Genomic DNA, 51,445 nt, shown 5'->3' with positions numbered 1-51,445 from the left:
CTCATGAAATACGGTATTCTGATGTGACAAAACCTGAATCCTAGTCGTTAAAGTGTTTGTTTGCACTCATATTTTAACTGTTAGGACTCAGGTTTTTTTATTTAAAGCAAACTATGGGACAGCAGTGGCCGAGGCTCTCTTTTTTTCACTATAAAATCTTAGAAAATACGAGTTTTATCTTTTTCTGCTTGCGGCAAGCGATCTGCAATTTTCTGGGCAATAGCCATGTAACTTTCAGCAGCATCATCTCCAGCAATCACCGAAGGTTTACCGGCATCGGCATTTTCACGAATTTGCACATTTAAAGGTAAGCGTCCCAGTAATGGAATGTCATATTGTTCTGCCAGTTGGTTGCCGCCACCCGTACCAAAGATCTGTTCTTCATGACCGCAGTTCGAACAGATATGGGTCGACATATTCTCGACGACACCCATCACTGGAATCTGCACCCGATTGAATAATTCAATACCTTTGGTGGCATCCATTAAGGCCACATTTTGCGGTGTGGTCACAATCACGGCGCCTGTTACTGGAATACGCTGAGCAAGTGTTAATTGAATATCGCCTGTGCCTGGCGGCATATCAATCATCAAAACATCCAGATCCGGCCATAGGGTCTGGTTAAACAGCTGCATCAAGGCACCCGTGGCTTTTGGCCCACGCCAAGCCACGGGAGTATTATGATCACCTGTTAAATGGCCAATAGATAATACCGGCATGCCATAAGCATCTAAGGGCACAAACTGCTCGGCTTCAATCATTGGCGTTTTACCGGCATTACCCAGCATGGTGGGAATACTTGGACCATAAATATCAGCATCCAGCACCCCCACTTTTAGACCGAGTTTTTGCAAGGCCAATGCCAGGTTGACGGTCGTGGTGGACTTGCCTACACCGCCTTTGCCAGAGGATACTAAAATCACATTCTGAATACGGGGATGTTTCGCTACATCACGCTGTTGGGGTGCAGCTTTTTGAATTGGCGGATTATTAGGATCAGCCTCTTCCGTTGAAGCTGTACCACCTGAAGCATCAACTACAGGCGGTAAATTGCTTTTGCCTGTTGGCATCTGGTCCGTCGTAGAGCAGCTTTCCCCCGCGGCATGCGAATGTCCGCACCCACCTGATTGCGTAGATTTATGGCCAGTTTTCTGCTGAATGACATGCATATTTAGCTCTTTAATACCACATTTTTCTAGCGCATCTGCCAGTTCATCATGAATCTGTTGTAATTGCTCTTTTTCTTCCGGGTAAGTATTTAAAGTAATTTGTAAAATCTCGCCTTGCACATTGACCTGAGTAATACGATCTTTCAAGGCATGACTGGAATTCGGCAAAATGTAGTTTTGGAGTATGTGCTGCACAGCTTCTTCGTTCACTTCCTTGGAAGGCGAAAAAACCGATTTAAGCGAAGAAAGCCACGACATAGGTTACTCCAAAATTAGGCTGAGACAACTGAAGTACTTAGTTTAACGAGGTTTGGGTAGAAGGTTAAGCATTGTCTTGAACCAGAGATATATTTATAGCACTATTTCCTACTATTTTAGTCGGTTTTTATATTTTTTCTGATTTAATACCGCTAAATAATGGCCTTGTCGCTCTTTCTGTCTTTTATATGCCTAAAAATTTTAGTTATTTTTATTCACTCCTGCCTTAAAAGACCACTTCAATCCCTTTCGGAAGTGGTCGCTTGGCAGATCATTCTTTATTATTTTTGAGTGTTGTAAGACGTGTCCTTATCAGCCTGATCCTTCTTGGCTGTATCCTGCATAGATGATTGATTGTGCGTCTCTGCTTCGGTCAAATCCTGCTTTTCATCATCCTTCATGTGGGTATTTTCAGCTTGCCCGTCCGCAGCTTGATGATCTTTCTTCATTTGAGTCAGCTTTTCGGTCGCCATTTTTTTGAGTTCATCAAATTTTTCAGTCGCCTGAGTTTTCAACTCACCCAGCTTAATTGAAGCATCATGAGCAAGTTCAGTGGCTTTGTGCTTAGCTTCTTCAAATTTTTGTCCAGCTTCAGTTTTAAGCTGTTCTAGTCTTTCCTGGGTTTCTGTCTTTTTATCAGACTGACCCGTGCTATCAGATTGGCTATCCTTCGAAGCATGCTGTGATTCTACTGATTCACTATCTGCTGCCTGAGAACTTTGCTTACTCTCGGTGTCAGTATTTGGATCCGCCTTGTGCGGTTTGGCACCTGGCTCTTCCTGATGATGCTGATTGTGCTGTTTATCATTCTCGTTTTGCTTTTGCTCTTGTTCAATTTTCTGATTTAAGGCTTTTGTCTGCTGGGTTTTATCTTGGTGTTGCTTCGATGTACTGGTCTGTTGATGTTGAGTCATGAGTACTCTCCTAAGCTAAATTTTATTTAAATCATCAAACGTTTTTAGCATAAAGTACGTAGGGAGTCGGGGGGAATTAAGCAAACTGCAACAAAGCCTGTACATGTTGTTGCTGTTATTTGCAGGATGTAGCAGCTGTGCAATTCTTCTATTTTTTAGCCTTAGCCGGCTTTAATCTGTCCGCTATTTGAATTTCAGATATTTAGCTGTCCTAATTAGTGGTGTTTCAGACAAAGCATTGCTTTGTAATCCCTCCGGCATCATGTAAAATTGTGGCCCATTGCATAATGAATATGAATGAGAGAGTGAATCCGTGCGTAAAATCCTAGTCACCAATGCCCTTCCCTATGCCAATGGCCCCATTCATATGGGTCACTTACTTGGTTATATCCAAGCAGATATCTGGGTTCGTGCAATGCGTGCGATGGGTCATGACGTGACTTATGTCTGTGCGGATGATGCTCATGGTACCGCGATCATGTTGCGTGCTGAAGCCAATGGTATTTCGCCTGAAGCGCAAATTGCCAATGTGCAAACTGAACACATTCGCGACTTTGACGGTTTTGGTGTGCATTTTGATCATTATGATTCTACCCATAGCGATACCAACCGCGCGCGTGCATCAGAAATCTATATCAAAAACCGTGAAGCAGGCAATATTGCCGTTCGCCCTGTTACCCAGTTGTTTGATCCTGAAAAAGGCATGTTCCTGTCAGACCGTTTTATTAAAGGCACCTGCCCTAAATGTAAGGCGGAAGATCAATACGGCGACTCATGTGAAGTTTGCGGTACGACTTATAATGCCACTGAACTACTTGATCCAAAATCAACCTTAAGTGGCGCGACCCCTGTTGAAAAATCTTCAGATCATTATTTCTTTAAACTGCCGAACTTTGCAGAATACCTGCAACAATGGACCCGTGATAAAGGCCGTTTACCAGTCTCTATTGCCAACAAATTAGATGAATGGTTTGAAGCTGGGTTGTCAGACTGGGATATTTCCCGTGATGCGCCATACTTCGGTTTTGAAATTCCAGATGCGCCAAACAAATATTTCTATGTTTGGGTGGATGCGCCGATTGGTTATATGTCGAGCTTTGAAAACTACGTTAAAACCCAACGTCCTGATTTAAGCTTTGACGATTTCTGGAAAAAAGATTCTAAAAATGAAGTCTATCACTTCATTGGTAAAGACATCGTGTATTTCCATGCCCTGTTCTGGCCAGCCATGTTGGAAGGCGCGAATTACCGTACTCCAACTGGTTTATTCGTCAACGGTTTCTTGACTGTGAATGGTCAGAAAATGTCGAAATCTCGCGGCACCTTTATTAAAGCGGAAACGTATTTACAGCATTTGAATCCTGAATATCTGCGTTATTACTTTGCCTCTAAACTGTCTGACAAAGTGGAAGATTCTGACTTAAATCTTGAAGACTTTGTTCAGAAAGTAAACTCCGACCTGGTCGGTAAAGTAGTCAACATTGCCAGTCGTTGTGCCAAGTTCATCAATACCAAGTTTGACAATAAATTATCAGCAAGTTGTGCAGAACCTGAACTGGTGCAAAGCTTTATTGATGCTGGTGATTCAATCGCTCAAGCTTACGAAGCACGTGAGTTCTCAACGGCCATTCGTGAAATTATGGCACTTGCAGACAAAGCAAACCAATATATTGATGAGAAAAAACCTTGGGCTTTAGCCAAAGTTGAAGGTGAAGAGCAACAAGTTCATGAAGTCTGCTCGGTAGGCATTAACCTGTTCCGTCAATTGGCTGTTTACCTGGCTCCTGTTCTTCCAGCCCTGGCTACTCAGGTTCAGGACTTCCTGAAACTGGCTGCTTTCGATTTTGCCTCTCGTACCGAAATTCTGGTGGATCACGAAATTGCATTGTTCCAACCGCTGATGCAACGTGTAGACCCCAAAGCGGTTGCAGCGATGGTCGATGCGTCTAAAGATTCTTTGACTGCTACAGCTGAACCTGCAAAAACTGAAAAGAAAAAAGAGAAGAAGACTGAGAAAAAGCCCGAACCTAAAGTCGGTGAAGCTGAAATCATTCATATTGATGATTTTATGAAGGTTGACCTGCGTGTTGCTGAAGTTTTGCAGGCCGCTACGGTTGAAGGTTCTGACAAGCTGCTTCAACTCACTTTAAATGTGGGGGAAGCTGAACCACGCAATGTGTTCAGTGGTATCCGTGAGTTCTATAAGCCTGACGACCTCAAAGGTAAATTGGTGGTGATGGTAGCGAACTTAGCCCCACGTAAAATGCGTTTCGGTATTTCTAACGGTATGGTCTTAGCCGCAGGCAATGGCGAAGGTGTTTGGGTGATTTCCCCTGAAACGGGAGCTAAACCGGGTGATAAAGTGTCTTAAGATTTAGGTCTAAGATAAGAAAAAAGCCTCTATTGATTTAGAGGCTTTTTTATTTCTAAACCGCTCAGCCTTGCAGCACAAATTCCCAGATTACATAGCCAATGCCGAAGCCCAGCAATGAATATAACGTTATGATGAAAAACACAAAGTTGGCATTGTTCTTTCTTTTCCAGAAACTCATAGTGGCACTCAAAACTGTTCGTTATCTCCCCATACTAACGGTCTTTTCATGAAAAGTGAAATATATCTAAACAATCTGTTTACAATAATATTTTAATAAAAATACAGGTTTTGTTTCTCAAAAAATTTAATATACAGGTGCAGACTGCATTTTTAGTACAGAAGAAAATATATGCTTGGCCTTGTAAAAAGGTAAATATATTCATATTCTTTTTTAATGATATTCATGCTAATACATAAAATTGACTTCAATTACATAAGAATAGCCATGAAATATTTAACTGTCCCTTTAGCCCTATCCGTATTTGCTTTCAGTTCACTTGTTGGCGTTTCTCCAACCCATGCCCAAGCTCCGTCTTCGACTCTACCGCAACAGAAACAGGTTCTCGGTTATTATCAACACAGCTTTGGAGATTATCAAATTACGGCGCTGCTTGATGGGAGCAATTATTTATCCCAAACCTTATTTAAAAACCTGCCTGCAGCTGAAATAAATCAGATTCTCAAAAAATATTATATCCACCACAGCCACGGCATTCAGACTTCGGTGAATGCGTTTTTAGTGAATGATGGAAAAGGATTAACTTTGGTCGATAGTGGCACTGCCAGCTGTAATGGTCCTCATTTGGGTTCGGTATATTCCAATTTACAGACTTCAGGACAAAAACCAGAGCAAGTCAGTACTATCCTGCTCACCCATTTACACCCTGACCATGTTTGTGGCATCAGTAATCATGGCAGTGCAAATTTCCCCAATGCGACCGTCTATATTTCTCAAACTGAACTGGATTTCTGGATGAATCCAAAAAGTGTAGAACACTTGCCGCAACAAAAGCGTGCAGCTTTTGCAGCTACTGTAGATAAAATCAAAAAAGCCATTGCTCCTTATCAGGCTAAAGATCAGCTTAAAACTTTTAAATCTGGTGACAAAATTCATGGATTTCATGTCATCAGTTCGGCAGGACATACGCCGGGACATTTTGGTCTTAGCTTAAAATCACAGGGTCAGGAGCTGATTTTTATTGGAGATATAGTACATTCACACAGTATTCAGTTTGACCGGCCTCACACCACGGTCGACTTTGATATTGATCCGAAAAAAGCGGTAGAAACCCGCTTAAAATCTTTCGCAAACTATGCCAAGCAAGGACAAACGATTGCAGCTCCGCATTTACCTTTCCCTGGAATTGGACATATTTATTCAAAGGAGGGAAAAAGCTATCAGTGGATGCCTATACACTTCAAGGATTAACAACTGTCTTGGGATCGCTTAATGAGGAGTAGATTGGAGAAGAATTAGGCTTTCCCCCCTCAACTTGACTGAAATATGCAAAGAGCTTTTCGCTACGCGCAGCAGGAAGTGTTATCTAACAAATAACAGAGCTTGTGTGGATCGAAAGCAAGGCAGAATAAGAGTTAAAAATAAAAAAACTACACTCCCGATCTGTCTTGTTTTTAATAAGTTCTGGCGCTGTTTTGCATATTTTTATAGCGACAGAGATCAGCTTCATTTATATGTTTTTTATGTGCTTTCATGTCCATCATTTATAAACTTTAAGCAATCATACCAATCAGCATTTCATGCTTTTGCAAACACAGAACCTAAATCTGGATATGCAGCTAAAGTGAATAATAAACTTACTTCATGCCAAAAATTAACTTCAAGCCGAGCACGGTCATGACTGCACCTGCTGCCCGGTCGAATATTGCCTTAAACTTTAAATACACACGGCGTGGCTTTTCCGCAGACAGAGCCACAGCGATCAGAGAGCACCAGCCTGCATCAATAAAAAAGCACAATACTGGCAGAACAATATAAAAATAAGTGGGAATTTCTTTCGGTAAAAGTGCCGTAAAAATACTGGCCAATACAATCGCAATTTTTGGATTGGACAGTTGGGTAATCAGGCCGGTGGTAAAAGCGCGACTTAAAGATATCTGCTTGCTGATAGCGGTGTCTGTCTCAAGAGGTTCTTTAGCATGTTTAATAATTTTAAATGCCAGCCACAGCAGATACAAACCGCCACAGATCTTTAAGGCCAGATAAGCCGAAGGAACGGCCAGTAAAAAGGCCTGTAAACCTAGCACAGCGAGCAAGCCAAAAACCGCCGCACCTAAACCGGTGCCTAGTGCAGTAAATAAGCCATGTTTACGTGAAATTGCAATGGAATTTTTTGCCACATAGATAGAGGTTGGCCCAGGACTCATTGCACCTAACATGAGGGCAAAAGCAATCGAGCCTAAAATCCAGAATGATTCCACGAGATGACCTACCTAAAAATCGGGTTCTTATTTTAAACAAAAATCTGATTATTTGCTTTAAAAAATTTTGTATTTATCCTGAATTTCAACCAGATGAAGGTGTTAAGGTTTTAACTGATTCTGGACAATAAGATGTTCATCTCGCAGCTGATAATCCTGATCATGCACTGGCACGCCTCCAATAATCATGGTACGGGTATCCGTTCTGGGTTTGTTGAGCGGATCCTCACAGCCGGTCAAACTCAGTCCGACAATACTCAAGGCAACATAGAATAATATTTTCATTATTGTTATCCTCAATGAGGTTGTCTTTATCAGACTAGCACTGTGGTTTAAATTTTCAGCAACTAAATTGTGACAATGTGAGTCCGTTTTTTATTGATAAGCCACCGATTAGCCTGCAGCTTATCTTCAATTTGCTCATTTTCAGCTTATTCTGATTTCTTGTCTTTCAATTTTTTTAATGCTTATGTTTGACGCTCTTGCCCATACTATTCCAGATCAGCACTTTTTAATTCAGAATATTTCGGTGACGGTGCGCCGTCTGGATCTGGTGCATCCTCATATATCAGGCAATAAATTTTTTAAGCTGAAATATAACTTTCTTGAAGCGCAACGAGCCGGTTATCACCAACTATTGACCTTTGGTGGTGCTTACTCCAATCATATTGCAGCTACGGCTTTTGCCGCACATCAGTTTAATTTTAAAAGTGTCGGTATTATCCGTGGTGCAGAATTAAAAGATAAAGAACTAAATCCGACTTTGGCACTGGCACAAGAGCTCGGTATGCAGCTGCACTTTGTCAGCCGTGAGGAATATCAGCGCCGGCATCAACCTGACTATTTGCAAGAGCTGACGCAACAATTTTCTGAACATTATCTGATTCCTGAAGGCGGCACCAATACCTTGGCCATTCAAGGCTGTCGGGAAATTTTAAGACCAGACGATGAACAGTTTGATGTCATCTGCTGTGCAGTGGGTACAGGAGGCACCTTAACAGGTCTGATTGAAGCCAGTCATCCTCACCAGCAGTTATTAGGATTTTCTGCCTTGAAAGGTGATTTTCTAAAAGATGAGGTTGCCAAATTCACAGTAAAAAAGAACTGGTCCATTCTCGATGATTATTGCTGCGGGGGATATGCCAAAACCACGCCTGCCCTTATCCAGTTTATTCAAGATTTTGAAGCTAAATATGATATTCCTCTGGAACAGGTCTATACCGGAAAAATGCTGATGGGTCTCTTTGAGCTCATTACGCAAGGATATTTCCCGGCAGGATCAAAACTGCTGGTCATTCATACAGGGGGTTTACAAGCTAAGAACCTTAAAATCTGCTCCTAAATTCATAGCGTTCATTTCCTCATCTTTTAAAAGTATTTTAGATCAATAGCGGTTCAGCCTCCACGATTCAGCTTTTAGCTCAGTATGAATAGAGAAAGCTGAAATAAAATTGTCTATAATGCTTTCCTTTTCTTCTCCCTTGAGTGTGTCATGTCTTCCAAGCAATACGATGTTTTAGTCATAGGTGCCGGTGCTTCAGGTTTAATGACGGCGTATATGGCTGCACAACGTGGTCGCAAAGTGCTGGTCGTCGAAAAGGCCAACAAGGTCGGTAAGAAAATTTTAATGTCGGGTGGCGGAAAATGTAATTTCACCAACCTGTATGTCGAAACAAGTAATTATATTTCACATAATCCGCATTTTGTGATTTCAGCTCTAAGCCGTTATAGCAACTGGGATTTTATTGGTTTGGTCTGTGAATATGGCATCGAATATGAAGAACGCAAACATGGACAGCTGTTTACCTTAAATGGAGCCAAAGAAATCCTGTCAATGCTGCTGGCAGAGTGTGATAAGACCGGTCTGGTTGAGATTAAGACCAGTTGTGAAGTAAAAGCAGTGAATACGGTCGCAGAGCAAGGTTTTCAGGTGGCTACCTCTCTGGGCTATTTTGAAGTAGAGTCTGTGGTAGTGGCGTCTGGCGGCCTGTCGATTCCGACCTTAGGAGGTTCAGGAATCGGCTATGAGATTGCCAAACAGTTTGACCATCATGTCTATCCAACTCGTGCCGGTCTGGTGCCTTTTACCTTCTCGGATCACTTTAAAGAAGTTACCACCCGTCTGAGTGGCAACGCCATTGAAGCAACCTTATCCAATGATTTAAACAGCTTTACCGAAGCGCTGTTATTTACCCATCGCGGTTTAAGTGGTCCCAGCTCCCTGCAATTGTCCAACTACTGGGATGTGGGCCAAAGCTTTAAGGTCGACTTTTTACCGAGTATGGATTTGATTAATTTCTTCAAGCGTAAAAAACAGGGACAACCTAAAGTTTTACTCCGCACTTTATTAAGTGAACATCTACCGAAAAGTGTCGTGATTGAACTACAAAACCTGGTCTGGGCTGAGGTCGCCGATACCCCTATTGGTAATCTCAGTGATGACAAGCTGGAGCAGATTGCCAAGCGTATACAGGGCTTTGAATTAAAGCCGTCAGGAACAGAGGGTTACCGTACTGCCGAAGTCACTTTAGGCGGTGTGGATACCACCGAAGTATCTTCCAAAACCATGGAAAGCAAGAAGCAAAAAGGTCTGTATTTTGTAGGTGAAGTTCTGGATGTCACCGGCCATTTGGGTGGCTTCAACTTCCAATGGGCCTGGGCTTCTGCGCATGCTGCCTCAGAATATGTTTAATCTATTCAAATCCAGACATAAAAAAAGAGCTGAATCATTCAGCTCTTTTTATCTTTCACTTGCAAACTTATTCAAGATAGTCTGTTTGAAACAATAGAACGTCTAGAGAAGAAAGACGTTCAATCGTCAGATCCATTTTCTCTACAGCTTCTGCAATATGCTGTGGTTGCTGTACTGTGTCTGTGAATGTCGTCCATAAATTATTTAGCATTGAAATTACCCTCATTATTTTCATTCCTTTGAACTTAATTTAAATACTTTATATGACAGGAATATTAAATTTAAGTATCTATATTTTAAGTAATATTTCATATATCACTCTTATGAAAAATACCAAATCCAGTATTAATTTCAATCATTATTTTGCATTTCCTCATCCGTACCTTCTGGTGAGTGGACTTGATTTTCATTTTGTCTGCTTTTAGCACGTTGAGATTTTACAAAAATAAACCGGCGTGCCCCTGCTAAAAAGCCTACAGTAATTCCAGCAATAACCACGGGCGCTAAAAACTTATTCGGTGCTTTTGCCATAATTATTTCCCTTTTTTCACTAGCAAAATCGGCCACTTAAGCGTGGCCGATTCTGTTGGTCCTGAACAGGTTATTTCAGGTCATCTTTTTTCTGAGTAGAATGATCAATATCTATACCAGGTTCGTCCTCACCTGTTGAGCCAAATGGATTATTGGCTGGCGGATGAGCCGGATCAACTTTGACTGAATCCGGGACAGCCTGATCGGCATCCGGAGTGACCGAATCAATAGATGCATCATCATCTTGTAGTGGTGCAGTAGTGAGCGTTGCTGGTGTCGTATTCGACAGATCGTTAGGATCTGAATCTGAACCAGTAGCTCCCGGGGTGGTGAAGGCAGAACCTGTCGTACCTGCCCTATCGGCGACACTTGTACCTGTAGTAGCAGTCTTGGCGCCTAATCCTGAAAACATGCTATTTTCAGCTTTATCCTTGACTGGATTCGGTTCCTTGGCTTCACGTTTTGCCTTGTCAATCAGATCAGTCAAGACACGTTCTGCAGGCTGACGACCACCCAGACCAAAAGCCAAGGCAAAGGCAACAGCTACCGCACCCAGCGTCAGACCAAATGCCAGGTTCACGATCGAATCTGCAATGCCCATTGCACGCAGACCCATGGCAATAACCAGTCCCATGATCAGGACACGTACCAGATTAGCTAACCAGCGTGAACTGTTATATTCACCACGTTGTACAATATTTGCCACGATATTGGCCAGCCAGAAACCGATGACCAGAATCACCGCACCCAGCAGAATATTCGCACCAAAATAGATAAACATGGCAATCAGACCACTGATCTGTTCAAAGCCAAGACGGTTGGCGGCTTCAGAAACCGCGAACAGCATGGTAAACAGAATGATCAGGTAACCCACCACATTGGAAAGTTTAGTGCTACCAAAGAAACGTTGTACATCAAGCTTGGCTGGAATTTCATCGACACCTGTGCCTGCAACAACTTCTGTGACCAGACGTGCTACCAGTTTAGAAACCACATAAGCCAAGATCAGAATCAGGGCTGCCGCAATAATATTTGGAATGGCATGCATGATTTCATACAGCATGGCAGTTGCCGGCTCAGAAATCGCTTCAATTCCAAGCGCTTCAAAGGCAATGATCAGCGATGTGATAATCACCACTGCAAAGACAAATGAACCCAGTACCTGAGCGACATTCGAGTTCTTGAAGATCCCGACTTTTTCAGCCTGATGCTGTACATTCAGACTGTTCAGCAAACCCTCCACAATACCGCGGACAATTTTTGCGAGAATATAACCGACAAATACAATGACTGCAGCAATGAAAATATTCGGAAGATAACTGACAACGTCTGTCACCATGTTCTGAACTGGCAATAACAGGCCGTCTAATCCGAGGATCGACAATACAATTGGCAAGAATAGTAATAAAATTAACCAGTAAACAATTTCACTGATATTCTGGCTAATTGGACTGACGCCAACTTCTGCACTGAGCTTTTCATCCAGTTGGGTACGGTTCAGCACTTTCTGCAAACCCATTTTCACCAGATTTGCCACTATCCAACCAATAAAGCCGACTGCAATAGCGGCCAGCAATTGTGGAATAAATAGCAAGAACTGCTGGATCATGCTACTGAAGGGGTCACTGATCCCTGTCAGGTTCAGCACATTAAATGCACCTATCACAGCAATGATCAGAATCAGCCAAAAGACGACCCGGGCAATAATGCTTTCCATGTTGGAGCGATGTCCGGTTGCGGTACTCAGGTGCCTATTTGTCCCGAGCTTCTGCAAAAGCTTCTTAATTCCGGCAGAAACCAGTAGTGCAATGATCCAGCCAACAATTAATATGGCAACTGCACTGATTATGGGATGAAACTGATCCCAATAGTACATGGCATCATAGCCCCCGCGTGGACCTCTCATATAATCATTCATGTGTTTTATGCCCTCTTTGTTATCACGCTATTTATCTGAATTTGAAAGCCTTAGAGTTTTAAATACTTGGCTTCTTCCTTATACAGCCTGGACTTTATCTATTCAGACGCTCTGGATATGCAGAGCTTAGAAAACACCACAATCCATTAAAAAAGCCCCAGTGATTAACCAGAGCTTTTTTGATCTGTACCTTATTGATTAGCCTGTGCAGTATCAGTTGCCGTTGCCGTCGCTTCTGTATCAGTCGCTGTCGCCTCGGTACTTTCACCGCCTGTGTTCGGGCCAGTACTCGCAGGAGCTGTCGTCGCTGGTACAGGCGTATTAGGCCGTTCCGCAGGGGAATCTGGCTCCATATCCGCAAACATATAGAATAATACGGCGAGCAAAAAGATACCGACTAAAATCAAAATATAGACGGGGATACGTTTTTTCTGTGTAACTTCGTCCTGATGATTTGAAGGTGGTTTGTTATTAAAATCATTGCCCATGACCATCCTCACTATTTCTTATTCATAAGTAGATTTTTATCATAACAAGCAGTTAGCGACACTTCTGTGACAAAACATGGTGAGATAGTGACGGGATGTAAGTTCTATGTATCAAACGAATGAGTCTGATTTTTGAGCACAGGAATCCGGTTTTAAAGGGGGTTAAACGTTTTTGAAAATTTGAATGATTTTTTTTGTGCGATCACCTAGATAGGCTGGGCAAGCGCTCTTGCAACCCTCCCTTATGCTACTTCTACTGATAGCTGTAAGCCCAGATTCTTCATAGATAAGGGAGACTAAAAATCCTTCCCATCTCCCCTTTGCTCCCGTCCAGGTCATGCCCAGATCGCTAGTAATGAATAGACCTGCGACTTTGCTTAAAATAAGCTATAATCATTGACCTTATTTTTCATGCATTCGAGCTTTATGGCGTATCGTCAACAGAGTGTATCGCTTGATCTTGACACTGATATTACACATCAGTGTGCTTTGCACTATACTCGTGATCAGCATCTGATTGGAATTATTGAGTTTAGCAAGCCAGGCTATTTGCTACGCTGGCAAGACCTGGAATATTTCCGTCGCCGTACCGAGGAAATGTCGGTCATGCCCTTTCCTGATTGCATCAATGCCATGGTGATTGATGTGCGAAATGTGGTGGCGTGGCTGGACAATGAAGTTCCCATTATTCCGTGGCGTTTACTGGAAGAGGATTGCCCGGTGCGTTTGGTTGTACCTGCTGAGCGGATTGAACATTATGCAGGCTTCTTTGAGCCGACCTGGCTAACAACCGATGTCGATAGCGCGATTCAGGAAATCCGCGATTTTATGGATATGTTTGTCCACTAAGTGTTGAAGAGCAGAAAACCTCCCAATTGGAGGTTTTTTTATGCCAGAAAGCCTGTTTCTTTTTCCAAAGGAGGAGGCAAAGTACTTACCAGTAATTCTCTACTGCAATATTTCCTTCACCACGACGGTTCATGCTCAGACCTCGAGCTTTAAGCGCCTCTTTAGTATCTTCTACCATTTGCGGGTTTCCACAGAGCATAATATGGCTACTGGCCGGATTAAATTCGAGTCCCGCCGCTTTCTCAAGCTGACCATTTTTAATCAGTACGGGTAAACGATCATGCAAAGCAGCATGTGGATCGCGGGTAATAATCGGAATAAATTTAAAGCCGCGATGACCTTCACCAAAAGTTTCAGCAATTTCCTGGATACGCGTCACATAAGCCAATTCAGCTTCGGTACGCACGCTATATACCAGATGAATATTTTCGTATTTAATCCAGGTTTCAAAGTCCTGTAGCATTGAAAGAAATGGCGCAAGTCCAGTTCCCGTCCCCAACAGCCATAAGTCTTTAGGCAGTGGCAACTGATAACGTGCAAGCGTCAAAAAACCATAAGGGATTTTTTCCAGATACAGCTCATCTCCCACTTTTAAATACTGCAAATGCGAGGTAAATGCCCCCTCCGGCACCACAATCGAGAAAAATTCCAGGGTCTCATCAAAAGGTGATGACACGACTGAATAGGCTCGAACGACCAGATGATCTCCGACTTTTAAGCCAATACGCGCAAACTGCCCGGCCGTAAATTTAAAATGCGCAGGGCGTGTCATAGTGAAACTAAACAGCGTATTGGTCCAACGGTGTACAGATAAAACCTTTTCCAGGCTAAATTTTTCAATAGACATGATTCAAACGTGGCATCAAAGACTATGCTCATGGTAGCATGACCCTATAATTTATTAATATTTTTTAAATGTTAAGGCTCTATTCATGCGCATGACTTTACGCCAGCTGGCTGTTTTTGTAGCAGTTGCTCAAGAAGGCACCGTCACCAAAGCCAGTGATGCAGTCAAACTCACCCAAAGTGCGGCGAGTATGGCTTTAGCAGATTTAGAAGATGGCCTTGGGGCACCTTTGTTTGATCGGCTCGGAAAACGTTTACAACTGAATGATTTGGGCCGTTTTTTACTCCCGCAAGCCCTAGAAATTCTGGGCCGTTGTGAGGCATTTGAGCAAGCAGCTCAAGGCGAGTTACAGAGTATTGATCTACGTCTGGGTGCGACACTCACTATTTCAGATTATTTAATGCCTGATCTGATGGCAGGTTTCTTAAAAATTCAGCCCCAAGCGCACTTACAGCTGCAAGTGGGAAATACCAGACAGATGATTGAAGCCGTCAATCAGTTCCAGCTGGATCTGGCCTTAATTGAAGGTTCCTGTCATCTGCCGCAGCTGCAATGTATTCCTTGGCGTAATGATGAACTGGCCGTCTGCTGTGCGCCCGACCACCCTTTGGCACAGCTTGACCGTGCCTTAACGGCAAAAGATTTCAAGTCTGTAGAGTGGATCTTGCGTGAAGAAGGTTCAGGGACGCGTGAGGTCTTTGACAATGCGATTTTGAAAGATGTTCCTGATGCCAAAATCCGCTTGACGCTGGGTCATAATGAAGCGATTTTAAAAATTGTCGCAGGTGGGATTGGCATGTCCTGTATTTCCAAACTGGCGGTTGAGCCTTTGCTCGAAAAAGGTCATCTGGTAATTCTGGACACCCCATTCTGGTCACTGACCCGCCCCCTGTTTATGCTGGTGCACCGTCAGAAATATCAAGGCCCGGGTCTTAAGGCCTTTATGAAATTCTGTGAAGCTTAGAATTCTGTTGAAATAAAAAAGCGCCGAAGGGCGCTTTTTTTAACGGTGAAATTGATGTTCACAAGGAATACCGTCACCATCTCCATCCATCTGGGTACCAGGGCAATGTCGCAAAAAGAATACCGCTTCATCATAAGAGTGCATCTGGCTACAGTGGGTTCTGCCATCACACTGATAAGGTGACGACACTGAAGTGGAGGAAGTAGTACTTCTAAGAGGGGTATTGGTGGATACCTCTAAATTCTTCTTAGCTTGTTCGTTTAGGCCTTGTTCAGGTAAATTACCTAAGGCTGCACGTTGTTCTGAAACCAGCCTTTTTTGTTCTTGTATTAAATACTCAAGTTGCTGTTGCTTTTGTATTTTATAGTTTTGGTATTTTCCATAAGCCAATACAGCAAGTATGACGATAATAACTATGCCGATACTGATAAACAGTTTAGATAACGCTGGCTTTTTAGGCGGATGATAGAGTGTTGCTCTTTCTACCTGAAGATCATTATGTTGACTGACACTGGGTGAAGGCGTCTTTTGATATGAAATATCTAAGCGAACAATATGATCCGCTTTAAACTTGCCTTGATCCTCCACAATTAGAAACTTTAACCTTTCCCCAACTTTTGGTAAAACATTTTTGTTTGGGAAATCTTTTATGTGGAAGAATAAATCTTTTGCTTCCCCTTCAATTTCGATAAAACCAAAACCACGTTCTTGATTATAAGTTTTGATCTTCCCCTCTTGAAACATAAGCAGCTCTTGTATTTGATATTTTGAGTAATTATATTCAGAAATCCTTTAAAATTCTCAAATAAAAAGCACCGTACGATGCTTTTGTATTTGAATGATGAGACAAATAGCTTAGTAAAATTATAATAGGACGGTTTATACCTAACTTAAATTTCTCCAAAAATCATAAAACCGATCGCTGTTACCAGCGCCAACCAGAGTGTGGGGCTAAAGAAAATAGTATGGCGTACTGGAGTAACCATCACTGCAGGAGCTAGAGACGGTAGCGCAACCACTTCAGAGACCTACTCTTCCTGACGCTTAATATCCAGACGTACCATATTGTCCAGTTGAATCGTATTCTGCTCTTCAATTATTCTAAATTTAAGTCGCTCCCCGACTTGTGGTGCGATCTCAGAGGAAGGTAGATCCTGTAAGCGAAAATCTAGCTCTTGCGGCTTTTCTATGAGCTCAATCGTTCCAGTCCCACGTCTGGCATCGTAGCTTTTAATTCTTCCATCTGTAAACATGATATATGTCCCTAGATCATTCAACAGATGCGTATTTTATATGGAAAGGCTCAAAGGATATTGTTGAGCTTTGGTGAGTATTTTATTGTTTTAGTAACGCTATACAGAACTTGGATTACACAAGCTCCTACAAATCACGTTAGCCTAATACTCAAATAAAAAAAGAGGCTCTAAAACCTCCTTCTGGATGTATTTTCCAAGCAAAAATTAACGCTTTAAATTCGACAATAGGGCTGAGGTAATCGAAGTATTGACTGCTACCGCTTTGGCTTTTTTGGCTTTCTTGGATTTGTCTTCTACACGTTCAATTTTGATGGCTTTGTAGCGATCTCCATTTTGAACTACATTAAATTTTACCCGGTCATTGCGTTTCGGTTCACCTGAGTCAGCAGGGAAATCCGAGATATGAAAAAATATCTCACCTTCAGGTGAAGAAATAAAACCAAATCCTTTTTCTGGATTGTACTGTTGTACTTTTCCTTGATATTGCTCGGAAGTCATAAACATCCCCTACTCTGCTTCTGTCAGTATTCAGTATATAAAAAAGAGGCCCTAAAAGCCCCTTTCCTGTGCATTTTTAACCATTAGTCTTTTTGAACTGAACCAAAAATCTTGTCACCTGCATCACCTAGACCCGGCACAATATAACCATTGTGATCTAAGCCTTTATCAATGGCAGCAGTGAAAATCACCACATCCGGATGTGCTTCTTCAACCCGCTTAATTCCTTCAGGCGCCGCCACCAGCACCATGACCCGAATATCTTTACAGCCATTTTCTTTGAGTACATCAATTGCCGCAACCAGTGATGAACCTGTCGCCAGCATTGGATCAATGATCATGGCAATCCGGTTTTGTACATCTGGAACCAGTTTTTTATAATAGGTACGCGCTTCCAGTGTTTCTTCATCGCGTTCCAGCCCCAGTACAGATACTTTGGCACTTGGAATCAGATTCAGGAAACCGTCCAGCATCCCAATCCCTGCACGCAAAATCGGTACAACGGTGATTTTTTTACCCGCAATGCGGTCAACTTTGACTGCACCATCCCAACCGTCAATTTTATGCTCAACCATTGGTAAGTCTTTGGTTGCTTCATAGGTCAGCAGCATGGTCACTTCTTGTGCCAGCTCACGGAAATTTTTCGTGCTGATATCGGCACGACGAAGCAGACCTAATTTATGTCGGATCAAAGGATGACGAATTTCATGGATAGCCACGGGAGAACACCTAAAAGGGTAAAACTAAATTTCTACCATTATAGAGGCTTTTGTTGATTTTTATAAATAAAAAAGCCCCCAATCATGGAGGCTTTTTTGTAATAGCTTAGTCAGGCACGAAATCAGTTAAAACCACTTTGCACCAAAGTGAAAATAAACTGCTGTAATTCAGGCGACAGGGCAAAGAATGCAAACTTGGAGATTGCAATCATTGGATCCGGGTAGACACCCAATACCAACACCAGTAATGCCACTGCCAGTACCATGATACCGCCCACTTTCTGGCCCCAGTGATTCACCGCATCGATACGCGGCGTTTCTGGTGGAGTCATATACATCACTACCATAACACGCAAGTAGTAGTACAGACCGATACCTGAACCCAGAATGACCATTGCTGCAAGGAACCAAGCCTCGCCTGCAACTGCAGTTTTAATCACCAGGAACTTACCAATGAAACCAGCCGTTAACGGGATACCTGCCAGCGATAACATCATGACAGTCAATACCGCTGTCAATACCGGACGGCGCCAGAACAGACCACGGTATTCCGCCAGGCTGCCTGCTTCGTCAGTATTGTTATATGGGCTGGACATCAAGGTCACTACACCGAAGGCACCCACTGTGGTCAGTACATAAGTAATGACATACACGTTCAAGCTTTCAAAAGTCGCAAAACCTTGTACTTGCAAGAAGTCAGTATTACGTGCCGTAACGATCGCCACCAGGATATAACCAAAGTGAGCAATTGAAGAGTAGGCCAGGATACGCTTTAAATTCACCTGCTTTACTGCCAGCAAGTTACCGACCAGAATCGACAGTACCGCAATCACAGTCAGAATCGTAATGAAACTATCAGACAGTAACAAGCCTGAAGACAGAACGTAACGTGCAAACAGACCCAGCGTTGCCACTTTTGCAACTGTCGCCAGGAAAGTCGCAATCGGCGCTGGTGCACCGGCATAGACATCTGGTGTCCATTTGTGGAACGGGGCAAGTGATAACTTGAAGCCAACGGCAAATATAATAAATGCCAGACCCACCACAACTGCTGGTTGGTTGAACACGCTCAATAACTTGCCTGGTTCGCCAACAAAGCTTAAAGAACCTGTATAAGCATAGATATATGCCATACCCATCAACAACATTGCAGAAGCAGTTGCCGAAAGCACCAGATATTTCACACCTGCTTCAAGCGATTGAGAACGCTGATGTGTATAGGCCAGCAAGCCGTAAACAGGGATCGACATTAACTCAAGGCTGATAAAGAAAGAGGCATAGTGAGAACTTGCTACCATAAGCATTGCACCTGCAACAGATGCCAGCATCAGGATATACAGCTCTTCACGGTTATCTTTATAAGTTTCGATGTAAGCATGTGACAAGGTACAACATGCCAGTGCAGCAATCAGAATCATGAACTGGTACAGCATCGTAAACGGATCTACGATGAACATGTTCATGATATTGGCAGGTGTAAATTTACCCGCCAATAAAACAAAGACGATATAGAACGCAGCTAGGTTTAAACCCACTACGGCCGTAGTCGCAACTAAGTTATGGTTACGCTTAATTGCAGTCAACAACATGACCGCGATCGCAGTTAATGCCACGATCATCACAGGTGCTAACGGCATAAGCTCAGAAAAAGACATTGTGAAGTTCATGGCTTATTGGATCTCCACATTTTCAAGTTGAACCGGTGCTTGTTCAGCAACCACTTCAACAACTTCTTGAACTGGAATGTAGCTATTTGCTAACCACGCCATGCTTGAGTTTGAAACATCAAGGAAGCTTTGTGGGTATAGACCAAGCCATACAAGACCAAGCGCACAGATCAGCAGAATCACTACTTCACGCGCGTTCAAATCTTTCAGTGGATGTGTATAGTGCTGTTTTTGCTCTTCGTTTGGTGTACCGAACAATGCCTTGTGAATCAGGATTAAACCGTACAGACCTGCGAACACCAAGCTGATTGCAGCAATGATGGTAAATGTCGGGAATTTGTTGAAAGACCCCATCAGGATCAGGAATTCACCAATAAAGTTACCCAGACCAGGAATACCCACAAGCGCCGCAATGAAGAACATCAGGAAGAATGCAAGATAAGGGAACTGACCACGCATACCGCCCATCAAACGCATATCACGAGTATGCACACGTTCGTAGACTTGACCACACATAATGAACAGTGCAGCAGAAGACAGACCGTGAGCCAGCATCATGATCATCAGACCCTGGAAGGTCAGGATATTACCTGCATAAATCGCCAGTAATACGAAGCCCATGTGCGAAATAGAGGTGTACGCCAACAGACGTTTCATATCTGTTTGCTGGAATGCACACCAGGCACCGTAGAAGATACCAATCAGACCCAGAATGATCGCGAAGTCTGCAAATTGTGCAGAAGCTGCCGGGAAGAATGGAATCACAAAACGAAGTAAACCGTAAGCTGCTGTCTTGATCAGGATACCTGCAAGGTCTACCGAACCCGCTGTAGGTGCTTGCGCATGTGCATCTGGTAACCAGCCATGTAATGGGAAAACTGGAAGTTTTACCGCAAAGCCGATGAATAAACAGATCATAAACGCATAAGCAACTGCTGGAGCCTGTGCATCAAGCGTATTCGCTACTCCCATCAGGTAGTTGTAGTCGAAACGAATTTCGCCAGTCATGTTGAAACCTACGGTCACCAGACCCAGGATACCAATCAACATGACCAAACCAGCAACTTGCGTATAGATGAAGAACTTGTTTGCCGCATAAACGCGCGATTTACCTTCTGCTCCCTTATGCCCCCAAAGTGCAATCAGGAAATAGATTGGAACCAGCATCATCTCCCAGAAGAAGAAGAACAGGAACATGTCAATCGCAAGGAAAACACCGATCACCCCACCCAGAGACCATAAAAGGTTTAAGTGGAAGAAACCAACGTTCTTCTGAATTTCACCCCACGAACAGCCGACTGCCAGTACACCCAGAAGTGCAGTTAAGCCGACCATCAGCAGTGATAGACCATCTACTGCCAGGTGAATGTTAATCCCTAGGGTTTGAATCCAAGGTAATTTGAACTCGGCTGCCCACGAAGGATTTGCGCCGCCAAGTTCATAGTTATAAGTACCAGACTGCCAGAGGACGATGGTCAAAACCAGCGTCACCAGCATACCAATTAAGGCAATATAGCGTGGCAGGTGTTGGTCGAGTTTATCGACCAACCAGCACACAAAACCTGCAATGAACGGAATGAGGATCAGAGCCGGCAAAATAATATTGTTTGGAGCTTCCATTTTATTTCCCCACTACCTGAATCACGAGCAAGATCATCAGTAGGACAACGACGCCGAGCCCCATGCTTGATGCGTATTCACGCAGTGATCCTGTTTGACGTGAACTGGTAAAGCTGTGACCACCTTTAACAAGTGCAGGAAGTACCAGCCATAGACCATCAATCGGATCACGACCAAAAATCTTCGCGAACAATAAATATGGTTTAACAAAAATAAGGTCGTAAAGCGCATCGAAACCTAGTGCATTACGGCAAATATTTGCAAGACCTGCACCCAAAGAAGTCTGGGCAAAAGATTTGACTGCATTGTAGGCAAATGCGAACAATACCACACCTACCGCAAGACCAGCTAAAGCTACACCAATCGCGACATATTCAGCGCCATGTGCACCTGCTTCCAAAGCTTCAGGAATAATGAACGCTGGAATTTGTGCAGCATTCAGAATATTCATGACGGGTGCTTTCAAAACGATTGCAAGACCTGTTGACAAGACCGCAAGGATTGCCAGTGGCGCCCAATATGTGATGCCTTTGATTTCATGGTAAGGCGTGTTTTCTTTGCCAAAGAATACAATCCAGATTAAACGGAAAGTATAGATTGAAGTTAAGAATGCACCTGCAACACCAACCCAGTACAGCGTATTGAATACCGGTAAGCCTGCAATATGGCTTTGTGTCCAGACTGCAGCAAGAATCGCATCTTTCGAGAAGAAACCGATGGTCAGGAATGGAATCGCAGCGAGCGCACCACCACCAATGGCAAAACAGGCAAACAGGAATTTGTTCTTGTAGAACAGACCACCCATCTTGAAGATGTTTTGTTCGTGATGGTAAGCCAGAATCACCGCACCCGAAGACAAGAATAACAATGCCTTGAAGAATGCGTGAGTCAGCATGTGGAACAGACCTGCCTGGTAGGCTTCAGCACCAACCGCCATGAACATATAACCCAGCTGACTCATGGTTGAGTAAGCCAGAATACGTTTGATGTCGGTTTGAACCAATGCAGCAAAACCAGCCACCAGCAGTGTCACTGCACCCGTAATCGAGATGAACACCATGACTTCAGGGGCCAGTTCAAATACTGTGAACAGACGGCAGCACAGGTAAACACCCGCGGTAACCATCGTTGCCGCGTGGATCAAGGCCGATACAGGTGTTGGACCTGCCATCGCATCTGCTAACCATGTTTGTAACGGGATCTGTGCAGACTTACCCGCAGCACCCAGGAACAACATTAAGGCTGTCCAGATGGTCAATGACGAGCTTTGTGTCATTACAGTTGCCGCATTTTCTACGATGTACTGAGTATTCAATGTGCCGAACTGCTGGAACAACAGGAACATGGCAATCAGCAAGAATACGTCACCAACACGGGTCACGGTAAATGCCTTGATGGCTGCAAAACCATTAGCAGGATTTTGGTAGTAATAACCAATCAGCAAATAAGAACACAGACCTACACCTTCCCAACCCAAGAATAATAACGCCAGGTTATCACCCAGAACCAGCAGCAACATGCTGGCAACGAACAGGTTGAAATAAGAGAAGAAACGTGCAAAGTCTTCTTCGCCGCGCATATACCATGAGGCGAAGATATGAATCAGGAAACCAACCCCTGTCACCATGCCCAGCATCAATAATGATAAACCATCAAGATGCAAGCTGATCCCCGGTGCAAAACCGCCGACATTAAACCATGTCCACAGGTGTTGTACCGTCGCGGTTGAACCATTGTTGACAAAGTCCAGACCGGCAATAAGTGCAACCAAGGCCGACAGACCCACTGCACCCACCCCAATAATGGCAGCAACTGATTCAGGCAGTTTATTACGCCCTGCCGCCAAAAGGATGAAACCAATTAACGGGAATAAAATTGTTAGATATAAATAACTCATCCGCGCATCTCACTAGCAGCATCCACATCCAGGTGATGGAAGCGATGATAGAACTGAAGGACGATCGCAAGACCAATACACGCTTCTGCCGCAGCAAGCGTCAAGATCAGGATAAACATGATCTGACCGTCTGGCTGTACCCATGCACTGCCTGCCAGGACGAATGCTAAAGCCGCAGCATTCATCATGATCTCAAGGCTCATTAAAATAAACAGAAGGTTGCGTCGCACCATTACACCGTAAAAACCCAGTGCAAAAAGAATAGATGCAACGATCAAACCATGCTCTAAAGGGATGTTGCCCATTATTCTTTGTCCTCTTCTGCACCTGGCTCACGTTTACCCAGATGGAATGCAGCTACCAGGGCAGCCAGCAATAACATCGCAGCAACTTCTACCAATAATAAATACTGTGTAAAGAGCGCTTGACCCACAGCTTTAGGACCGACCATTTCAGTGCCCATCACCAATGAAGGTTGTGTGTAGTCAGAGTTCAATACCCAAACAACTACAAGACCGATCAGGAAGCTCATCAGTGCCGGGTAAGCCCAGGTAGATGAGGTCAACCATGTACGTTCTTGTGCAACAGTCTGTTCGCCGAGATTCAACATCATCACCACGAATACGAACAGGACCATGATCGCACCCGCATAGACAATCACTTCCAGCGCACCGGCAAATGGCGCACCTACGATCATAAACAGACCTGCAACGGCAAGAAGTGAGACAATCAGGCTAAGTAAGGCATGTACCGGGTTCGTATTGGTCACAACACGAACCGTAGAAACGATGGCCACGAGGGCCATTAAATAAAATGGCCACATCATGGTAATAGACTCCGTACATCAACAGGTGCACTTTCACGCTGTGCTTCACCCTTGCCTTTGCCTGCAACTGCCATACCGGTCACGCGGTAGAAGTTATAGTCAGGGTATTTACCAGGGCCAGAAATCAGCAAGTGTTCTTTTTCATAGACCAGGTCTTGACGAACATACTCACTCAGCTCGAAGTCCGGTGTCATTTGAATGGCAGTCGTTGGACAGGCTTCTTCACACATACCGCAGAAAATACAGCGAGAGAAGTTGATACGGAAAAACTCCGGATACCAGCGACCATCTTCTTTTTCTGCTTTTTGTAGTGAGATACAGCCTACTGGACACGCAACCGCACACAGGTTACATGCCACACAACGCTCTTCGCCATCCGGGTCACGCGTCAATACAATACGACCACGGAAACGTGGCGGCACGATTTCTTCGGCTGGGACTTCTGGGTAAAGAATGGTGTCACGTTTACGTGTTGCGTGGCTGAACACCATCCACAACGAACGTACGATTGACCCGAATCCAGCTAGAAATTTAAACATTTTGTTCTCCCTGCTGTCTTAGGCCTGATTCAACAGAATCACAGCACCAGTCACCAAAAGGTTAACCAACGCCAATGGCAAGCAAATTTTCCAACCAAAGTTCATCACTTGGTCATAACGTGGACGCATCAAAGAGCCACGTGCCAATACGAACATCATGACAAAGAAAGCAGTCTTGATAATGAACCAGAATGCCGGTGGCAAGAAATCCAGACCGAACGGCGCTAACCAGCCACCAAAGAATAAGGTTACGATTAATGCTGAGATCAATACCACGTTAACGTATTCCGCAACGAAGAACATGCCCCATTTCATCCCGCCGTATTCTACGTGATAACCTTCGGCCAGTTCCTGTTCTGCTTCCGGCTGGTCAAATGGATGACGGTGAGTTACCGCTACCCCTGCGACCACAAAGATCAGGAAGCCCAGGAACTGAGGAATAACAAACCAGACGTCTTTTTGTGCTTCTACGATTTCACGCATGTTGAATGAGCCGGCAATTGCCACTACACCCATCAGCGAGATGCCGAGGAACACTTCATAAGAAATCGTTTGTGCTGCTGAACGCAGACCACCTAGCAGTGCATATTTGTTGTTAGATGACCAGCCACCAAACAGCACTGCGTAGACTGCAATCCCTGCCATCGCCATAAAGAACAGCAGACCGATGCTCATATCTGCCACACCCAAATACGGTGAAACAGGAATGACCATGAATGACAGCACCGCTGTTGCCATCGCAACGCCTGGTGCCATACGGAATGTCAATTTATCAGCAAATTTTGGTGTCCAGTCTTCCTTGAACATGATTTTCAGCATGTCGGCAACAATCTGGAACATACCGCCCGGACCTACACGGTTCGGACCGTAACGGTCTTGCCACAAGCCGAGTAAACGACGCTCAATGAAAGACATCAACGCTGCAACCAATACCACAACAAGTAAGATTACGATCGCTTGAAGTACTGAATAGGCGATTGGCCAGTTTTCAGCCCACAGCGGCGTTTGACGGATTAATTCTTGTTCCATGAATTACACTCCTACCGCGACTGAAACAGGCTCTGCAAGAGATACCGTCGGTGCAAGACCGATTGGGTAGCCAATACAACCTGTTGGTAAGTATTCAATCACTTGAACTGGAAGAACGATCGAGTTATCCCCTGCTTTCACAGTAATTTTCTGACCATCCTGAACATTCAAGCGCGCTGCATCCTGTTCACCGACGGCAAAAACCGCTTCAGGAATACGTGATTCCATCGCCGGTGTTTTCACGGTAAATTCGCCGGAAGCAAAAATGTGATGCATCGGAACCAGACGGAAGCTGCCAGCATTCGCAACCACTGGGGCTGGTGCAACAAAAGTACGTGCTGGACGTTTTGGTAGACGATCAAACAGACGAACGCCTGAATCACCACCTTTCAGATGGCCACCCACGTTGTCCTGGAACTTGTTCCACGCTTGTGGAGAGTTCCAGCCTGCCGACCATGCGAACGGTACCAGCGCAGATGGTGTCTGGTCACCGACATAACCTTCCATTGAGAAAGTTAAGGCAGAATCTTTGTCCACGGGCTGTTTAGGCTCGTGTACAGATAATGGCGCACGCATCGAAGTACGACCTGAATAACGGCGTGGTTCACGTGCCACTTTCAGACCATGTACACGGAAGCCCGCATCAGGTGCCACATCCAAAATACCTTCTAAAGCAGGTACGTTTTTCGCTACAGACTCGATCACATCATCCAGCAAGGTCCATGAAATGGCTTTACCTTTCACGCCCGTTTCAATCGCATGTAACCAGCGCCAAGATTCCTTGATCGCCAATTCCGGATTGTAATAGCTTGGGTCATATACCTGATAGAAACGCTGTGCGCGGCCTTCCTGAGAAACCACTGTACCATCGCCTTCAGCAAAGCTTGCAGCAGACAGTACAATGTTGGCTTTCTTCACCGTTTCTGTTTCTGAATGATCAAGCACAATCACTTCTTTGCCAGCAAGTGCAGCGTCGACTTGGGTCTGCGGTAAACGACGGTAAAGGTCATTTTCAACAATCACGACTGTGTCGAAGTCTTGGGCAAAAGCTTGTTCCAGACTGTTACCACCCAGAATTGCAAGCCCCATTGAGTTCACTTCTGGAACAGTCAAGGTTAAGCCTGCATTACCCAGATTTTGTGCTACTTGTGCAGCCGCTTCCATAATGGCAGCGTCTTGCAAGCTGGTACCAGAGACAATCAATGGTTTTTTCGCAGCTTTCAGGGTATCAGCAATGGTTTGGGCAAATGCTTTAGCAGCATCGTCCAGACCTGTGATGACTTCACCTTTTACACCCGCAGCAATTGCAAAGCCTAAACGTGCAATATCGTTTGGAGACGCAACCACTTCACCTTCGGCAACGTCAGACAAACGGGTCTGTGTTGCAGCCAGAATGTAAATCGGAGATTTCGCATCTTGAGCAATACGCTGTACCGGTTCAGCCAGCCACTCTTGAGTACGACGCTCTGCCGCCATCTCTTTGCCTTTATTTTTCGCAGCCTGGCGAACAGATAAAGCCATACGTGGTGCAGTTTGAGTTAAATCTTCACCTAGAATTAACACCGCATCGTAGCTTTCGATTTCACGCATCGTTGGGTTATAAACACCCTCGGTTTGCATGATTGAAGCTGCCAGTTCAACCAGATTCTGCTCTTTTTGAGACAGACCTGTTGAATAGTTCTCTTGACCGACCAGCTCACGAAGTGCGAAGTTCGATTCAAGTGATGCACGCGGCGAACCAATACCCAGAACTTTTTTACCCTGAATATTTGCAATCACCGTGTCTAGTGCGGTATCGACTGAAACAGTTTCTACATTGTTGCCGGTACGGAATTGCGGTTGACGTGGGCGATCAGCACGGTTCACATAACCGGTACCGAAACGGCCTTTATCGCATAGGAAGTATTGGTTCACTTCACCGTTGAAACGGTTTTCAACGCGACGAAGTTCGCCATAACGTTCACCCGGAGAAATGTTACAACCTGAAGAACAGCCTTGGCATACGCTAGGCGCATACTGCATGTCCCATTTACGGTTATATCGTGCAGAGTGGGTTTTGTCAGTGAATACCCCTGTAGGACACACTTCAGTCAGGTTACCCGAGAATTCAGATTCCAAAGTCCCTGATTCCGGACGACCGAAATACACACGTGATGCGTTGGCATATACGCCAAAGTCTGTACCGCCGGCATAATCTTTGTAATAACGCACACAACGGTAACATGCGATACAACGGTTCATCTCATGGGCAATAAACGAACCCAGTTCCTGGTTGTAATGCGTACGTTTAGTGAAACGGTAGCGACGACGGTCATGCTGCGTCATCACTGTCATATCTTGCAGGTGACAGTGCCCCCCCTCTTCACAGACCGGACAGTCATGCGGGTGGTTGGTCATCAAGAATTCAACAACAGAAGCACGGAAATCTACTGCTTCTTTGTCTTCAACCGAGATGTAGGTATTGTCAGCAGCCGGTGTCATACATGACATGACCAAACGACCACGCGTATCTTCTGGATTCGCGTATTGGGTCACAGCACATTGACGGCAAGAACCGACAGAACCTAAGGATGGATGCCAACAAAAGTATGGGATGTCGATGCCGAGACTCAAACATGCTTGCAGCAAGTTTTCCGAGCCGTTGACTTCATACGATTTTCCATCGACATGAATTGTAGCCATAGTCGAATTCCTTAAGCTTGTTCTACGTTGCGGGTTTGAGCGGCAGCATTTACTACTTTTGCTTCAAACTCGCCACGGAAATGTTTGAGTGCGCCCATTAATGGTTCCATCGCACCTGGTGCGTGAGCACAGAAAGTTTTACCAATCCAAAGCTTGCGGGTCAGTTCCTGCAAGTGATCGATATCTTCTTTTTTACCTGTACCATCTTCAAGTGCTTTCAGCGCTTTCACCGCCCAAGGCAAGCCATCACGGCAAGGCGTACACCAGCCACATGATTCACGGGCAAAGAACTCTTCCAGGTTACGTGTTGCTGAAACCATACATTGCGTTTCATCCACCACCATCAATAAACAGGTTCCTAAACGTGAGCCTGCTTTCATGATGCTTTCTGCATCCATCGGAAGGTCGATATGCTCTGCGGCCAGGAAGTCAGTCGAGGCACCGCCCGGCAACCATGCTTTTAGCTTTAAGCCATCACGCATACCACCGGCATGTTCTTCAATCACTTCACGAGCCGTGGTACCAAATGGAAGCTCCCATAAGCCAGGGAATTTCACCTTACCAGATGCACCATAGATTTTAGTGCCTGGATCTTTGGATTTACCCGCAGACAGACCAATATACCATTCAGGGCCACGCAGCATAATTGCCGGCAAGTTGTTGTAGGTCTCGACGTTGTTGACAATCGTCGGACGACCCCAAGCCCCTGCAACTTGCGGGAATGGTGGTTTGGTACGCGGGTTGGCACGGCGGCCTTCCAGCGAGTTAATCAGTGCTGTTTCTTCACCACAGATATAACGGCCTGCACCGGTATGCACGTGCAACTCAAAGTTCCAGCCAGAATCCAGGATATTTTCACCCAGATAACCTTTGGCACGGATTTGTGCAATCGCGTCGTTCAGGTATTTTGCCGCTTCGATATATTCGCCACGGATAAAGATATAACCATGAGTCGCTTCGAGGGTATAGCCGGCAATCAGCATACCTTCAATCAGCTGGTGAGGAAGATCTTCCATCAACAGACGGTCTTTGAAGGTACCTGGTTCCATTTCATCGGCATTACAAATCAGATAACGAGGACCTGAATTGTCATTTGGTGCCATCAGCGACCATTTGATGCCTGCCGGGAAACCTGCACCACCACGGCCCTTTACTGTTGCCGCTTTAATGACTTCCAGCACTTCTTTCGGCTGCATGCCAATGGCTTTTTTAAAGCCGGCATAACCCTCTAGGGCTTCGTAATCATCGGCATTACGAACGTGCTCTTGTTTACTCAAACGCCAGGTCAATGGATGCGTTTCTGGGTTACCGTCACCATAAATTGGTTTTGGTTCAGTATTCATACATACTTCTCCAGCAACTGTTTAACCGAAGTCACTTCAACTAAACCGTGCGTATCTTCATCAATCATTAAGGTTGGGCCCTTGTCACAGTTACCCAGACAGCAAATTGGTAGCAAGGTAAAACGGCCATCAGCAGTCGTCTGACCAAACTGGATACCCAGTTCACGCTGGAAAGCTTCTGCCAAAGTTTCCGCACCCATCAAGAAACACGCAATCGAGTCACACAGTAAAATTACGTGACGACCCACGGGCTGGCGATAAATACGGTTATAGAAAGTCGCTACACCTTCCAAATCCGCAACACTCATGCTGAGCATTTGCGCGATAGCATTCATCTGCGCATCATCTACCCAGCCATTACGGCGTTGTACACACTTCAGCGCATCAAGACACGCTGCACGTGGATATGGATAGTGGCCCATGTGCTGTTCGATTTCGTGGATTTCTTCCTTCGTTAAAATCCCTTCAACATTCACACGTGGCTTTCTATCAGTCAAAATCATCATAATGCGTTACCCCTTAGCGATCCACGTCAGCCATTACGACGTCAATTGTCGCTAAATAAATGATTAAGTCAGATACAAGACTGCCGTTAATCACAGAAGGCATTTGCTGTAAGTGCGTGAAAGTCGGTGTACGGATACGGGTACGATAACTCATGGTTGACTTGTCTGAAGTCAGGTAGTAGTTCGATGCCCCTTTCACCACTTCGGCCATTACAGATGCTTCACCAGCAGGCATTACAGGACCCCATGACACGCTTAAGAAGTGCGTAATCAAGGTTTCAATATCTTGCAATGTCTTGTCTTTTGGTGGTGGCACTGCCAATGGATGGTCTGCTTTATAAGCACCAGATGGCATGTTATCCAGGCACTGACGAATGATTTTCAGTGATTCTTCGATTTCACGGAAATGAACCAGCACACGTGCATAGGCATCACCTTCATACTCTAAAGGCACTTCAAAGTCGTAGTTTTCATAACCGCTATATGGACGGTATTTACGTACGTCGAAATCAATGCCTGTGGCACGCAGACCAGTACCTGTTACACCCCAAGCCAGCGCAGATTTTGCATCGTATTGCGCCACACCCTGGGTACGGCCCATGAATACCGAGTTGCGTAAAGCAGCTTTGTAGTATTCATTCATACGTTTTGGCATCCAGTCGAGTAATTCTCGAACCAGTTTATCCCAGCCATTTGGCAGGTCGTGTGCAGTACCACCAATCCGGAACCATGCCGGATGCATACGGTAACCGGTAATCGCTTCCACGATGTCATAGACTTTTTGACGGTCAGCGAACATATAGAATACAGGTGTCATACCACCGGCATCCTGAATCGCAGTACCAATGAACAGCAAGTGGTTATTGATACGGAACAGTTCTGACATCATGACACGAATACATTGCGCGCGGTCAGGGACAGTAATGCCCGCCATTTGCTCCACACCCATCACATAAGGCATGTTTTGCGCACAACCACCCAGGTAGTCGACACGGTCAGTATAGGGAATGAAGGAATGCCAGGTTTGACGTTCAGCCATCTTCTCCACACCACGGTGGTGATAACCGATATCAGGCACACAGTCCTTCACTTCCTCACCATCCAGCTGCAAGATCACACGGAAGGCACCGTGCGCAGATGGGTGGTTTGGACCCAGGTTCAGGAACATGAAGTCTTCATCGGCATTACCGCGCTTCAGACCCCAGTCCTCAGGGACGAAACGTAAATGTTCCTGTTCAAAATCCTGCTTGGCCTTATCCTGAATATACGGCGTATATTCAGTTGCACGTGCAGAATACTCTTTACGTAACGGATGACCTTCCCAGTAGGTTGGCAACAAGATACGACGGAGCATTGGATGCCCTTCGAAATTGATACCAAACATGTCATAAGCTTCACGCTCATACCAGTTCGCATTCGGCCAGATATTCGTTGCGGTCGGCATATTCAGATCGCTGTCGCTTAAGGCCACTTTAATACGAATGTCACAGTTACGCTCTAACGACAATAAGTGATAGAACACTGTGAATTCTGATGCAGGCAAACCGTCACGATGGGTACGCAAGCGCTCATCTACTGCAGACAAGTCAAATAGCATCACATAAGGACGTGGCACGGTACGCAAGAACATTAAAACTTCTTGTACACGTGCGCGCTCAACCCAAACTGTCGGGAAATCCTCGAAAGTCGTTTGCACAAAGAAGTTCTCACCAAATTTGGTTTTGAGCTCTTCAATGATGGCAAATGCTGGGCGTGAATCAACTGCTGTTGATTCTGGCATAGCAATGTCAGTTTCAGCCATTGGCTTGGCTTCCTATTTAATACAAATTCAGTCAACCTAAACGACGACTACACCCAGAGCGGGTGCAACAGATCATCTGTCGTTTAAATTATTTAATTTCATCCATAGAGCGTAAATTTTTCACAGCAACACGCTGATCTTTCTTACGGTCACGTTCCGGCATCATCTTTGGCTTATACACTGGCTTAAGATCATCACCGATCACCGCAGAAAGCGGACGACGCTCTAGTTGAATTTGGTCTTGCAACAGCATGAGTGCCTGAATCAGGGCTTCAGGACGTGGCGGGCAACCTGGGATATACACATCGACAGGAATGATTTTATCAACACCCTGTACAACTGAATAAATATCGTACATACCACCTGAGTTTGCACACGCACCCATTGAAATTACCCACTTTGGTTCAAGCATCTGCTCGTACAGACGTTGAATCACCGGAGCCATTTTCACGAAGCATGTACCAGCGACGATCATCAAGTCGGCCTGACGTGGTGAAGCACGGATGACCTCGGCACCAAAGCGTGACAAGTCATGTACACCGGTCAAGGTCGTTGCATACTCTACATAGCAGCAAGACGTACCAAAGTTAAACGGCCAAACTGAGTTCTTGCGTCCCCAGTTTACTGCTGTGTGTATTACATCCTCTAGACGAGTCATGAATACGTTTTTATTCACTTCTTCTTCTAAAAGCGGGTCTTCTACCAAGATACGCTCTTGAAGTGGATATTGATCAGCATTCGGATTCGCACGGGTTAATGTGTATTTCATCCCGAGTTACTCCTTATCAGATGATTGAGCTTGTGACTTTTTCACAAGACCAGATGATTGAGCTGGGATTTGGCCAGTTGGGTCCATAACCAATTCTTCAACTGAGTTGAAGCGCGTAATTTCCGCAAGATCCATATTTGGCGAACCAATTTTAGGTTTAATCCCGGCTGCTTTACGTTTGTCTGAAGGTGCCCAGTTCAGTGCGCCTGTCGATAATTCGTAAACCAAGCCAACGAGTAAAACTAAAATAAATATAGCTGCGGCTACAAAACCAACCCAACCTACTTCACGAACAGAAGCTGCCCATGCGTACAGGTAAAGGGCTTCCAAGTCAAACACGACGAAGAAAATTGCAACCAGATAGAATTTTGCGGACAAGCGGATACGGGCTCCACCTGCTCCAACTACGCCTGACTCAAACTGCTCCTGCTTGGCACGGCCCCATGATTTACCCCCGAGGAGTAATGGGACAGTGAGCATAAAGACGCACAAAAATGTAACACCGATCACGAAGGCAATAATTGCCCATTCGTATGGAGTAATGGCATTCATGCGGGGATAACTCCTGGCAGGCCTATTTATTAACAAAGAATGTATGTATTGGCCTTCAAATACACCAAACACAAAATTAATCCCGCCAATTGTACCTGATTTTGGATTTCACTTGCTAGCTTCTCGCCCTTAGTCTTTGGGATGATTTTTTAGGCATTTCAGTATTTAATTGGGCGTGAGTGCACTCAAAGCTGCACTAATTGCTTTATTTAGTTGATTTTCGACCTTCAATTATTTTAACAAGCCTGTAAAAATCCAGTTTTCAGTCCTGACAGGCTATTTCAACTTGAATCCATCAAGTCAGGAAAGTTTCTATTTAGGTCTTAAATCGAATTAACTAAAACAAAATGAGTGTGCCACAGCAAAAAGTAACTTTAAACACCACTTGCGTCGTTTAAATTTTCAGCGAAAAATATAAAATCAGGCAATTTAAACCCTGTTCCGGCCGCACCACCCCATCAAGCAATTGTATTTTTTTGCAACACATTCAACAGATTGATTCAGATTATGTTATTTGTATTTCTAGGCCTGATAATCATATAAATAAAGCAACTAAAGGAGTCCAGTATGTCTCTACATTTTACGCATAAACCTAATTATTTTTTATTTGCCCAACTTTTGATTCGACATATCGAAACTTATATTCATAAACACCCTGATGCGAGCAATGCTATTTTTGACTTGCGCGAAATTCACGACCTGTTCCAAGCCGATCAGGCCTCTTCGAGCATCAACCTGGAAGGCATTTTAAATATTGTTGATGAATATAAAGTGGAAACCATTTCTGGCGACCAAAAACTGATCCAGAATTACAGTATAGATGCCAAATACAATAAGCTGATGATTGATTTTAATGCAGAACCCTTAGATAGCCTGCGTGATGGCAAACCACTAATTGAACCAGACGTCACCGTACAGGAATAAACTCTTGTGGCATAAAACAAAAAACGATACTGATTTCAGTATCGTTTTTTATATCAGGTGACTTAAACACAGATTTTAGGCTGAACGCTCGCTGCTGGCTTCTTCAACATGTTCCAGCATTTTCGGTCTGGATTTCTTACTATAACGATGGGCCGGCCAGGTCATAATAAAGCGCGCGCCACCCAGTTTCGGACTCTGATCAACCTCAATGCTTCCTCCGAACCAGTAAGCAATCCGACTAACAATAGAAAGTCCCAAACCATACCCCCCTGAAGCCCGGCTACGACTATCATCTAAACGGGCAAAAGCCTCAAAGATACGGGCGCGATCTATTTCCGGAATCCCCGGACCATCATCTTCTATACAGATATAGGCTTGTCCTTCAGCATCCAGCCCACCACTTAGCAAAATTCTACTATCGCAATAACGTACGGCATTCCCTACCAAATTTTGAATCACCCGATGCAAATAGCGCCGCTCCGCCTCCACCACTATGTCATCAGGCATTGCTTGCAGCTCAATAACTTTTCCGGTCTTCAGAGCTTCAGTTTCCACAGCAACCTGATTTAACACTTCATACAGATCTACATGTTCAAACTCAATCGAAGGCATGCCCTGCTCAAGCTTGGCATAGGTCATAATCTCATCAATCAGGGTATTTAGCGCCTCAATATCTTTATCGATCTGTTCGACCCGCTGTAGACGGTAATCGTAGTCATCTTCATCTGCCATCATTTCTACCGCAAAACGAATCCGTGCAACAGGCGTACGCAGCTCATGCGACACGGCACGCATCAGCTCACGCTGCGCTTCAATAAGACGCTGAATATGATCTGACATATTGTTATAGCTGGATGCCAGAGTCGCCATTTCATCATTTCCCTCAATCGGAAGACGGAGCGACATATTTCCGCTCTTCATCTTGTTCAGGGCATAATTGACTTCGCGCAGTTTACGCTGCATCGGCACCAGCAAACCATACACCCCCAGACTTAAGACAAACAAGCTGAGCAAGGTGATGCCCGCCGCCAGCTGAAATGGCATCCAGTTAAAGAGTGGCACTGGCCCCATAACCAGTACTTCCGAGGTCGAACCTGGAATGGGTGACACAATGGAAATAGTGGTGCCACGAATCGAGGCACTATCACGATACAGAATAATACTGTGATCCAGGCGTAAACGTCCGATCTGTTCGGAGTCCAGCGGCAGCGCCTGTACGGTCTCTATTGAAATCGGGTAGGAGAAATATGACTGAATACGTTCAAGATATTCTTTTTCCTGGCCCGGATAGTACACGAGATAATCCAGAATAAAGACCGGCAAAGCCTTCATCTGACGTTCGGTAATATTGTCCGCCTTGATATAAAGATAATGCTCCGGGTCATCTTGCAGCGCTACAACAATATAGGCCACGCTGGTTTTGGCATCCCAGCGCACAACGGCCTTGCGCTCAGCCAGTCGTCGGGCTTCGGCGCGGGTAACATCAACTTTACTGGCTTCGATATAGTAAATCGGGAGTTCTAATAAATCCGAGGCATCGGAAATCCAATCCATCTTCTGCTGAAAGTTGGGCTGACGCGCAACCCCCTCACTGATGATATAAGCCATACCATCAGTCAGGGATTCACGATATTCCTGCGCACGCTGATAGTTAATAATCTGTACCAGCAGGTAGCCAAATATCGCCACCAATACAACAAGGACGACCAATCCTGCGTAAATACGCAAAAATATACTGTGTTTAAACACTTATATTTATCCTGCTTTTCAGGCAACCAACCGTCTGATCCTACATTCCGTTGGTTTCTTTGACGAATAGATAACCTTTACTACGTACTGTTTTAATACGTTTCGGATTCTCTGGATCATCACCAATTTTTGGACGAATGCGCGAGATACGCACATCAATTGAGCGGTCCTGACCATCATATTCAATGCCGCGCAAGCGTTCGAAAATATCTTCACGAGACAGAATACGCCCCGCATTTGAGGCAAGCAGCCACAACAGATCATATTCAGCACTGGTAAAATCAACCAGCTCGCCATTTAAGGTCACTGAACGCCCACCATTGTCGATGACCAGGTCATCAAACTCAATACGCTGTGCCACTTCATCTTCCGGCACCTTGTCGGTACGGCGTAGCAAAGCACGAATACGCGCTAAAAGTACACGTGGCTGTACCGGTTTAGCCACATAGTCGTCTGCCCCCATTTCCAGACCCAATACCTGATCCATATCTTCTGTGCGTGCGGTCAGCATTAAAATCGGCTGATGATAATGTGGACGCACTTCACGACAAATGGTCAAACCATCTGCACCCGGCAACATCACATCGAGGACAACCATATCAGGCTGCTCGGCAATAATACGATGAATTGCACGATTACCGTCCGGCTCAACTCCAACTTCCAGCCCGTTACGGATTAGATATTCTTGAGTTAAACGTGCAAGACGCTCATCATCTTCAACAATTAAAATCTTGGGTAACTTTTCTTCTTGGCTCATGTCTTGCCTCTTTATTTAATGGACGTATGCTATGGCGTATCCTTTTGAAATCCAATAGATACGATTTTAATATGCTTGCAATATACACACGTTTACATTGTAAACAATATCCTGTTCACCAAACTGATACATCAAAATAGCATTTTGTAATACTTATCAGGCGCCTTTTCAGACAAACGCGCTTTTCTCAAGAGTTCAGCCATCCTCTCACCTTTACAATAAAAATTACATGAATAAAATGTGACTGCTTGAGTCAAGGCTTTTTAGTTATCCACAAGGTTATCTATAAGCACTTGAGGCCAGCTTTGTTATGCTATGCCTTACCGGACAAGGCTTATACAAAAATCAATAAAAATAGGGATTTTTTTACAAAAGTTCGAGATAAAACTTCAGAAAAATATTTAGCAAAATGTCAATATTGATCTACCCTGATTTTTCCCGTATCTTGTGTCCAATTAAACTTTAAACCACTAGGTCTTGTGTTTATTCCTCAAACACTGTGGCACAAAAATTGCCCAGTTCAAATGGTCTATAAACATAAAAATAGATGACAAATGGAGCTATGCTAGCATGAGCGTATCAATTTCAACTCCTGGTCAAATTCAGGTGATTAAACGCACCGGAGATGTTGCCAGCTTTGACGCGGAAAAAATCTCTGTTGCCATTGGTAAAGCTTTCTTGGCTGTAGAAGGCCAGCAAAGCGCTGACTCAAGTCGTATTCACGATCGCATTGAACAACTGACAGAAATGGTCCTCAACACATTCAAACGTCGCTTGCCTTCAGGCGGAACCATTCACATTGAAGAAATCCAAGATCAGGTTGAACTTGCGCTTATGCGTACAGGCGAACAGAAAGTTGCGCGTGCCTATGTCATCTATCGCGAACAACGTGCTGAAGCTCGTAAGCAGCTGGGTGCAAACCATCATCCTACGCTTCAAGTCATGGATGCTGACGGTAAGCTTAAGCCACTCGATTTAAGTGCTTTGACTGCCACAGTGACCAAAGCTGCTGAAGGTTTAGAAGGTATTGATATACAGGCGATTGTCAACGAGACTGTCAAAAACCTGTATAACGGCGTGAAAGAGTCTGACATCTCAACCACAATGATGATGGCGACCCGTACCCGCATTGAGCAAGAGCCTAACTATACGTATGTGACTGCACGTTTACTACGTGATGATCTGGTAGCCACCGGTTTAGAGTTCTTGGGTCTTCCGACAGACACCAATGAAGGCGATGCGCTTGAAACTTTCCTGAAGAAAGGTATCGAGCTTGAGCTGCTTTCTCCAGAACTGTTGAACTTTGATCTGGCGAAACTGGCAGCAGCAATTCAACCAGAACGCTCAAATCAGTTTACTTACTTGGGCCTGCAAACTCTATTTGACCGTTACTTCATCCATTCAGATGGCGTACGTTTCGAACTTCCGCAATTGTTCTTTATGCGTGTTTCTATGGGCTTGTCACTCAATGAAGAAAACCGTGAAGATCGCGCGATTGAATTCTATAACTTATTGTCTAGCTTTGACTATATGGCATCAACGCCTACCTTGTTTAACTCAGGTACGTTACGTCCACAATTATCGAGCTGTTACTTGACCACCATTGATGATGATCTGTATGACATTTATGGCGCGATGCGTGATAACGCAATGCTGTCTAAATGGGCAGGCGGTTTAGGTAATGACTGGACGCCAGTGCGTGCCTTGAACTCATACATCAAAGGCACTAACGGTAAGTCTCAAGGTGTAGTTCCATTCCTGAAAGTAGCAAACGATACAGCTGTTGCGGTGAACCAGGGTGGTAAGCGTAAAGGTGCAGTCTGCGCATACCTTGAAACCTGGCACTTGGACATTGAAGAATTCCTGGAACTGCGTAAGAACACCGGTGATGACCGTCGTCGTACCCACGACATGAACACGGCGAACTGGGTTCCTGACCTGTTCATGCAACGTGTATTTGAAGATGCAGAATGGACTTTATTCACTCCTTCTGAAACGCCTGATCTGCATGATTTGACTGGTGCAGCATTCGCTGAGCGTTATGCTTACTACGAAAGCATTGCCAAAGAAACAAATATGCTGCACAAGAAAATCCGTGCAAAAGATTTGTGGCGCAAAATGCTGTCGATGCTGTTTGAAACCGGTCACCCATGGATCACTTTCAAAGACGTATGTAACCTGCGTTCACCACAACAGCATGTAGGTGTGGTTCACTCTTCTAACCTGTGTACTGAAATTACATTAAACACCAGCAAAGATGAAATTGCGGTATGTAACCTGGGTTCGATCAACCTGGTTCAGCATGTTCAAGGTGGGGTCTTAAATCGAGAGAAGCTTGCTCGCACGATTAAAACAGCCGTTCGTATGCTCGACAACGTAATTGACATCAACTACTACGCTGTTCCGCAAGCAAAAAATTCAAACCTGAAACACCGTCCAGTTGGTATGGGAATCATGGGCTTCCAGGATGCACTGTACGAAATGGGTATGGCTTACGGTTCTGATGAAGCGGTGAACTTCGCTGACGAATCGATGGAAGTGATTTCTTACTATGCCATTTCAACCTCAAGCGATTTGGCGGTTGAGCGTGGTACTTATGAAACCTTTAAGGGTTCATTATGGGATCAAGGCATCTTGCCGATCGATTCACTGGATCTGGTCGCAAAAACACGCCCAGAGCGCATGTTTGAAGTGGATCGCACGCAACGTCTGGATTGGGACAGCTTACGAGCCAAAGTTCAAAAAGACGGTATGCGTAACTCGAACGTGATGGCAATTGCTCCGACTGCTACGATTTCGAACATTTGTGGCGTGTCTCAGTCCATCGAGCCGACCTTCCAGAACTTATATGTGAAATCTAACCTGTCTGGCGAATTCACCGTGATCAACCCGTATCTGGTTCGTGCATTAAAAGAACGCGGTCTGTGGGATGCGGTCATGGTCAACGACCTGAAACATTTTGAAGGTTCGGTGCAGAAGATTTCTCGTATTCCAGAAGAACTGAAAGCAATCTTCGCAACTGCATTTGAAGTTGAGCCACGCTGGATCGTGGATGCTGCTTCTCGTCGTCAAAAATGGATCGACCAAGCGCAATCGCTGAACCTGTATATTTCAGGTGCAAATGGTAAGAAGCTGGACATTACCTATAAAATGGCGTGGTTACGTGGCCTAAAAACCACTTATTACCTACGTGCACTGGGTGCCACATCTGCTGAGAAATCAACGATTAATACAGGCACACTAAATGCTGTTAAAGCAACTGCGACTACAGCACCTGTTGCAGCAGCCGCTCCGGTGGTTGAAGCGCAAAAACCTGAAGCTCCTGCAGAGGAAGAAGGTTTTGCTCAAGCGGCTCCAGTACCACAAGCATGTTCAATTGACAATCCTGATTGTGAGGCTTGTCAGTAAGCTTTGCTTGACCTCCCCTAACCCCTCCTAAAAGGAGGGGGATCACAGCCCATAATTTGAGATGTGAAAAGCCCCTCTTTCTTAAAGAGGGGTTTTGGGGAGATTAAAAATTTTAGGCAATAAAAAAGCCCTCTACAGGCCGATCAAAACTCGTAGAAGGCTTTTCAATCTCGAAGTGATATCAAGATGGTCACGACGAGGCTGGCATATGTGAATGCGTGAGCAATTCTATCATTGAATTAGTTTATGAGCCAGTAAGAGTCATCTTGATTTTGTATCAGGAGTACTGAGCATGGCTAATAATCAAAAAGCAGCTCGCAGTGCTATCACTGGTCAATACGTAACTTTGGAATATGCAAAAAAGCATCCTAAAACTACGGTTGTTGAAACAGTGAAGCCAGTAAAATCATCTAAAAAATGATTTAAACATGAATCCTAGTTTCGGCTAGGATTCACAACTTAAAGTAAAAGGAAACCTCAATGTCCCCTATGACCCATAACTACATGTTAGGACTTGCGGCATTGCTAATTTCCTTTGCTATTACCTTTTACGCACCGATTGCTTATTTCTGGTTCAAAGTTCGCCAACAGCGTAAGCAAAATAAGTAGTGGGGATAGTGCTGCTGTATAAATTCACAGCATTCATCGACAAAACTTAATTTTGCTTACACAAATTAAGCGTATAGTAAGACATCTCAGCCAAGCTGAATGTCGCATAAAAGATATAAAGCAACGTAGAGAGAATTGATATGTCTATCCTAAGTTGGGACGATTTCGAAGATGATTCGCAAAAACCGGCTGCACCTGAACACCAGCCTACGCCCGTCGAGCCGCAAAAAGCGACTAATTCACAAGTGGTATCTGATGCAGGCAACACATCGCCGGATGTGGCAACTGCACAACCCGCTCCAGCCCCTCGAAGTACAGGATCAAATCCAGCCGATTCACTGGCAAAAGCATCTGCTTCCTTAAGCCAGCTGGATGTTGCACCAGGTCTTGAAGAGCTTGAGATGGGTGCAGAGCGTGTACAGGTTGACGACAAACGTATGATCAACTGCCGCGCCGACTTGAATCAGCTTGTTCCATTCAAATATGAATGGGCGTGGCAGAAATATCTGGATGGTTGTGCCAACCACTGGATGCCACAAGAAATTAACATGAACCATGATATTGCATTATGGAAGTCTGAAGATGGTCTGACTGAAGATGAACGTACTATCGTCATGCGTTCGCTTGGTTTCTTCTCGACTGCGGACTCACTGGTAGCCAATAACCTGGTACTGGCAATTTACCGCCATATTACCAACCCAGAATGCCGTCAGTACATCTTGCGTCAGTCGTTTGAAGAAGCGATTCATACCCATGCTTACCAGTACTGTATTGAATCTTTGGGTATGGATGAAGGCGAAGTCTTTAACATGTACCGTGAAGTTCCATCAGTGGCACGTAAAGCAGCGTGGGGGCTGAAGTATACCCAGTCTTTAAGTGATCCTACCTTTAAAACCGGTACACCTGAAAACGACCAGATTTTGCTTCGCAACCTGATTGCATTCTATTGCGTGCTGGAAGGGATTTTCTTCTACTGCGGTTTTAGCCAAATCTTGTCGATGGGTCGCCGTAACAAGATGAATGGTGTGGCTGAGCAGTTCCAGTATATCTTGCGTGATGAGTCGATGCATCTGAACTTCGGTATCGACATGATCAACCAGATCAAGATCGAGAACCCACACTTGTGGACAGCTGAGTTCCAGCAAGAAGTCATTCAGATGATTCTTGAAGGCACTATGCTTGAAATCGAATATGCACGTGACACCATGCCACGCGGTGTATTGGGTATGAATGCCAGCATGATGGAAGAATACCTGAAGTTCATCTGTAACCGTCGTTTGAGCCAGTTAGGCTTACCTGAACAGTTTACTGGGGTAAACAACCCATTCCAGTGGATGTCAGAGATGATGGATCTGCGTAAAGAGAAGAACTTCTTTGAAACGCGCGTCACGGATTACCAGACAGGTGGTGCGTTAAGCTGGTAAGGGAAAGATAAAAAATCCCGTCTCTATGACGGGATTTTTTATCACTACTCTTTTTAGTACACTCAACTCTTTCTCCACAAACGCCATTTTTTGCTCAACTTAAATACCCCTCTCACCCCCTAAATCATGCTTAAAAAAACCAGCTTCATTCCAACAAAATTTGGAATATCATTGTTAGCAAAGGCAAACCTCAGATCAATTAAAAAAATACAACAGACAAATAAGAGAAATTTTATGAATATAAAAAAACTCGCGACCATTCCTCTGCTCTTAATTGGAGAATATGCGATGGCTCTTCCTATTGTTCAAGTCAATTTTATATTTGCCACACCCCATGTTGAAGCCCAAAAATTTGATAACCCAAGCCAAATCAAAAAAGAAGTAGATATTTTAAATCGCTATTTTGTCACTGAGAAAAATCAACCCATTTTTAAATTCGAGTTAAATAAATACATTCCATATCAAAAATTCAAACAATTAAACTGCAAACTCAGCCATCTTTTAGAAAGCCCTAAACCTATGGAACGACCGGCACTTATTAAAATTTTCCGGCAGTGCTTTCCATCAAAGAGTAAAGAAGCTGAAATTTATATATTTATTTTTGATAGCTACAGCTCAAAATCAGGATTTAAAGCAGCAGATAGTTGGGGCTTTCATAACAATGGACGACCTATCATACTACTTGATTGGGAGCGACTAAATTACAACATTCAAGCTGCTCTCCCCCATGAAATGGGACATGCCTTTGGTTTACGTCATGTTTGTGTTAAAGGTGCAAAATTTAAAGACACCACTAACTTGATGGCAAGTAAAGGTGGCTGTGACGGCAGTGGTGGGCAACGTAATATAGGCTTTAATGATCAACAAATTCAGATCATTAAAGAACATTATCAAAAATTAAAGTCCCGCTAAACTAGAGAATTTTTTTCTCGAAATAATAGGGCCATTGCGCGCGGTTAATAGCATTAAAATCGATATCTCCATAATAATCAGCCACTTGATTAAAATCATCTAATTGTACAAAATCGGGTTGCCACATGGTTTCACGGTTATTAGATTGAATTGGCAATAGGCGTAGATTTAAACTATCTTTCTCAAAAATCAATTGTGCAATCATGCCAAATGGCAAAGCATCTGGATAACCATCATATTCACCATCACTATTAAAAATACCATTACCTAAACTATAAATAACGGTTGAATCTTGGATCGTTTCCATCGACTGTAAAGTATGAGCACCATGACCTAGAATCAAATCTGCCCCCTGTTGAACCAATCGGTTTGCGAGTATTTTTTGATAGGCTTGAGTCGGTAAGAAATCTACTCCCCAATGTGCCAACACCACAATAAAATGCGATGGATATTTTTGCTTTTCTAATGCAACTGCTTCATACAAAACACTTTCTAAGGTCGCAACACCAGAAGAAGAAGGTGTGGCATAAAATTTAAATATTTTTTCGTTAGTGGCTCGATGCCAATAGCCAGAATAAAAAGAAATAATACGACCATTAATCTGAATTCTCATGGGCGTGCATGCTTCAAACTCATTTTCTCCCACTCCTACATAATGTATTTGCGCATTTTGCAACGTTTTTAGTGTATGTGTGATACCTACTGCACCAAAGTCAGCAGTGTGGTTATTGGCTAAACATAAATAATGAATATTGGCTTTTTTAAGCGCATTGACTGTTGGTACATCCTGTGCACCCAATATAAATTTTTTCAATCCAACCAAGGGAGATTGAATTTGATTATTTACAAAACATGCTTCGTGATTGGCTAGATTAATATCGGCTGCATTTAAAAAAAACTTTAGTTTTTCAAAGCTATAGTCATAGCCATGATTCAATAGAGGATCAAATACTTTTCGTTTACGACGTCGCTCAGTGTAATATTCGCCTAAATAGGTATCACCAATAATATTTACAATGGCACGATCTTGCTTGAGGGTAGTCACTACATTTAAATCAGAAATAAGTCGATCCAGCCCTTCATGGCCCAATAAGTGCCGTTCAATCACAGAATCTTGTTGAAAACTACTCTCAATTCCCTGTGTAATGACAATCGTAAAATCAAATGATGTATGCTTTTGCCATGCTATGGAAATATTAAGAAAGCTGAAAAAGTAATTAACCTTGCCTTGATCGAGTAAAAATGTTGGGCTTAGAAAATTTCTAGCTTTATATGCAATTTTACCCAGCGTTAAAATTTGCAGATAAAAGGGATTAATTTGAGTCATTAATTCAGCGATTTTAAGCACATCATTTAAGGTATATTGCTGGATAAATTTTGAATTCTTTTTACCTGAAAGATTTTTGGCACTATTTGGACTTAAGTTATGTTTTTTTATTAACTCTTCAAAATAATGGCTCATGCGCTTTTGGGTCTTATTATAAACATGCTGAGCCAAAAGAAATAGAGAATCTACACCCGCTGTTACTTTGTAATGCATTAACACTTGTAATAAATTGACTTTATCATGTAATGCATAACCAACAACACCTCGCCCTCTTTCTTGGAGGGCCGTCTCTGTAATCTCGACGCTATCATCCAAACTTAACTTACGTTCATCTAATAACTTATAAACTACATAAAGCACCAAAAGTGGACCTAGCCCTTCATTTTGGTCAGAAAAATCGACGTGTTGGGGTTTGGAGTGCGGCAATAACGCACCATTTTTTTGTACTAAATAGTTATACATAACTCAACTCCAACAAATGATCTAACCATTTCTTTTTATAGTCATTCAAATCATATTTTTTCGCCGACTTAATCGCATGGGTTCTCATATGTGGGTTTAAGTAGCATTGCTCGATTGCAATAGCTAAGGCTTGAATATTTTCATTTTCAACTAAAACACCAGAAAGATTTTGTTCAATTAGTGCATTTGGACCATACTTAATATCGTAGGCCACTACAGGCGTTCCTACACTTAAACTATCCAAAATTCCAATACAGAAACCTTCTATTGTACTCGTCACAACAGAGACATGTGCATTTCGGATTTTGTCCGAGATATTGTGCACATAGCCTTTGAAATGTACATTCGTCTCTAAGTCGTGATCATCTACATATTTGCGAATTTCTTTTTCATATATAAAGTTATCTCTAGAGTCACCAAAACCATAAAGATCAAGCTGAATTTCAGGATACTTCTCTTTTAAAATTTCAACAGCCTGAATAATATGATGAAGTCTTTTTTCTACATAATATCGCCCTACAGAAATGACGTTGAAGGGGGATGCTACGGCATTGACAGTGAGTTCAGATTCTATGTGGGCAAATGTCGGAGGAATCACCCAAATTTTTAATTCTGAACCAAAACGTGCCCAAAGATCCTGCCGCTGTTGCTCTGTGGATACAATATAACCGTCAAATTTATTTGTTTCTGCTAAAGATATTTTGTAATTGGAGTTAATTCGCCCGTCTCCCATCTTCTGAGGATTACTGACATGCACGCTATGGAAAATCGAAATTAACTTAAATGCAGGAGACTTTAACTCCACTAAAATATGATTATAAAGTCTGTTTTTATCGACATAAAAAACAGGCTGCTTATAAAAGGTGATAATTTTTTGAAACCAATGCTTAATCCACTGATCACGATCTTGAAAAAAACAAGATGAACCATTGGATTCTTTTAGACTTAAATAACTAAGCTGATTATCTTGGGTGTAGTGCTCCTCTAAAACCACAATCCCCTGCTGATTATAGTAAAGACATGATTTGACTTGGTTTTTCTCTAAATAGATTTCTTTAGATAAATAGCCTGACTCCGTATACAAAGCTCGCTTGAATTTCGTTCTCGCTTTATCAAAATAATTAATGTATGAAATGTTCCCATTTGAGAAAAAGTGGATATAAAATAGGTAATTCCCATTTATATATACTTTTACATCTGTATTGGCATTGTTTTTTTCTAGGGTAACCTCTCCTACAATATGACTCAAATAATCTTCTAAAGTATTTGATCTCAAAGCAGCAAAAATTAAATATTGGTAATCGTCATATAAATTCAGAAAACTATCAGCCCGAATATGATGGATATTTAAATTCTTTAAATAATTGGCGTTGTAATTTAAGGTTACAATCTTATGCGCTAAACCACAGCTATCAAAAACATGTTTTCTTTTTAAAATCGCATGCTCAATACCGGTTAGCTTTTCCCCAATTCCTGCACTTAGAAAAAAGAACATTATCAACCTCTAAATAAAATAATTTAAATAAGCCACATACCCAGATAAATTATGTTCCTGATCATCGATACGTGTTCTAAAACGATCATGCCTTACATAAAACGCATTAAGAATTTTTTCAGGCTTAGCCATATACATTGCTATTTCAGGATAAAAGTACCCTGTTGCTCTTTGAAATTCGACTCGTAATTCTATTAAGTCTTTTAGTTCATCGAATTTAGCCATATTAACTAAATCGGTAAATCCTTGCTCTTTTAATCGCACCACCATCTTATATGCAGACATCATCATTTCTAAAAATGTTGCATATGCTGTTTTACGATTTTTAATAAAATCCATGTGTTTTAAATAGTTATTTAAACCAAATTCAAAATACTTTTTTTCTGGGCAAATCTTAGTTAATTCATTGGTACAATAACTTAACCAATGATCATGATACTTATCATATTTTTTAGTAATAAAATGCTCAAACATTAATTTAACAGTTTCAAGCAAAATTGGATTTTGATTAACTTGATAGAGTCTAAGTAGACCTAAAGCAGCTTCCCCATCATAATAAACAATTCTGAACTTTTCTTTGACTGCAAGTGATGGGAAACTTAATACATGAGTCGTCTCCCCTTTACCATCAATCATAAAGCGAATGCCTTCAGCAAGCATTTCGGCATACTTTTGGTATTTGGAGTCGCCAATAATTTCCTGATATTTAGCAAACATAAAAATTGCAGCGGCATTTGAACCTAATTTAATTTCTAGATCAGGTTCATTACCATCAATCATAAAGGCTTTTCCATCTACCTCTTTATATAAATGATCAATGGCATACTGCATAGCAGTTCTAATTTTTGGTAGATATGCTTCATTATAATTGACTTCAAGTGTTTCAAGTAAGGCATATATGGCAGTACAGTGACGGACTGTATTATAACTTTTAATTTCCCGGTTATAGGCAGGGAAATAGCCATAAACCAGCCTCCCACTCTCTAAAATTTCATTATGTAAAAACTTGGCATTATTTAAAACAAGTTCTTTTATATGTTCTTTTTTATTACCCTTTAATACACGTATACCATTTTCTGGACCCGTAGATATTAAATCAATCAACTGGTTATTTTCAAAAAAAACAGCTTGTGTATCAAATACCCAGACTTTTTCAATTTTATTTAGTGAATAATTTGCCTTAACATTGGTATATTTTTTTCTAATAGCATCATTTAAATTTTTTTCATCAAAAAAATTGGGTTCATTATATACAACCCCTCGAATAATTGCTTTTGCATAAATCTCTTGCTCCAAAAAGCAAATACTCAAATTTTCATCAAAAGCAATTCCTTTTCGATAATGATTATTATGTTTTTGCTCACTTACTTCTTTAACAAGATCTGTCCATTTTCTTTCTTCAATATTTTTTGCAAAGTCAAACTTTAAAAATTCAGGAAGCCGGTTATTCTTTTCATATAATTTATCGATAAAATTCAGAGTTCTTTTAACTACTTTATCGTAATTTTTATCCGCCGTATTCCAAACACGACAGCGTATACTTTTATCTCCATATGAAAAAAATACACTATAAAAATCTTGCTGATTCTCTCTTAATGAGAATAACCAATCTGTTAGTTTTATTTTAAATTCCTGCAGATCACTATATTTAGATATAGCCATATTGCTCTCATATTTAACCCTATTAATCAGCCTTATTGTATATTATTTAATATTTCATTTACAGGTATATAACGCTTATAAAAAGTAATATTAAAGAATATATAATAAAAAAAGAGGATCTCTAGAGACCCTCTTTTTCATTACTCAGATAAAACTTAATTAAAATAAATGACCGTTATTAATTAAGTCATCTAACAATGTATCTGTCTTCTCCACCCCAACCAAAGTTAAGAATGATTCTGACTGATAGCTAGTACCAGCTGTACCGTCGCGGTCAATATTCAAGACGACATTACCTTCTGCATCTTCAGTTAATGTAATAGCATCAGCAAGTGTTGTGCCTTCACTCAGTAAATCACTTACCTCAATCTTATCACCCTCTTCCATACTGAAGTCACTCCAAACATCGTGACCATTACCGCCAACATTATCGTCAGCTAATAGGTCGAAGATGACGGTGTCACCGCCTGTTCCCATAGTAAAGCTATCATTACCTGCTGAACTATCCACACTATCAGCATGTTCAGATGCAGTTACGGTTTTGCCAACATTGATTTCTAGGATCGCTGTTTCGATTGTTCCTACTTTAGAAGTCGTCTCATAGACAAACTTTTCAATGCCGTATACACCACCTTTAGGGGTATAAGTGTAACTACCGTCTTTTCCAATAACCAATGTACCGTAATTACCTTCAACTGTAATAGTTTGAGCACCTTGATTAGGATCATTGACAAAAACAACTTTGTTGCCAAAGCTCAACGTATCAAGTATTTGAATACCTTCATCATTGGCAAACAGAGCACCTTTGATTTCTGGTAATTCAGTTGTTACGTACTCTTCAGAGTGAATGATCTCATCTGTCACAAAATGGATACTCTCTAAGTTACCATTTTGCGCAGTAATATCTAACTTATACTTTCCTTCAGGCAAATTGTCTAAGGTAAACTCAAGCGCTCCATCCTTCCCTCTTGCCGCTTCAACACGATCAGAATATATCTTTCCTGTTGTCGCATTCGTTAATGTATAAGTCAGAACAAGATAACTACCTAGAGGACCTATAATAGTTGGACTACCAGTAATTTTGAGTGTTACGCCTGCATCTAAATCATGTTTCGCTACGTCAAATTCTTTGGTATAAGATTTTCCATAGTCACCGATTTTATCTACTTCGTTATACTCAATCTTCGACACCTTGTTCGTTTCAGACACAGATACAATATCAAAGTCATCCTCAGCAGAATGCGTACCCACTTTAATATTCAGGTACTCAACAGTAGTTTTACCATTTTCATCCTGCATCACCAATTTAAAGCGATCAACTTCACCATAAGGTGGTTTCCAGTCGAGAGGAGCATTGTCTGGTTTTTCAACAGTATAGGTATAGGTTCCATCAGAAGAAATCACCAACGTACCATATTCACCCTGAATGACTGTTTCTTTACCAACTTTTAGATCCTCACCATCTACTTTCAATAAAATGGTTGAATCTTGTGGCGTTGCATCGCCCTCTACAGTTCCAGTGAATTTGGTTGGACTTCCATAATCATAAACTGTTTCATGATCGACATATAATCCAGCACCGGTTAGTAATCCCAGACCTCCAGAGCTCTGTAACAGTGCTTTATATTCACCTTCACCAAACTGTAAAGTCAATTGTTCAGATTTTCCACCTAAAAAAGCAGCCATAAACCAGTCTTTTTCAAGATGAACTTGATTATAGTTGCCTGTTGCAGGATCTAATTTATAGATAAAGAGATCATAGCCAACGCCTAAAGCTACGCCGCCCGCACTACCATGGAATGTTAGCTCTTTAACTTCGTTTTCACCAACATTAAACTCCATTGCACCAGCACCACCTAAGGCTTCTGCACTTAAAACAGGTTCTAACAAACCTATATCAATCACTTTAAAGCCGACAACATCTGCAATAGAGCTGTTATCAGAATCAAATGCAATGATAGGATCTACATCTAGAATAACCGTATTATCAATTTCAATACGATCCTCTTTTGCTGTCAGATCTAATTCAAAAGTTAATTCAGCTTCAGAGACTTTTCCTGATGGCGAAGTAACGCGATAAGTAAATACATCTTTTTCACCATAGCCGCGGAAATCTTCATTTACAGTATAAGTATAAGAACCATCCGCTTTAACAGTCAGGGTACCGTACTTACCTTCAATCTGAATTTCACCGCTAGTGGAAGTACTTACCCATTCGCCATCTTCTGCTTTAATTTCGGTAACGGTACTACCCGCTGGTACCTCATCACTACCATACTCAGAATCATCATCTGTAATCATATTTCCTTGAGCAGAACCAGAAATACTTTCAGCATTGGCATAATCCAAAACGACATCTTTAGTAAAGTTGAGACCATATCCAGTTAATGCTTGGATACCTTCACCACCAGCCATCACAAACATCCATTTCCCTTCTGTCAAAGTGAAATCTGTTTCTTTTGACTTTCCTCCAAGTAAATAAGAAATAACCCAGTTCTCTGTAACTGATTGTTGTTCCCACTGCCCTGTACTTTCGTTAAGTTTATAAACATACAGATCCATCGTGGCAAGGACTTGAATACCACCAGCATCACCATACATAGTGACTTCACGAACCTGGTCTTTACCTACTTCAAGTTGAACTGAATTTTTTATAACATCAGCCAATACATCCAAGCCCAGTACAGGTCCAAGCCCTACATTTGCAACAGTAAAGCCCTTCTTGTTTAAATCACTCGGAGTTTGGTTTTCTTCTCTAGAAGGTGTGGCATCCAAGATTACGTCAACATTATTATCTACCGCCCCAAAGATCTCATCAACACCAACAATGATATCGACTGGTGCTGATTCATTACCTGCTTCATCTGTGGCAGTGACTTTAAGCTCGCTTCCGCGCTCTAATGCCGGACTAAACTCATAAGTTACATCACCATTCGCATCCGCTTTAATCTCTATTGGATTACCGTTGCTATCTAGCATTGGATTACCTTCAGAATCATAAAGTTTTACAGTTGCATTCGGCTCCGTTTTCACAGTTAAAACAGAATAACTATCATCAATCGCAACTTCAGGTGCATCTGGCGCGATCGTATCTTTATTACCGGTAACTTCTGTAGATTCAGATGTATTACCAGCCTGATCTTTCGCAGTGACATCGACGACCTCACCATCCGTTACCGGACGCTTAAGCTCAATAGCAAAGTCACCATTTTCATCTGCAGTACCCGTACCAATAACGTTACCATTTTTGTCGGTTACATCTACAGTTGAACCAGCTTCCGCTTTACCGCTAACAGTTAAACCATCTTCACCGATTACAACATCGGTTGGGACTGCAGGTGCAATGGTGTCTTTCTCGCCCGTGATTTCTACAGGCTCAGACTCATTACCAGCTTCATCTTTTGCAATAACGTCAGCAGTGTTGCCATCAGTTAAGGCAGGATTGACTGGAACAACAAAGTCACCATTTTCATCTACTGTACCTGTACCAAGGATGTTGCCATCTTTGTCAGTCACTACAATTTCTGAACCTGGTTCACCTTTACCTGTCACTTCCGTACCATCTTCAT

Annotated in this window: 43 protein-coding genes and 1 pseudogene; 11 read left to right on the top strand and 33 right to left on the bottom strand. The window is 43.0% G+C overall.

Annotated features, from left to right (window positions below; all coding sequences use genetic code 11):
* Positions 1-158: 158 nt before the first annotated feature.
* Positions 159-1,427, bottom strand: coding sequence for an iron-sulfur cluster carrier protein ApbC (gene apbC, locus E2K52_RS02685; RefSeq protein ID WP_151203460.1), 1,269 nt, complete (start codon positions 1,425-1,427; stop codon positions 159-161).
* A gap of 281 nt (positions 1,428-1,708) precedes the next feature.
* Positions 1,709-2,341, bottom strand: a complete 633-nt coding sequence (locus E2K52_RS15045) for a hypothetical protein (RefSeq protein WP_153228189.1) — start codon at positions 2,339-2,341, stop codon at positions 1,709-1,711.
* A 313-nt stretch (positions 2,342-2,654) separates the two neighbouring features.
* Between E2K52_RS15045 and metG the strand changes: the two genes are divergently transcribed.
* The gene (gene metG / locus E2K52_RS02675; RefSeq protein ID WP_151203458.1) at positions 2,655-4,712 is read left to right on the top strand and encodes a methionine--tRNA ligase; all 2,058 of its coding nucleotides are present in this window, start codon (positions 2,655-2,657) and stop codon (positions 4,710-4,712) included.
* A 64-nt stretch (positions 4,713-4,776) separates the two neighbouring features.
* On the opposite strand, the gene E2K52_RS15670 is transcribed toward metG, so the two are convergent.
* Positions 4,777-4,893, bottom strand: coding sequence for a hypothetical protein (locus E2K52_RS15670; RefSeq protein ID WP_373688382.1), 117 nt, complete (start codon positions 4,891-4,893; stop codon positions 4,777-4,779).
* Between the two features lie 267 nt (positions 4,894-5,160).
* Between E2K52_RS15670 and E2K52_RS02670 the strand changes: the two genes are divergently transcribed.
* Complete coding sequence (locus E2K52_RS02670; RefSeq protein WP_151203457.1) at positions 5,161-6,144, top strand: MBL fold metallo-hydrolase; 984 nt, start codon at positions 5,161-5,163, stop codon at positions 6,142-6,144.
* Positions 6,145-6,530: 386 nt separating this feature from the next.
* Here E2K52_RS02670 and E2K52_RS02665 read toward each other — a convergent pair whose 3' ends face one another.
* Entirely contained in the window at positions 6,531-7,154 is a 624-nt protein-coding gene (locus E2K52_RS02665) for a LysE family translocator (RefSeq protein WP_151203456.1), read from the bottom strand.
* 102 nt (positions 7,155-7,256) lie between these two features.
* Positions 7,257-7,439, bottom strand: a complete 183-nt coding sequence (locus E2K52_RS02660; protein WP_151203455.1) for an NF038215 family lipoprotein — start codon at positions 7,437-7,439, stop codon at positions 7,257-7,259.
* A gap of 184 nt (positions 7,440-7,623) precedes the next feature.
* Here E2K52_RS02660 and E2K52_RS02655 point away from each other — a divergent pair, with 184 nt between their 5' ends.
* Both E2K52_RS02655 and E2K52_RS02650 read left to right on the top strand, forming a co-directional pair.
* A complete protein-coding gene (locus E2K52_RS02655; protein WP_151203454.1) occupies positions 7,624-8,496 on the top strand; it encodes a 1-aminocyclopropane-1-carboxylate deaminase/D-cysteine desulfhydrase in 873 nt (290 codons plus the stop codon).
* Positions 8,497-8,646: 150 nt separating this feature from the next.
* Entirely contained in the window at positions 8,647-9,846 is a 1,200-nt protein-coding gene (locus E2K52_RS02650) for an NAD(P)/FAD-dependent oxidoreductase (RefSeq protein WP_151203453.1), read from the top strand.
* 67 nt (positions 9,847-9,913) lie between these two features.
* On the opposite strand, the gene E2K52_RS15040 is transcribed toward E2K52_RS02650, so the two are convergent.
* The 4 genes from E2K52_RS15040 to E2K52_RS02635 form a co-directional block, all read right to left on the bottom strand.
* The gene (locus E2K52_RS15040; RefSeq protein ID WP_153228188.1) at positions 9,914-10,057 is read right to left on the bottom strand and encodes a hypothetical protein; all 144 of its coding nucleotides are present in this window, start codon (positions 10,055-10,057) and stop codon (positions 9,914-9,916) included.
* A 140-nt stretch (positions 10,058-10,197) separates the two neighbouring features.
* Entirely contained in the window at positions 10,198-10,377 is a 180-nt protein-coding gene (locus E2K52_RS02645) for a hypothetical protein (RefSeq protein ID WP_171478789.1), read from the bottom strand.
* Between the two features lie 70 nt (positions 10,378-10,447).
* The gene (locus E2K52_RS02640) at positions 10,448-12,295 is read right to left on the bottom strand and encodes a mechanosensitive ion channel (protein ID WP_151203452.1); all 1,848 of its coding nucleotides are present in this window, start codon (positions 12,293-12,295) and stop codon (positions 10,448-10,450) included.
* 191 nt (positions 12,296-12,486) lie between these two features.
* Positions 12,487-12,783: a hypothetical protein gene (locus tag E2K52_RS02635; RefSeq protein WP_151203462.1), complete on the bottom strand. Its 297-nt coding sequence runs from the start codon at positions 12,781-12,783 to the stop codon at positions 12,487-12,489.
* A gap of 426 nt (positions 12,784-13,209) precedes the next feature.
* On the opposite strand from E2K52_RS02635, the gene E2K52_RS02630 reads away from it, so the two are divergent.
* The gene (locus E2K52_RS02630; RefSeq protein WP_151203461.1) at positions 13,210-13,632 is read left to right on the top strand and encodes a hypothetical protein; all 423 of its coding nucleotides are present in this window, start codon (positions 13,210-13,212) and stop codon (positions 13,630-13,632) included.
* A gap of 85 nt (positions 13,633-13,717) precedes the next feature.
* Here the strand turns inward: E2K52_RS02630 and E2K52_RS02625 are convergent, their stop codons facing one another.
* On the bottom strand, positions 13,718-14,479 hold the full coding sequence (locus tag E2K52_RS02625; RefSeq protein WP_151203451.1) for a ferredoxin--NADP reductase: 762 nt from the start codon (positions 14,477-14,479) through the stop codon (positions 13,718-13,720).
* An 85-nt stretch (positions 14,480-14,564) separates the two neighbouring features.
* Here E2K52_RS02625 and gigC point away from each other — a divergent pair, with 85 nt between their 5' ends.
* On the top strand, positions 14,565-15,443 hold the full coding sequence (gene gigC / locus E2K52_RS02620) for a LysR family transcriptional regulator GigC (protein ID WP_151203450.1): 879 nt from the start codon (positions 14,565-14,567) through the stop codon (positions 15,441-15,443).
* Between the two features lie 39 nt (positions 15,444-15,482).
* On the opposite strand, the gene E2K52_RS02615 is transcribed toward gigC, so the two are convergent.
* The 17 genes and pseudogenes from E2K52_RS02615 to ndhC all read right to left on the bottom strand — a co-directional run bounded on the left by E2K52_RS02615 (position 15,483) and on the right by ndhC (position 33,147).
* Positions 15,483-16,187, bottom strand: coding sequence for a cold shock domain-containing protein (locus tag E2K52_RS02615; RefSeq protein ID WP_151203449.1), 705 nt, complete (start codon positions 16,185-16,187; stop codon positions 15,483-15,485).
* 146 nt (positions 16,188-16,333) lie between these two features.
* Positions 16,334-16,696 (bottom strand): annotated as a pseudogene (locus tag E2K52_RS02610) (hypothetical protein).
* A gap of 207 nt (positions 16,697-16,903) precedes the next feature.
* A complete protein-coding gene (locus E2K52_RS02605; protein WP_151203448.1) occupies positions 16,904-17,197 on the bottom strand; it encodes a cold shock domain-containing protein in 294 nt (97 codons plus the stop codon).
* An 83-nt stretch (positions 17,198-17,280) separates the two neighbouring features.
* Entirely contained in the window at positions 17,281-17,916 is a 636-nt protein-coding gene (upp, locus tag E2K52_RS02600) for a uracil phosphoribosyltransferase (protein ID WP_151203447.1), read from the bottom strand.
* 122 nt (positions 17,917-18,038) lie between these two features.
* Complete coding sequence (gene nuoN, locus E2K52_RS02595; protein WP_151203446.1) at positions 18,039-19,583, bottom strand: NADH-quinone oxidoreductase subunit NuoN; 1,545 nt, start codon at positions 19,581-19,583, stop codon at positions 18,039-18,041.
* Between the two features lie 3 nt (positions 19,584-19,586).
* Positions 19,587-21,203, bottom strand: coding sequence for an NADH-quinone oxidoreductase subunit M (nuoM, locus tag E2K52_RS02590; RefSeq protein WP_151203445.1), 1,617 nt, complete (start codon positions 21,201-21,203; stop codon positions 19,587-19,589).
* Between the two features lies 1 nt (position 21,204).
* On the bottom strand, positions 21,205-23,100 hold the full coding sequence (nuoL, locus tag E2K52_RS02585; RefSeq protein WP_151203444.1) for an NADH-quinone oxidoreductase subunit L: 1,896 nt from the start codon (positions 23,098-23,100) through the stop codon (positions 21,205-21,207).
* On the bottom strand, positions 23,097-23,405 hold the full coding sequence (gene nuoK / locus E2K52_RS02580) for an NADH-quinone oxidoreductase subunit NuoK (protein WP_151203443.1): 309 nt from the start codon (positions 23,403-23,405) through the stop codon (positions 23,097-23,099). The genes nuoL and nuoK overlap by 4 nt, the downstream gene beginning before the upstream one ends.
* Complete coding sequence (gene nuoJ, locus E2K52_RS02575) at positions 23,405-23,923, bottom strand: NADH-quinone oxidoreductase subunit J (protein WP_171478791.1); 519 nt, start codon at positions 23,921-23,923, stop codon at positions 23,405-23,407. Before nuoJ ends, nuoK begins: the two co-directional genes overlap by 1 nt.
* Entirely contained in the window at positions 23,923-24,465 is a 543-nt protein-coding gene (gene nuoI / locus E2K52_RS02570) for an NADH-quinone oxidoreductase subunit NuoI (RefSeq protein ID WP_151203441.1), read from the bottom strand. Before nuoI ends, nuoJ begins: the two co-directional genes overlap by 1 nt.
* Positions 24,466-24,483: 18 nt before the next feature.
* The gene (nuoH, locus tag E2K52_RS02565) at positions 24,484-25,494 is read right to left on the bottom strand and encodes an NADH-quinone oxidoreductase subunit NuoH (RefSeq protein WP_151203440.1); all 1,011 of its coding nucleotides are present in this window, start codon (positions 25,492-25,494) and stop codon (positions 24,484-24,486) included.
* A 3-nt stretch (positions 25,495-25,497) separates the two neighbouring features.
* Positions 25,498-28,176 (bottom strand): NADH-quinone oxidoreductase subunit NuoG, encoded by a 2,679-nt coding sequence (gene nuoG, locus E2K52_RS02560; RefSeq protein WP_151203439.1) that lies wholly within the window; start codon positions 28,174-28,176, stop codon positions 25,498-25,500.
* Positions 28,177-28,187: 11 nt separating this feature from the next.
* On the bottom strand, positions 28,188-29,519 hold the full coding sequence (gene nuoF / locus E2K52_RS02555; protein WP_151203438.1) for an NADH-quinone oxidoreductase subunit NuoF: 1,332 nt from the start codon (positions 29,517-29,519) through the stop codon (positions 28,188-28,190).
* Positions 29,516-30,025, bottom strand: coding sequence for an NADH-quinone oxidoreductase subunit NuoE (nuoE, locus tag E2K52_RS02550; RefSeq protein WP_151203437.1), 510 nt, complete (start codon positions 30,023-30,025; stop codon positions 29,516-29,518). Before nuoE ends, nuoF begins: the two co-directional genes overlap by 4 nt.
* Before the next feature lie 13 nt (positions 30,026-30,038).
* The gene (gene nuoC / locus E2K52_RS02545; RefSeq protein WP_151203436.1) at positions 30,039-31,826 is read right to left on the bottom strand and encodes an NADH-quinone oxidoreductase subunit C/D; all 1,788 of its coding nucleotides are present in this window, start codon (positions 31,824-31,826) and stop codon (positions 30,039-30,041) included.
* 88 nt (positions 31,827-31,914) lie between these two features.
* Entirely contained in the window at positions 31,915-32,595 is a 681-nt protein-coding gene (locus E2K52_RS02540) for a NuoB/complex I 20 kDa subunit family protein (protein ID WP_151203435.1), read from the bottom strand.
* A gap of 6 nt (positions 32,596-32,601) precedes the next feature.
* Positions 32,602-33,147: an NADH-quinone oxidoreductase subunit A gene (gene ndhC, locus E2K52_RS02535; RefSeq protein ID WP_151203434.1), complete on the bottom strand. Its 546-nt coding sequence runs from the start codon at positions 33,145-33,147 to the stop codon at positions 32,602-32,604.
* Positions 33,148-33,714: 567 nt separating this feature from the next.
* On the opposite strand from ndhC, the gene E2K52_RS02530 reads away from it, so the two are divergent.
* Positions 33,715-34,071, top strand: a complete 357-nt coding sequence (locus E2K52_RS02530) for a hypothetical protein (RefSeq protein ID WP_151203433.1) — start codon at positions 33,715-33,717, stop codon at positions 34,069-34,071.
* Positions 34,072-34,146: 75 nt separating this feature from the next.
* On the opposite strand, the gene bfmS is transcribed toward E2K52_RS02530, so the two are convergent.
* Together bfmS and bfmR are read right to left on the bottom strand one after the other, a co-directional pair.
* Entirely contained in the window at positions 34,147-35,820 is a 1,674-nt protein-coding gene (bfmS, locus tag E2K52_RS02525) for a sensor histidine kinase BfmS (RefSeq protein WP_151203432.1), read from the bottom strand.
* A 40-nt stretch (positions 35,821-35,860) separates the two neighbouring features.
* A complete protein-coding gene (gene bfmR, locus E2K52_RS02520; RefSeq protein WP_151203431.1) occupies positions 35,861-36,577 on the bottom strand; it encodes a response regulator transcription factor BfmR in 717 nt (238 codons plus the stop codon).
* A 570-nt stretch (positions 36,578-37,147) separates the two neighbouring features.
* Between bfmR and E2K52_RS02515 the strand changes: the two genes are divergently transcribed.
* The 4 genes from E2K52_RS02515 (at position 37,148) to E2K52_RS02505 (ending at position 42,930) form a co-directional block, all read left to right on the top strand.
* On the top strand, positions 37,148-39,985 hold the full coding sequence (locus E2K52_RS02515; RefSeq protein ID WP_151203430.1) for a ribonucleoside-diphosphate reductase subunit alpha: 2,838 nt from the start codon (positions 37,148-37,150) through the stop codon (positions 39,983-39,985).
* Between the two features lie 292 nt (positions 39,986-40,277).
* Positions 40,278-40,406, top strand: a complete 129-nt coding sequence (locus tag E2K52_RS15565; protein ID WP_264765935.1) for a hypothetical protein — start codon at positions 40,278-40,280, stop codon at positions 40,404-40,406.
* A 328-nt stretch (positions 40,407-40,734) separates the two neighbouring features.
* On the top strand, positions 40,735-42,018 hold the full coding sequence (locus E2K52_RS02510) for a ribonucleotide-diphosphate reductase subunit beta (RefSeq protein WP_151203429.1): 1,284 nt from the start codon (positions 40,735-40,737) through the stop codon (positions 42,016-42,018).
* A gap of 234 nt (positions 42,019-42,252) precedes the next feature.
* The gene (locus tag E2K52_RS02505; RefSeq protein ID WP_151203428.1) at positions 42,253-42,930 is read left to right on the top strand and encodes a metalloprotease; all 678 of its coding nucleotides are present in this window, start codon (positions 42,253-42,255) and stop codon (positions 42,928-42,930) included.
* A 1-nt stretch (position 42,931) separates the two neighbouring features.
* On the opposite strand, the gene E2K52_RS02500 is transcribed toward E2K52_RS02505, so the two are convergent.
* From E2K52_RS02500 to E2K52_RS02485, 4 genes are all read right to left on the bottom strand, one after another.
* Positions 42,932-44,719, bottom strand: coding sequence for a CapA family protein (locus E2K52_RS02500; protein WP_151203427.1), 1,788 nt, complete (start codon positions 44,717-44,719; stop codon positions 42,932-42,934).
* The gene (locus E2K52_RS02495; protein WP_151203426.1) at positions 44,712-46,214 is read right to left on the bottom strand and encodes a glycosyltransferase; all 1,503 of its coding nucleotides are present in this window, start codon (positions 46,212-46,214) and stop codon (positions 44,712-44,714) included. Before E2K52_RS02495 ends, E2K52_RS02500 begins: the two co-directional genes overlap by 8 nt.
* A 9-nt stretch (positions 46,215-46,223) precedes the next feature.
* On the bottom strand, positions 46,224-47,876 hold the full coding sequence (locus E2K52_RS02490) for a poly alpha-glucosyltransferase (protein WP_151203425.1): 1,653 nt from the start codon (positions 47,874-47,876) through the stop codon (positions 46,224-46,226).
* A 159-nt stretch (positions 47,877-48,035) separates the two neighbouring features.
* Positions 48,036-51,445: BapA/Bap/LapF family large adhesin (locus tag E2K52_RS02485; RefSeq protein WP_151203424.1), on the bottom strand; the 3,410-nt coding region annotated here is incomplete at its 5' end.

It is taken from the genome of Acinetobacter sp. RF14B, assembly GCF_006864105.1.
Lineage (GTDB): Bacteria > Pseudomonadota > Gammaproteobacteria > Pseudomonadales > Moraxellaceae > Acinetobacter > Acinetobacter lwoffii_C.
The sequence above is the reverse complement of the archived record's forward strand: the minus strand, read 5'-3'. Positions and strand labels throughout refer to the sequence as shown.

What these genes read in the sequence shown, in the direction of transcription:
- apbC (WP_151203460.1), bottom strand. Translation starts at nt 1,427, where the DNA reads ATGTCGTGGCTTTCTTCGCTTAAATCGGTTTTTTCGCCTTCCAAGGAA.
- E2K52_RS15045 (WP_153228189.1), bottom strand. Translation starts at nt 2,341, where the DNA reads ATGACTCAACATCAACAGACCAGTACATCGAAGCAACACCAAGATAAA.
- E2K52_RS15670 (WP_373688382.1), bottom strand. Translation starts at nt 4,893, where the DNA reads ATGAGTTTCTGGAAAAGAAAGAACAATGCCAACTTTGTGTTTTTCATC.
- E2K52_RS02670 (WP_151203457.1), top strand. Translation starts at nt 5,161, where the DNA reads ATGAAATATTTAACTGTCCCTTTAGCCCTATCCGTATTTGCTTTCAGT.
- E2K52_RS02660 (WP_151203455.1), bottom strand. Translation starts at nt 7,439, where the DNA reads ATGAAAATATTATTCTATGTTGCCTTGAGTATTGTCGGACTGAGTTTG.
- E2K52_RS02655 (WP_151203454.1), top strand. Translation starts at nt 7,624, where the DNA reads ATGTTTGACGCTCTTGCCCATACTATTCCAGATCAGCACTTTTTAATT.
- E2K52_RS02650 (WP_151203453.1), top strand. Translation starts at nt 8,647, where the DNA reads ATGTCTTCCAAGCAATACGATGTTTTAGTCATAGGTGCCGGTGCTTCA.
- E2K52_RS15040 (WP_153228188.1), bottom strand. Translation starts at nt 10,057, where the DNA reads ATGCTAAATAATTTATGGACGACATTCACAGACACAGTACAGCAACCA.
- E2K52_RS02645 (WP_171478789.1), bottom strand. Translation starts at nt 10,377, where the DNA reads ATGGCAAAAGCACCGAATAAGTTTTTAGCGCCCGTGGTTATTGCTGGA.
- E2K52_RS02640 (WP_151203452.1), bottom strand. Translation starts at nt 12,295, where the DNA reads ATGAATGATTATATGAGAGGTCCACGCGGGGGCTATGATGCCATGTAC.
- E2K52_RS02635 (WP_151203462.1), bottom strand. Translation starts at nt 12,783, where the DNA reads ATGGGCAATGATTTTAATAACAAACCACCTTCAAATCATCAGGACGAA.
- E2K52_RS02630 (WP_151203461.1), top strand. Translation starts at nt 13,210, where the DNA reads ATGGCGTATCGTCAACAGAGTGTATCGCTTGATCTTGACACTGATATT.
- E2K52_RS02625 (WP_151203451.1), bottom strand. Translation starts at nt 14,479, where the DNA reads ATGTCTATTGAAAAATTTAGCCTGGAAAAGGTTTTATCTGTACACCGT.
- gigC (WP_151203450.1), top strand. Translation starts at nt 14,565, where the DNA reads ATGCGCATGACTTTACGCCAGCTGGCTGTTTTTGTAGCAGTTGCTCAA.
- E2K52_RS02615 (WP_151203449.1), bottom strand. Translation starts at nt 16,187, where the DNA reads ATGTTTCAAGAGGGGAAGATCAAAACTTATAATCAAGAACGTGGTTTT.
- E2K52_RS02605 (WP_151203448.1), bottom strand. Translation starts at nt 17,197, where the DNA reads ATGACTTCCGAGCAATATCAAGGAAAAGTACAACAGTACAATCCAGAA.
- nuoN (WP_151203446.1), bottom strand. Translation starts at nt 19,583, where the DNA reads ATGAACTTCACAATGTCTTTTTCTGAGCTTATGCCGTTAGCACCTGTG.
- nuoM (WP_151203445.1), bottom strand. Translation starts at nt 21,203, where the DNA reads ATGGAAGCTCCAAACAATATTATTTTGCCGGCTCTGATCCTCATTCCG.
- nuoL (WP_151203444.1), bottom strand. Translation starts at nt 23,100, where the DNA reads ATGAGTTATTTATATCTAACAATTTTATTCCCGTTAATTGGTTTCATC.
- nuoK (WP_151203443.1), bottom strand. Translation starts at nt 23,405, where the DNA reads ATGGGCAACATCCCTTTAGAGCATGGTTTGATCGTTGCATCTATTCTT.
- nuoJ (WP_171478791.1), bottom strand. Translation starts at nt 23,923, where the DNA reads ATGTGGCCATTTTATTTAATGGCCCTCGTGGCCATCGTTTCTACGGTT.
- nuoI (WP_151203441.1), bottom strand. Translation starts at nt 24,465, where the DNA reads ATGTTTAAATTTCTAGCTGGATTCGGGTCAATCGTACGTTCGTTGTGG.
- nuoH (WP_151203440.1), bottom strand. Translation starts at nt 25,494, where the DNA reads ATGGAACAAGAATTAATCCGTCAAACGCCGCTGTGGGCTGAAAACTGG.
- nuoG (WP_151203439.1), bottom strand. Translation starts at nt 28,176, where the DNA reads ATGGCTACAATTCATGTCGATGGAAAATCGTATGAAGTCAACGGCTCG.
- nuoF (WP_151203438.1), bottom strand. Translation starts at nt 29,519, where the DNA reads ATGAATACTGAACCAAAACCAATTTATGGTGACGGTAACCCAGAAACG.
- nuoE (WP_151203437.1), bottom strand. Translation starts at nt 30,025, where the DNA reads ATGATGATTTTGACTGATAGAAAGCCACGTGTGAATGTTGAAGGGATT.
- nuoC (WP_151203436.1), bottom strand. Translation starts at nt 31,826, where the DNA reads ATGGCTGAAACTGACATTGCTATGCCAGAATCAACAGCAGTTGATTCA.
- E2K52_RS02540 (WP_151203435.1), bottom strand. Translation starts at nt 32,595, where the DNA reads ATGAAATACACATTAACCCGTGCGAATCCGAATGCTGATCAATATCCA.
- ndhC (WP_151203434.1), bottom strand. Translation starts at nt 33,147, where the DNA reads ATGAATGCCATTACTCCATACGAATGGGCAATTATTGCCTTCGTGATC.
- E2K52_RS02530 (WP_151203433.1), top strand. Translation starts at nt 33,715, where the DNA reads ATGTCTCTACATTTTACGCATAAACCTAATTATTTTTTATTTGCCCAA.
- bfmR (WP_151203431.1), bottom strand. Translation starts at nt 36,577, where the DNA reads ATGAGCCAAGAAGAAAAGTTACCCAAGATTTTAATTGTTGAAGATGAT.
- E2K52_RS02515 (WP_151203430.1), top strand. Translation starts at nt 37,148, where the DNA reads ATGAGCGTATCAATTTCAACTCCTGGTCAAATTCAGGTGATTAAACGC.
- E2K52_RS15565 (WP_264765935.1), top strand. Translation starts at nt 40,278, where the DNA reads ATGGCTAATAATCAAAAAGCAGCTCGCAGTGCTATCACTGGTCAATAC.
- E2K52_RS02510 (WP_151203429.1), top strand. Translation starts at nt 40,735, where the DNA reads ATGTCTATCCTAAGTTGGGACGATTTCGAAGATGATTCGCAAAAACCG.
- E2K52_RS02505 (WP_151203428.1), top strand. Translation starts at nt 42,253, where the DNA reads ATGAATATAAAAAAACTCGCGACCATTCCTCTGCTCTTAATTGGAGAA.
- E2K52_RS02500 (WP_151203427.1), bottom strand. Translation starts at nt 44,719, where the DNA reads ATGTATAACTATTTAGTACAAAAAAATGGTGCGTTATTGCCGCACTCC.
- E2K52_RS02495 (WP_151203426.1), bottom strand. Translation starts at nt 46,214, where the DNA reads ATGTTCTTTTTTCTAAGTGCAGGAATTGGGGAAAAGCTAACCGGTATT.
- E2K52_RS02490 (WP_151203425.1), bottom strand. Translation starts at nt 47,876, where the DNA reads ATGGCTATATCTAAATATAGTGATCTGCAGGAATTTAAAATAAAACTA.